This is a genomic window from Bacteroides sp. GM023, assembly GCF_014750685.1.
Classification (GTDB): domain Bacteria; phylum Bacteroidota; class Bacteroidia; order Bacteroidales; family Bacteroidaceae; genus Bacteroides.
This window is the reverse complement of the sequence record NZ_JAAXGE010000002.1, coordinates 288,358-346,028: the sequence shown is the minus strand read 5'-3', so window position 1 is coordinate 346,028 and position 57,671 is coordinate 288,358. Positions and strand designations below refer to the sequence as shown.

At 41.2% G+C, this 57,671-nt stretch carries 32 protein-coding genes (2 of these 32 only partly in view); 13 read left to right on the top strand and 19 right to left on the bottom strand.

The features are described from left to right. From HC965_RS04045 to HC965_RS03990, 12 genes are all read right to left on the bottom strand, one after another. On the bottom strand, nt 1-3,025 hold the 5' portion of the coding sequence (locus tag HC965_RS04045) for a SusC/RagA family TonB-linked outer membrane protein (protein WP_191030247.1). 155 nt of this gene lie to the left of the window's left edge; the window shows 3,025 of its 3,180 coding nt (coding positions 1-3,025); its start codon is at nt 3,023-3,025; its stop codon lies beyond the left edge, outside the window. A gap of 622 nt (nt 3,026-3,647) precedes the next feature. After that, entirely contained in the window at nt 3,648-7,727 is a 4,080-nt protein-coding gene (locus HC965_RS04040; RefSeq protein ID WP_191030246.1) for a hybrid sensor histidine kinase/response regulator transcription factor, read from the bottom strand. After that, complete coding sequence (locus HC965_RS04035; RefSeq protein WP_191030245.1) at nt 7,724-8,203, bottom strand: pyridoxamine 5'-phosphate oxidase family protein; 480 nt, start codon at nt 8,201-8,203, stop codon at nt 7,724-7,726. Before HC965_RS04035 ends, HC965_RS04040 begins: the two co-directional genes overlap by 4 nt. A gap of 175 nt (nt 8,204-8,378) precedes the next feature. Beyond that, a complete protein-coding gene (rnr, locus tag HC965_RS04030) occupies nt 8,379-10,535 on the bottom strand; it encodes a ribonuclease R (protein WP_191030244.1) in 2,157 nt (718 codons plus the stop codon). Nucleotides 10,536-10,744: 209 nt separating this feature from the next. Continuing rightward, entirely contained in the window at nt 10,745-12,328 is a 1,584-nt protein-coding gene (locus HC965_RS04025; RefSeq protein WP_191030243.1) for an FISUMP domain-containing protein, read from the bottom strand. Nucleotides 12,329-12,377: 49 nt separating this feature from the next. Next, entirely contained in the window at nt 12,378-13,436 is a 1,059-nt protein-coding gene (locus HC965_RS04020) for a BACON domain-containing protein (RefSeq protein ID WP_191030242.1), read from the bottom strand. Between the two features lie 32 nt (nt 13,437-13,468). Then, on the bottom strand, nt 13,469-14,830 hold the full coding sequence (locus tag HC965_RS04015; protein ID WP_191030241.1) for a DUF4302 domain-containing protein: 1,362 nt from the start codon (nt 14,828-14,830) through the stop codon (nt 13,469-13,471). Between the two features lie 12 nt (nt 14,831-14,842). Beyond that, entirely contained in the window at nt 14,843-15,742 is a 900-nt protein-coding gene (locus HC965_RS04010) for a putative zinc-binding metallopeptidase (RefSeq protein ID WP_191030240.1), read from the bottom strand. A gap of 18 nt (nt 15,743-15,760) precedes the next feature. Then, nucleotides 15,761-17,311, bottom strand: coding sequence for a RagB/SusD family nutrient uptake outer membrane protein (locus tag HC965_RS04005; protein WP_370539960.1), 1,551 nt, complete (start codon nt 17,309-17,311; stop codon nt 15,761-15,763). A 45-nt stretch (nt 17,312-17,356) separates the two neighbouring features. Further along, entirely contained in the window at nt 17,357-20,947 is a 3,591-nt protein-coding gene (locus tag HC965_RS04000) for a SusC/RagA family TonB-linked outer membrane protein (protein WP_191030238.1), read from the bottom strand. 151 nt (nt 20,948-21,098) lie between these two features. Then, on the bottom strand, nt 21,099-22,262 hold the full coding sequence (locus HC965_RS03995) for a FecR family protein (protein ID WP_191030237.1): 1,164 nt from the start codon (nt 22,260-22,262) through the stop codon (nt 21,099-21,101). A gap of 63 nt (nt 22,263-22,325) precedes the next feature. After that, a complete protein-coding gene (locus HC965_RS03990) occupies nt 22,326-22,928 on the bottom strand; it encodes an RNA polymerase sigma-70 factor (protein ID WP_191030720.1) in 603 nt (200 codons plus the stop codon). A 41-nt stretch (nt 22,929-22,969) separates the two neighbouring features. Between HC965_RS03990 and HC965_RS03985 the strand changes: the two genes are divergently transcribed. Together HC965_RS03985 and HC965_RS03980 are read left to right on the top strand one after the other, a co-directional pair. Next, the gene (locus HC965_RS03985; RefSeq protein WP_191030236.1) at nt 22,970-23,977 is read left to right on the top strand and encodes an NAD(P)-dependent oxidoreductase; all 1,008 of its coding nucleotides are present in this window, start codon (nt 22,970-22,972) and stop codon (nt 23,975-23,977) included. Next, nucleotides 23,968-24,933: a phosphatase PAP2 family protein gene (locus HC965_RS03980; RefSeq protein WP_191030235.1), complete on the top strand. Its 966-nt coding sequence runs from the start codon at nt 23,968-23,970 to the stop codon at nt 24,931-24,933. Before HC965_RS03985 ends, HC965_RS03980 begins: the two co-directional genes overlap by 10 nt. Nucleotides 24,934-24,992: 59 nt before the next feature. On the opposite strand, the gene dusB is transcribed toward HC965_RS03980, so the two are convergent. Further along, complete coding sequence (gene dusB / locus HC965_RS03975) at nt 24,993-25,988, bottom strand: tRNA dihydrouridine synthase DusB (protein ID WP_191030234.1); 996 nt, start codon at nt 25,986-25,988, stop codon at nt 24,993-24,995. A 124-nt stretch (nt 25,989-26,112) separates the two neighbouring features. Here dusB and HC965_RS03970 point away from each other — a divergent pair, with 124 nt between their 5' ends. The 4 genes from HC965_RS03970 (at nt 26,113) to HC965_RS03955 (ending at nt 30,562) form a co-directional block, all read left to right on the top strand. After that, a complete protein-coding gene (locus tag HC965_RS03970) occupies nt 26,113-27,402 on the top strand; it encodes a peptidase U32 family protein (RefSeq protein ID WP_191030233.1) in 1,290 nt (429 codons plus the stop codon). Nucleotides 27,403-27,406: 4 nt separating this feature from the next. After that, the gene (locus tag HC965_RS03965) at nt 27,407-27,811 is read left to right on the top strand and encodes a thioesterase family protein (protein WP_191030232.1); all 405 of its coding nucleotides are present in this window, start codon (nt 27,407-27,409) and stop codon (nt 27,809-27,811) included. Further along, nucleotides 27,808-28,932 (top strand): DNA-processing protein DprA, encoded by a 1,125-nt coding sequence (dprA, locus tag HC965_RS03960; protein ID WP_191030231.1) that lies wholly within the window; start codon nt 27,808-27,810, stop codon nt 28,930-28,932. Before HC965_RS03965 ends, dprA begins: the two co-directional genes overlap by 4 nt. A gap of 124 nt (nt 28,933-29,056) precedes the next feature. After that, on the top strand, nt 29,057-30,562 hold the full coding sequence (locus HC965_RS03955; RefSeq protein WP_191030230.1) for a putative Ig domain-containing protein: 1,506 nt from the start codon (nt 29,057-29,059) through the stop codon (nt 30,560-30,562). A 449-nt stretch (nt 30,563-31,011) separates the two neighbouring features. Here the strand turns inward: HC965_RS03955 and HC965_RS03950 are convergent, their stop codons facing one another. The 5 genes from HC965_RS03950 to HC965_RS03930 all read right to left on the bottom strand — a co-directional run bounded on the left by HC965_RS03950 (nt 31,012) and on the right by HC965_RS03930 (nt 39,146). After that, complete coding sequence (locus tag HC965_RS03950; protein ID WP_191030229.1) at nt 31,012-33,009, bottom strand: glycoside hydrolase family 97 protein; 1,998 nt, start codon at nt 33,007-33,009, stop codon at nt 31,012-31,014. Nucleotides 33,010-33,017: 8 nt separating this feature from the next. Next, complete coding sequence (locus tag HC965_RS03945) at nt 33,018-35,009, bottom strand: hypothetical protein (RefSeq protein WP_191030228.1); 1,992 nt, start codon at nt 35,007-35,009, stop codon at nt 33,018-33,020. Between the two features lie 69 nt (nt 35,010-35,078). Continuing rightward, the gene (locus HC965_RS03940; protein ID WP_223854695.1) at nt 35,079-37,097 is read right to left on the bottom strand and encodes a trehalase family glycosidase; all 2,019 of its coding nucleotides are present in this window, start codon (nt 37,095-37,097) and stop codon (nt 35,079-35,081) included. A gap of 15 nt (nt 37,098-37,112) precedes the next feature. Next, nucleotides 37,113-37,451, bottom strand: coding sequence for a hypothetical protein (locus HC965_RS03935; protein WP_191030227.1), 339 nt, complete (start codon nt 37,449-37,451; stop codon nt 37,113-37,115). Nucleotides 37,452-37,559: 108 nt separating this feature from the next. Next, the gene (locus HC965_RS03930) at nt 37,560-39,146 is read right to left on the bottom strand and encodes a sulfatase (RefSeq protein ID WP_191030226.1); all 1,587 of its coding nucleotides are present in this window, start codon (nt 39,144-39,146) and stop codon (nt 37,560-37,562) included. Nucleotides 39,147-39,398: 252 nt separating this feature from the next. On the opposite strand from HC965_RS03930, the gene HC965_RS03925 reads away from it, so the two are divergent. The 4 genes from HC965_RS03925 to HC965_RS03910 all read left to right on the top strand — a co-directional run bounded on the left by HC965_RS03925 (nt 39,399) and on the right by HC965_RS03910 (nt 47,822). Further along, the gene (locus HC965_RS03925) at nt 39,399-41,399 is read left to right on the top strand and encodes a glycoside hydrolase family 97 protein (RefSeq protein WP_191030225.1); all 2,001 of its coding nucleotides are present in this window, start codon (nt 39,399-39,401) and stop codon (nt 41,397-41,399) included. A 135-nt stretch (nt 41,400-41,534) separates the two neighbouring features. Beyond that, nucleotides 41,535-44,048 carry a hypothetical protein gene (locus HC965_RS03920; RefSeq protein ID WP_191030224.1) on the top strand — a complete coding sequence of 838 codons (2,514 nt, stop codon included), beginning with the start codon at nt 41,535-41,537 and terminating at the stop codon, nt 44,046-44,048. 41 nt (nt 44,049-44,089) lie between these two features. Then, nucleotides 44,090-46,276, top strand: coding sequence for an alpha-galactosidase (locus HC965_RS03915; RefSeq protein ID WP_191030223.1), 2,187 nt, complete (start codon nt 44,090-44,092; stop codon nt 46,274-46,276). A gap of 31 nt (nt 46,277-46,307) precedes the next feature. Further along, nucleotides 46,308-47,822: a hypothetical protein gene (locus HC965_RS03910; RefSeq protein ID WP_191030222.1), complete on the top strand. Its 1,515-nt coding sequence runs from the start codon at nt 46,308-46,310 to the stop codon at nt 47,820-47,822. A 227-nt stretch (nt 47,823-48,049) separates the two neighbouring features. Here HC965_RS03910 and HC965_RS03905 read toward each other — a convergent pair whose 3' ends face one another. Then, complete coding sequence (locus tag HC965_RS03905) at nt 48,050-49,711, bottom strand: DUF6055 domain-containing protein (protein WP_191030221.1); 1,662 nt, start codon at nt 49,709-49,711, stop codon at nt 48,050-48,052. Between the two features lie 204 nt (nt 49,712-49,915). Between HC965_RS03905 and HC965_RS03900 the strand changes: the two genes are divergently transcribed. From HC965_RS03900 to HC965_RS03890, 3 genes are all read left to right on the top strand, one after another. Next, the gene (locus HC965_RS03900) at nt 49,916-54,136 is read left to right on the top strand and encodes a hybrid sensor histidine kinase/response regulator transcription factor (protein ID WP_191030220.1); all 4,221 of its coding nucleotides are present in this window, start codon (nt 49,916-49,918) and stop codon (nt 54,134-54,136) included. A 183-nt stretch (nt 54,137-54,319) separates the two neighbouring features. Beyond that, a complete protein-coding gene (locus HC965_RS03895; RefSeq protein ID WP_191030219.1) occupies nt 54,320-57,427 on the top strand; it encodes a TonB-dependent receptor in 3,108 nt (1,035 codons plus the stop codon). A 12-nt stretch (nt 57,428-57,439) separates the two neighbouring features. Next, on the top strand, nt 57,440-57,671 hold the beginning of the coding sequence (locus HC965_RS03890; RefSeq protein WP_191030218.1) for a RagB/SusD family nutrient uptake outer membrane protein. The gene runs 1,718 nt beyond the window's last position; the window shows 232 of its 1,950 coding nt (coding positions 1-232); its start codon is at nt 57,440-57,442; its stop codon lies off the right edge, out of view.

Genomic DNA, 57,671 nt, shown 5'->3' with positions numbered 1-57,671 from the left:
CGGATACGGCATCAAATACTTTACTTACCCACCTTTTGGGTAAACGGTAAGCTAAAGTAATTTCGCGTACCTTTACGTAAGAGTTATCGTAGATAAACGGTACCGGTGTCTGGTCGGCTATGTGTTTCCAATATACTTCGGGGTCTACGAATTTCTTGTTTTCCACGAAACTTCCGTCTGCCATCTCTATGACTCCGTCTACGAGATAACCGCCTGTCGCTTCCCATTTGGCTTCCGTTACGCCGGCTTGCAGACGTTTTTCTTCCGATTCGTACCAGCCGTCACGTCCTGTGAGGGTTGCTTTATCCTTTCCGGTCATGTAAGAAGAACGGGAAGACATGGAATAAACGTCGGCACCTACCTTGATATCGAAGATAGCGGACAGGGAGATGTCACGGTAAGTCAGGTTGGTGGTGATACCGCCTGTCCATTTCCAGGTGGCGTTGCCCAGCACTCTCAGGTCTTCCGTCACTTTCGGGAGTCCCGTGTTGGCGTCTACGATAATTTGTCCGGCGTCGTTTCTCAAGAAGTCTTTTCCGAGGATAGAACCGTAGTTCTGACCTTCTACGGCAGCCACTTTTACATTAATCCAACGGGCTGATTCCAATTCAAATTCTTTAATACCTGAAGCTAATCTTTTTACCTTATTACTATTCTTTGAGAAGTTGATGTTCAAGTCCCATGAGAAATCCTTCGTCTGTATGGGGCGTGTGTTCAATGCGATTTCTATACCCTTGTTTTCTATCTCGCCCGCGTTTATCAGCATGGAGTTATAGCCGGAAGTTCCGGTAGTGTTCAGCCGCATGATTTGGTTGCTGCTCTTTTGGGTATAGTATGTGAAGTCCAGTCCGATACGGTTCTTCAGGAATTTCAGTTCCAGTCCGACTTCGGCGGAGTTGGTCTTGGTCGGTTTGAGGTCTTTGTTCGGGATGGTTGTATTGGCAATCTGTGACAATGCATAGCCCGAGTAGTTTTTGGGAGACAGTTCGTAGGACAATCCCAGTTGGTAAGGGTCGGTGTCGCTACCTACCTGTGCCCACGAAACTCTGACCTTACCGTAAGGCAATATCGTAGGATTGATTTTGAAGAATTCGGAGAACAGGAAGCTTCCTGATACCGACGGATACAGATATGTATTGTTGCCTGAAGGCAAGGTCGATGAATGGTCGCCACGCAAGGTAGCGTCCAGGTAGACGAAGTTGCCGTAAGCCAGGTTGATAGAACCGTAGAGCGAGTTAATCTGCTTGCGATAGGTTCCTTCGGTGATTTCCTTGTTTGTGAAACTTTGCAGGGCAATGACATCACGCATCACCATCTCTTTGGCAGTCACGATTTGGGTTTTGTTGTCTACCTTGTAGATGTTGCCGCCGATGGTTACGCCGTAGTCGAATTTCTTATAACTGTTGTTATAGATAGCCAGTGCTTCCACGTTATACATCCGGTTCTTGAAGTCGCTGATTTGCAACTGTCCCTGTTCGAATCCCGGTGAGGTAGGGGCTGCATAATCCTCGAAGTTCATAAAGTTGATGTCTGCACCACCGGTCACCTGAATCTTGAAGTGCTCGTTGACATTGTAGCGTACCAGTGCCGAACCCATGAATTTATCCTTTCCCGATTCGTTCGTCATTTCGTTGAGCACCCAGTAAGGGTTAAGGTTCCATACGTCGCGTCCGTTCCAGTCGTAGTAGTTGCCGTCGGCATCCTTGTAGTTGTCGCGCAGCCATTTTTGGTCGTAAGTTGTTGCGAGTGACATCAGGTTCTTCGCAGGATTGGCGCGGTGGTCGGACAGGGCGGGACGGTTCTTTACGTCCTCGCGGGTATAAGTCACTTTGAAATCGAGGTCTACCTTTTTGTTTATTGTGGTGTTGGCACGCAGGTTCAGCGTGTTGCGGCTCATCTTCGTATTGGGAAGAATGTCCTTGTTGCGCATATCCGTGTAAGTGGCGCGGATACCCGTATCGTCTTTCACTGTGCTGACAACGATTGTATTGGTAGTAGTCATACCGGTTCTGAAGAAACCGTCGATATTATTGGGAATGACTACATACGGACGGGTCACTCCGTCGAAATAAGTCAGATTCAGTCCCGGGTCTATTTTAGGCCCCCAGTTCTTGTTGGATGAATACTGGTCGTCCGTACCGTTGATGCGTCCGCCGGTTCCCTGACCATATATATACTGTACATCGTCCCACTTCGTCAATTGCTTCTCGAAAGTGGTAGTACTGTTCAGCTCCACCGCGAATTTCTTCTTCGTATTTGCTTTCTTCGTCGTGATAAGGATTACCCCGTGAGATGCACGGCTACCATACAGTGCCGATGCTGCCGGGCCTTTCAACACGGACATGCTTTCAATATCATCCGGATTGATACTTGAGATACCGTCTCCGAGGTCATAGCCCCCGTACTGTCCGGCACTGCCGTAATTGGAATTATCCAAAGGTACTCCGTCCACTACATAAAGCGGCTGATTGTTTCCCGTCATTTCCGTGCTACCACGAACGATGACACGCGACGAACCGGAAGGTCCTCCGGCAGTCTGACTGACAACCAGTCCCGGAATCTTACCTGCCAGTGAGTTAATGACATTCGTCTCTTTAGCTTTCTCCAACTCTTCGCCTTTCACCTCGCCGATGGAATAACCGAGTGCTTTCCGTTCCCGCTTGATGCCCAATGCGGTAACCACTACTTCGTCTATGATTTTACTATCTTCCTTCAAGACGATTTTAAGATTGGATTGTCCTTTTACCTGCACTTCCTCAGAGCGATAACCTACATAACTTACTATTAATGTAGCGCTTTTGGAAGCGTCGATACTGAATTGACCGTTGAAATCGGTAATGACTCCCTGTGTAGTACCTTTGACGGCAATACTGGCTCCTATCAGAGGTTCGCCTTGCTCATCCGTAACTGTACCTTTCACTTTGGAAGTCTGCATGACTGCCTGGTGGGTTACTTTGTCTCCCGCGTATCCATACATAGGAATGAATAGCAACAGACAGAGAATTAGGGTTAACTGCTTTTTCATTTTAATTATGATATTAGATTGTTGATTTACGTCACAAATATAGGACGTAACACCGTCTAGCCAGGTTTGAAAGCTATCGGAATAGGTTGAAAAACTATCGGAATTGCATTTTTTCCGCCTTTTTATTCTGCAAGTATACAAAAAGAATCTGGTATTTGATGGTGAGGTGGCTCTTATAATAAGACCGCAAAGGGATTTTCCCGGTCGTGATAAATAAGGAAATGGAAGTTAGGAAGTAGGAGAATATGAGCTGGGAAGTAGGGAACCATCTGTTTTCTATTGCTTGTTCTTGTGCTAAGGCACCGATATAGTTAATTCGTCACGGTCGTGACGAACTCTCACCACGGTCATGAAGAGAATCTTCCACGGCTGTGACGAGTCCTTACCACGGCTGTGGAGAATTAACTATATCGGTGCCTTAACACAAGAATAAAGGAGAGATAAGGAAAGTATAGCGGTTGCATATCCTATGTTGTATAGCGGATTAAGCCGCAAGAAGTGTGAGGGTAAAAAGTTGCTCCCATACTGCTGCCATAGTTGCTCCCATAGCTGAAGTGCCGATGAATAAAGAAATGTGGATGTTTAGTGGGAGCATGGGAGCAAAATGGCGTCTAACTTTTGTTTAGAGGAACTTGCTCGGAGAGACTCCGTAATGCTTCTTGAAGGCAGTACTGAAATACTTGGAATCGGTGAAGCCGACCAGCAGGGCGACTTCCTGCACCGGAATCTGTTGTTTCAGCAGGTTGGCGGCTTCCGTCATACGCAGTAGCTTGATAAACTCGGTAGGTGCTTGCCCCGTCAAGGCTTTCAGCTTTTCGTAGAATAGGGTACGGCTTAGTGCCACCTCACGGCAAAGCTGGTTGATGGTGAAATCCGGATTTGCCAGGTTTTCCGTGACGAGTTTGGTGCAGCGTTCCAGAAACTCCTTGTCCATGGGGGACAGAAGACCGGCGCATGCTACGTTTTCTTTGTCTTCGTTGGGTGCGACAGCGGTGGTAGGGGCAGAACTTAGTGAGTGGGAGAGGAAATACTCTCGCATAATCTTGCGGTTCTGCAATACTCCTTTGATTTTGGTTTTCAGGATTTCCGTGTCAAAAGGCTTGGTCAAGTAGTCGTCCGCACCGCTTTCCAGTCCTTCGAGGATGGCGTCTTTTTCTGTCTTGGCCGTCAGCAGGATGACGGGGATATGCGAGGTGGCGAAGTCCGATTTAATACGGCGGCAGAGTTCGTCTCCCTGAATACCCGGCATCATGACGTCGGAGATTATTAGTTCTACGGATTTCTCTTTCAGATATTCCAGGGCAGATTCGCCGTCGGGCTTGTCGATGACGGAATAGATGGGTGCAAAAGTCTTTTTGAGGTAGAAGCGGAGTTCGTCGTTGTCCTCTACTATCATAATCCGTTCTTTGGATTTGTCAGTTTGCGGGTTGTTGTTATTGCCGGGGTCGGACAAATCGGTGTCGGACAAATCGGCGTCGAACAAGTCAGGAAAGTCGGATAATAGGTCGGACGGTTCGATGACTTCCGTAATCGGTTCTGTCGCGGGAATGCTGGAAGTGTCTATCCGGGCAGGGACGATGTATCTTGCCAAATGGCGGTTCCCCTTGCGGAAAGTGAGCAGGAAGGTGGAACCTTCTCCCTCGTTGCTGCTGAAAGAGATGTGCCCTTTGTGCAGTTTCATAAGACGGCGGGTAAGGAGCAGACCGATACCGCTACCCGTTTCTTTGGAGTTGACGGCATTTTCGGCACGGTAGAAGTTGGAGAAGATATAACGCTGCGCTTTGCGCGGGATACCTATACCGTTGTCTTTCACTGCGATAGTTATCTTCTTGTCGTTCTGCTCTGCTTTGATGGTGATTTCTCCACCGACGGAAGTGTATTTCACTGCGTTCGAGAAAAGATTGTCGAAGATTTTATCCGCTTTGTCCTTGTCCATCCAAAGGGAGACGGGGGAGTCCGGCAGAAGCAGTTGCATGCGGATTTGCTTGCTTTCGCAGAGTGTCTGGAAGTTGAGAACCTTTTCCTGTAAGTACGATTTCAAGTCATATTCGGCTACTTGCAGGGTGAGGTGGGTAGTGTCTATCTTTTGGAAGTCGAGTAGTTGCGTAATTAGGTTGTACAACTTTTCTGTGTTCTTGCGGGCGATTTGCAGGTATCTTTTTCCTTCTTTGGAGAGCCCTTCTTCTTTGCTTAGGTCGCCGAGGGGAGCCATGATAAGCGTTACCGGGGTGCGGATGTCATGGGCGGTGTTGATGAAGAACTGTATCTTTTCGGAGAAGTGCTTCTTCTCCATTTTGTTGGCAAAGAAACGCCATACGAAATAGGTGATTCCCGCCAGCAGGATAATGTATATCAGCCAGGCGGATGCGGTGTTCCAGTAGGGCTGCGCTATGTGTATGCGGATGGTTTGCTCGTCCAGTTGCTGACCGCCGTTCTTGCTCATGCTTTTCACGTGGAAAGTATAGTCGCCCGGGGGAATGTTGGTGTACCGGATGCCTAGCTCGCCGGTCGGGGCGCTCCAGTTCTGCTCGAAACCTTTCAGTTGGTAGCTGTACTGAATGTCCTGCTGATACTGGTAGGAGACGGAGATGAAAGAGATAAGGAACGAGTTCTCGTTGTATTTCAGTTGGATTGTTTTTCCTTCGTTCAGCATGCGGTTGAATTGTATCTTCTTCTCTTCGGTCTTTTCGCGTGATTTTTGCGGAACTTCGAAAGAGGTGAAGTGTAAGGGGGCTTCGTAGAGAGGACGGGTGAAGTTCTCCGGGTTGAAGCGTATGGCGCCGTTGGTGCTTCCGTAGATGAAGTCTCCGTTTCTCAGGCGGGTGTAGGACATGAAGTTGAATTCGTTTGCCAGTCCGTCGAGGAAGCCGATGTTGGTGATTTCAGGTGTGGGAGAAGGGGTGATGTAAGCCAGTCCCTTGTCCGTGCTGAGCCATAGATGTCCTTCGTTGTCGGGCAGGATGCTGTAGACGTAGTTGGAAGGCAGTCCGTCTGCGGTGGAGTAGGTGACGGCTTTGCCGGTTTTCAGGTCTAGCAGGTTGATGCCGCCGCCGTCTGTTCCGAACCATACTTTGTCGGGGCACGGGAAGTACATGGAATAGATGAAGCTGTTACTCCGGGTGTCGGCGTTGGAAGGCGAGGTGAAGTATTGTTGGAAGTTTCCTGTTTGCTTATCCAATAGATAAAGGCCGTTGGCTGTCGCCAGTGCCAGGGTGTCTTTGCTGACTTGGGTTATCGAGTTGATAAGCGTGATGCCGTATGAGGTGAATTCTTCTGCTTTTCCTGCCTGGGGTGGGGTGTATCTGACGAGATTGCCGTACATGCCGCCCAGCCACAGGTCTTTGTTGTTTTCATCTTTCAGGATGGAGTAGATATAGTTGGTCGTCAGCGTGCCCGGTTGGTCGGTGGTGAGGTGGCGGCGGATGCCTGTGTGTTTGTTGAGGCAATAGGCGCCTGTGCCGTAACCGCCTGTCCATACGTTGCCGTCTCCGTCGTTGCAGAGTGTCAGGAATACGTTTTCTTTCAGGAAGTGTTTCCAGTTGCCGGACTTTGTCAGGTGTACGCTGATACCTTGATTGGTGGCATACCATAAATCGCCTTCGTTGTCTTCGAGGATTGCGTTGACGTGGTTGTTCGTCAGTGATTGCGGGTTTTTGTATTCGTGCCGGGTGAGCTCGAAGAAATATCTTTTCGGGTTGGCGTAGGCGACACCGCCTGTGTAGCTTCCAATCCATAGATTGGAAGAACTGTCTTTGCAAAGGGCATAGATGCCGTTGCCTTTCAGTTCGCCTTCTTCTTCCTGGTTGGCGTTGAGGAAAGACCAGGAGTCTTTTGCGTCGCGGGTAGCTGCATAGACGCCTGCGCCGTCTATTCCCAATAGTATTGTTTGTCCGTCATAGGGAATGATGGAACGATAGGGGAGATGTGGCAATTGGTTCAGTGATTCGTTGGATACACAGTTTCCGGTGCGGGTATCCTGTACTGTTACTCCGGCATTGAATGTTCCTATCCATAACAGGGAGGTTGCGGAGTCGTAAAATACGGATTGAATGTAGCAGCCGGGCAAGATGGCAGTGAGTTTTCCGTTCTGGCGGTTGCGTGCGTAGAGTCCCTCGGTAGTGGCGATGTACAGAATTTCGTTGGTTGGGGAGAAGGATAGGGAGTTGACGCATTTCCCTTTCAGTATGTTCTCTATATGGGCGTTGGAACTGTCGTAGCAGAACAGTCCGTTTTTCAGTCCGAACCAAAAGCGGTCGGATGAGTCGATAAAGAGGTCATTTAGCAGGATTCCGCTTTCTGTCAGTTCGGCTACGTCTATTTCGAGCGTGAAGGCATCGGATATGGAGTTGTATTTGAATACTTTTCCGGCGTTCGTGTATGCCCAAAGTGTTTCGTGAGAGTCTTTGGTCAGGTAAATCATGCGTCCGGCTCCGTCTACGATGATGTCTTCTCCGAAGAGGTTGTAGTTCTTCACGGTTCTTCCGTTAAAGCAGTCTACGCCTGAACGGGTGGAAATCCATATGAAGCCTTTCTTGTCTTCGAGAATGGAAAAGACGCGCTGGTTGCTTAGTCCTTCCTTGGTGGTGAGGTACTGATAGGTAAAAGAATGGCTGTTTACCTGCTTTTCTGATTGGGAGGGAATGGGAAAAACAGGTAACAGAAGAGTAATGGTGAATAAGCAGAAAATCAGAAACCGTTTCATGGTTTCTCACCGGCACGAAGGCCGAATACTTTTCCTGTCATTTGCTCTACCGCTACTTTCCACACTTTTACGTTGCGTACGGCCGGGTCGGAATAAGTGAATTCGTTGTTTGTGTAGTGGCGCATGATGATGTCCAGTGCACTACGTTTTTCGTCTATGTCTTCTATAAATTCCACTTTCCCGCGACACATGGCGCTTTCGGAACGCATGCTGTAACTGCAAGCTACCTTCTCATGTTGGTAGACGAGTTTATGTCCGAGACTGAAGGTGATGCAGACATGGTTGTTGCGTTCCAGCATCTCTATTTTACCGCCTTCGGGGCCGGAGTGCAGATAAAGTGTGCCGTTTTCATAACCGAAGTTCATCGGAATTACGTATGGATTACCTTCAAGGTCTATGATACCTACGAAACAGGCATCGCAGTGAAGGATAATGGATTCGATTCGTTGTTTGTCTTCGATAATAAGGGTTTTCATAGATTCTGAGTTATCTTAATAATTAGGGTGGAACGTAGTCTCTGTCATTCAAGTGAAGCGAAGAATCTGCTCTTGATGTTTATATGAAGAGCGGATTCTTCCTTCCTGTACTTGTCTTGCTTTGAACTAAAAAATCAAAGCATGTTTTGAGCGAAGCTAATGACAGCGACTTTCTTTATTTTTCAATTAATTCGAAGTCGAGCTGTTTCTTCTCCAGGTTGGCACGTGCTACACGGACGGTGATAGCGTCTCCCAAACTGTATATCTTATTTTTGCGACGTCCGCGGAGACAGTAGTTCTTTTCGTCGAATTCGTAATAGTCGTCATCCAGGTCACGAACGGGAACAAGTCCTTCGCACTTGTTTTCATTCAGTTCAACGTATAGTCCCCATTCGGTTACGCCGGAGATGACGCCGTCATAAATCTGTCCCAGACGTTCGCTCATGAATTCCACTTGTTTGTATTTGATGGAAGCACGCTCGGCATTGGCTGCGATTTGCTCCATGTTCGAACTGTGGTCGCAGAGGTCTTCATACTTGGCTTCGGATACGCTGCGTCCTCCATCCATGTATTTGGTTACCAGGCGATGTACCATCATGTCCGGGAATCGGCGGATGGGCGAGGTGAAGTGGGTATAGTAATCGAATGCCAGTCCGTAGTGACCAATATTATGCGTGGAGTAACGTGCCTTCTGCATGGCGCGAATAGATACGGTTTCTATCAGGTTCTCTTCTTTCTTTCCGTGAATATCGTCCAGCAGGTGGTTGATGGATTTGGAGATATCCGTCTTTGTTCCACTCGTACGTACTTTATAGCCGAAGCGGGCGATGAAGTGCGACAGATTCTCCAACTTTTCCGGGTCGGGCAGGTCGTGGATACGGTAAGGAAGCACTTTGGCTTTCTTGTTCTTGGGTACACGGCCTATCTTTTCCGCTACGGTTCTGTTGGCAAGCAGCATGAATTCTTCAACGAGCTTATTGGCGTCTTTCGACTCTTTGAAATAAACGCTGATAGGTTTTCCTTTCTCGTCGATTTCAAATTTCACCTCGTAACGGTCGAAGTTGATGGCTCCTGCTACGAATCGTTTCTCGCGAAGTGCTTTCGCAATGGTATCCAGCATGAGTACTTCTTCTTTGAAGTCGCCTTCTTTGGTTTCAATAATCTGCTGCGCTTCTTCGTAGGTGAAGCGGCGGTCGGAATTGATAACTGTATGTACGACGCGTGAGTCTTTGACTTCTCCCTTTTCGGTGATGTCGAAGATGACGGAGAATGCGAGCTTTTCTTCGTTCGGACGGAGTGAGCAGATGAAGTTACACAAGCGTTCGGGAAGCATCGGGATGGTACGGTCTACGAGGTAAACGGAGGTTGCCCGCTTCTCGGCTTCCTTGTCGATGATTCCGCCTTCTTTTACGTAATGTGTCACGTCGGCAATGTGTACGCCTACTTCCCACAGGCCGTTCTTAATGGAACGGATGGAAAGTGCATCGTCGAAGTCCTTGGCGTCTTTCGGGTCGATGGTGAACGTTGTTACTTTGCGGAAGTCTTCGCGCTTGGCTATTTCTTCGGGAGTAATCTCTGCCGGAATCTTGTCGGCTGCTGTCTCTACTGCCTTCGGATATACATACGGTAAACCGAATTCTGCGAGAATAGCGTGCATCTCCGTAGTGTTTTCACCGGCTTTGCCCAGTATGTCTATCACTTGTCCGATAGGATTCTTTGCCTTGTCCGGCCATTCGGTCACCTTTACGATTGCCTTGTCTCCCGTCTTTCCACCTTTCAGCTTCTCTTTCGGAATGAAGATGTCATTGGCAAGTGTGCGGTTCTCCGTCACCAGGAATGCATAGGACTTGGCAACTTCCAGCGTTCCGACGAATGTATCGTTGGCACGTTCCAGTATTTCAATAACTTCTCCTTCGGCTTCTCTATTCTTCCGCTTGGCATAGAAGGTTATCTTTACCTTGTCGTTATTCATCGCATGGGCGGAATTACGTTCGGCTACGAATATCGGGTCGCCCCCTTCTTCGGGAATAAACGAGTTCTTACCGTTACTCTTCCGTTGGAAAGTACCTGTCATCTCCGTTCCGTGACTGTTCAAACGGAACTTCCCTTTTTCTATTTCACTGATATAGTCATCATCCAAAAGGTCATGTAGTATATCGACGCATAGCATTTTCTGCGGATGGGTGGTGAGACGCAATTCCGAGAAAATAAATTTCATGCTTAGAGTCTCATTGGGTTTGGCATGGAAAAAGTCTATTAACAACGCTGCCAGCTCTTTCTTACTCATTCTCTTGCCGGCCTTTTTCTCTTTCTTTTCTTTCTTTTTCGCCATAATGTAGTCTTTTAAAAATATCTAGTTACAAAGATATAGGATTATTTTCCTTATGGAAACTTTGGGGAAAGAAAAATCAACTCTTAGAAGAGAATCAAGATAAGAAAGCAAAGAGTTGTTTCCTTCAAGGAAACAACTCTTCTGAGAATAAAACTTAATTTTAAGAGAGAATTTAGTTTTATATTGAGCACGCTAGCTCTATGTCTTTATTATTTTCTGACACAACGAATACAATGACCGAAATTGTAAGAATGGGTGTCAGTTGGCATTCCAGCCGCAGCATTGGATAAGCGATAGTAATGCGGTACTTCTTCTCTTGTTAACCAATCCTTTGTTTTGGTTGTACTCCAAAAATAAACATCAGTACCACTTCCTGTATCTCCGGTTGCAGAACTGTAGTATCCACTGGATAAGGCATTAAATCCTGTGATATTTGTTCCGACTTTATTACTCCAATGAGAAGTAGAAGCTGATTTCAATTTTGTGTCGTAGGGTGTACTTATGTATTTTCTTAACTTATTCCATTCGTCGTCTGACGGAACGATCCATCCTTCCGGTGCAAGACCTGCTTCGTTATACATCGTATATCCATGATAATATGCTCCATGCGTGAGGAATGTTTGTGTATCGGAGAATGGAAGACGAAATGCACCTGTTTTATTGGCATCCCATTCTTTACCATCTGTCACGCGCAAAATCTCAGTACCATCTAAATAGGTTTGTGCTTTTAGATTTTCGGCCATCCAATATTGTGTACCGATCTTTACTATTTTATAATTGAATTTAGTATCGTTAGGACGGGTATCTGTTAGCAGATTTGCATCTACAATGGTTGTGATTGGAGAACTTGCTGTAGTAGTTGCAGAGAATACTCCGTCTGCCAGATAGATTTTGGACAGGGCTGACTCGGTTCCTGCAGTATAGGTACATGTGTTAGTTTCTACATCCCAAACAATTGAACCACCATCGGGAATAGTAAAGCCTTTGGATAGGTCGGTTTTTCCTTCCGTTGTCATTGGATAAATTACAATCATTTGCTTGTCAATAGAAGCTGATGCTATTCTGATATATTCTCTACAGATTTCAGCAACTTTTATATTCTTATACATGACCTTTTGAATATCACCTTCTGAGAAGTCTGTCGGTATTTGAATAGCGTACGTTGGAGCTGCTCCTTGTTGAGTCACTTCAAATGTTTTCGGAGTAAGAGAAGCATCTTCTCCGTAAGTTACTGTAATGGTGGTCTTACGTTCTGCATTGACTGTATAAGCTTCTGCCGAAACAGTAAGTTTATCTCCTTCTTGTGATAGGACACACCAGGTATCTGCGTCGGGACGGCTGGCATTCCAAATACCTGTGTTCGTAGTGACTGTCAATTCAACAGCGGTTCCTGCTGCGTCCAGATGGACAGGTGTTCCTGTAATCTCTAAGGAAGGATCGGCCGCTTTTTGTGTAACTGTGATTTCCTGTGTTTTAGCATTCGTGCCAACACCTGCAGTAACTGTAACCAGTGTTGAACGAGAGGTTATTGTTTCATTAGCAGATGCACTGATCTTTAATGTATTGCCATTTGTTTTCAGGGTACACCAGTTGTCTAGGTCAGGGCGTTTTGCAGTCCATTCAGTCTGGTTGGTGGTAATTTCAATAGACTCTTCTCCGCCGGCAGCCAGAATGGTGACAGAATTGGAAGATACTGTCATTGCGGGTGCATCGTCATCTTTATCATCACAACTTGTGATGACACAAAGTGCTAATAAAGCACTAAAGAAAAAGTGTGCGTACTTGTTTGTCATACTGTAATTTATTAAAAGATTAATATTAGTCGTTTATTATCTCTTCCTCTTATCTGAAAAAGAAGCAGTTTCCCAGGATTCTGATATTACCTTGGAAAGAAGAGTAACTGGGCTCTCCCAAAAAGCCGGCAAATGAGATTTTATCCGCTACTCCACCGGGTATGCCGCCATTGTCTGCAAATGCAAGTACAAAGGAACCGTCGGATAAAAGGACAGGTATCAGACCTATACTATTGTCAGGAGTCCATACGGGGAGACCGGTACCATCAACAATGCAGAAATATACAGTTAATGGTAAACCTGACGAGACATTGCTTCCTACTTCCTGTCCTGCTGTTGCGTTAAACATATTGTTTTGATAGGTAGCTTGTATTTTATAGTCATAGAGACTGGTCTTATAAAGCCCGGAAATAGTATATATTCCATTCTCATCCGGTGTCGAGATTGAAACCTCGGGCAAACTATATTGGTATCCCTGATTTGTGTATGTTCCTTTCCAGTTGCCAACGAAATTTTCTGCATTATATTGCAATACCTGATAAGTTAATGTACGCTTTCCTGCTGTTATGGTGACATCACTGCCGCGTGCTTCTCCTGTATTGTTTTCACTGACAATAAAGCTTCCGCCATTACCATCCGCAGAAGGATTGAATGACAACCAGTTCTTATTTTTCTCCGGTATCAGTACTTGTATAGGAAATGAACTGGACAGTTTGATTGGTAAGACTGCTGCGTCATTATTCGTGCTTTGTATTTGTTCGGACTTGTTATAAATAAATATGGCACCTTCCTGAATAAGAGTTACCTGTTCTGTTTGATTGCCATTAGTAATAATTATCTGTGCGGAACGACCCGGATAATCTGTATTCTCCAAAACAGAGAGTTTGACGATTTCCGTCGTCACCTCTGCAACCTGACACCATTCTACATCTGATGTAGCCTTGATTTCCCCAATAGCTTGTATCTGTATACTTGCTTCTCCACCGATTGCCTTCAGATTGGTATCTGCTTTAATGATAGTCAACCCTGAAACGACGGTATCATCGTCATGGCAACTGATAATAGTGAAGCAGAGGACGAATAGGAATATGTTTATTACTTGTTTCATATTTTAATCTGTCTGTTTACTTATACTTAATTTCAATAAGGCATTAACTTGATAGAATCCATCCAGCTTAGATAACCGAGGTATGTGCTGCTGGAGAATTTTTCTGAATTATAAGCTGTCAGAACAAAAGAGGTAGCCGATGAACCCACTATCGAACTGAAGAATGTACCATATTCAACGAAAGATAATATGCCGTCGGTCGATGATTCGGCAACTAGGCCGTAATCGGCATCTACGTAAGATGCGATATGACCGAAGTCTGCTCCCATATGAGCAGGTAATGCATATGCTTCATTGTTTCCCAGGATGTATGTACCGTAATACTGTCCGTTTCCTATAATATCACCTGCATATTGTGGTCTTAAAACCAGTTTGCCGATTGATTTCTCATAATTGACAATGATGTCTGTTTCCAGATCGGCTCCTAACATAACATAGCTTTCCTGATCGACTTGTTGTTTGAGCTGCACAATAAAAGGCATGGCATCTACAAAGTCAAAATTGCCTTCAGCATCTACTTTGAGAGTTTTGTAGTAGAAGTAATAAAATCCGGTATAGTCTTCATATTTTTTGTATCCTTCCGGGTAAACTCCTTCTATGCTGATATGTTCGGCACCTGTATCTGTACAGGTAAATGCCATTCTTGTCTTATTCCACTTGAAGTTCTGTAGTTCTTTCCCACCGATAGTAATTGGTTGGCGGAAATGGAAACCTTCTGGGGTGTAAGCGAATGGTGCTTCCTGGGATTCAGTTTGAGTAGTAATACTGAAAACTCGTGAATAGCGTTCTATTTTTCCAACTTTCTCTCCACCGGCTTTTAATATATAAGTATTGAGGAAAGCTTCGTTGGTTATTTTGTTAAGACTGGCGATATATGTACTCCAGTCTGTATTTGCCTGCATTGGGGTCATGACCATTTTATTATGGTGTTTTTTTCCTTGTAGTATGATTTCATTTTCAGAAGCACTCATGATTACGAATTCATAATCCCCTTGAAAGTTACTATTCTGACTTAAAATCGGTTCGGAGAAACAATGAAGCAATTCATTGAAAGTGTCGAATGTCAGCATAGTGCTTTGTTCAAAGACTACTTTGTAAAGTGAGGTAATCTCAACTCCGGGTTCTGTCTTTCGTGAGCCGATTTCGGACATCATGCTTACATTCTTCTCATCAAACTTGCAGAGTAATGTAATTCCACCCATCGAATAGTTTTTCCCGGCATAGTATTCCAGTTTCCAACCATTGGGAGCGTTCTTCAATAACTCACTGCATCGTTCTACATCTGTTGTAGCCCGGTTGGCAGAAGAATCATCAAAAAAACTGTCTTCTTGATATAGACACGACTGTAAGCTTATACATAAGAAAGCTAACAGGAAATATAGTATTTTCTTCATAATCATAGACTTTTATTCAATGGTACTTAAATCTAGTGCGGGAATTTCCTGTTGGCGACGTAATACAATGTCGCGTAAATCGTCGAGGTTGATTCCCCAGGTTTCAAGCATATAGGTATAGACAATGGTGAACTTCTCATTGATGATGCTTGCACCGGTTTCGCCGGCTTTGACTAGCATATTGTTCCAGTATGCTTCATTGTGAGTGACATACATGGCAATGTTTTCAACAAAGTCTTCGCGTGCTTCACTCATGGAATAAGCTGTGACAAAGCCTTGTTTCCATGCGTTGGTGTTGCCTCCATCCCGGTCTGCTTCCTGATACCAGTCCGTCCCTATGTATTTTCCTTCACAGATTCTGTCAAATGAAGGATCATAGTTTCGTTTCTGATGCAGGATATGTGCAAACTCGTGATGCATTGTTTCGAAATAATATTTATTAAGTAGTGTTATATCGATTACTTTCAGATCCAAGTCGTTGACATTGTAGAGGGTAATTTTTTTTCCACCTTCTGCTGTACCGAGTACCATTGTACCACTACTATCATAGGCCGGAGAACCTATCAGATGGAATGTCTTGGGTACATATGAGCGTACAAAATTAGGACCTGCCAGTTCGGTATATGCTTCCATCCATACGTGTTTGATGATTTTGGATAGCATAACTGCTTTATCATAATCTGCCGGTACCAACTTGTATTTCTGGTCGCTCTCAATATCTTGCATCCGATACTTGAAGTCGATGTTGTATGGATACGTGTAGTTCTTAAGCAACCATTGGTCGAAAGCGTTTGTTTCTACCGGAATATCAGTAAAGATACTGTGACCGGTATCTATATCATCGTCATTATTGCAAGCTGCAAAACTGAAGCTCAATATGCATATTATAATATATATGGTTTGTTTTTTCATATTTTTCCTCCTCTCTCTTTATTCGTTAATTCTTGGATTGGGTTGCATTCCGGCCAAAATCACACTTTTGGGAATCTGGATGGCACGGCGCAGGTCATTGACCGGCATTTCGTCCGTAACAGTTCCATAGCCGTCACTGACTAACCGGCGGTAAATGACAATACCATAGCGTTTGATATCCGGCCAGCGGAGTCCTTCGTGCATAGTTGTGATACGACGTACGTGGAGAATACATTGGAGTATATTTTCCTGCATACCTTCTTCGATGGCAAAGTCTGGGTTCAATCGTTTCTTTGGTGTTATGGATTGTAATGGGCTGTAATAGGGCATATCCTTATAGTAGTCGTTGATTATATCAGGAGTAAGCGTTCTTTTGTTGTTAGTATATGCTTTCTGCCATGTTGTGATATCAGCTGCGGCCTGGTTGTAATTCTTTTTCAGAGCGTAGGCTTCTGCCCGGTAGAGCAGGATTTCATCTGTACTGAAAAGAATGGGCATATAGTAAAGGTAATCTCCTTCATATAATCCGCTTTTGCGAACAAAGCTACTCTCGTATCCGCTCGTGGTAAAAGGCTTCACATACAGGTTGTTTGCATTACCCCATAGGCCGGAAGATTGTACCGTTTCATAACTTGCAATTAGTTTGTTGTGCATATAACGTTTCCCGACCGTGTAGTTACTCAGAAGAACTCCCCAATTGGAAGTCGTGCTACTGATAAGCAAATTGGCTTTGTTGGTTGAGGCGATATAGGCGTCAGGTTGTACATTATCATTTCCTGTGAGTTTACCCCATGCTGCCCAGTCTCGCAATTGATTACCGGCAGTGTTACCTAACACACGGGTTGCGTAATCTATCACTTTATCACAATTGGAGAAGTCCGTCTGCATATAGTAGAGATAGAAACGTGTTGCAAAAGCGTAAGCAGCTTTCTTTGTAAAATGATATTTGGGGACAGAATAGCTGTCATCCGAAATTAGTGGAATACTTGCCAATAAGTCCCGTTCTATTTTCTCATATACTTCTTGCAAGGTTCCGCGTTTATATTGAGGAAGAACAGTTGTTTCCACTTCTTCCATATAAGGGATTCCTAATTCCTGTGATGCGTGTGAGTTATAGGCATTACAAAAAACATTCGCCAACATGAAGTGACAGTATGCGCGGCATACAAGTGCTTCTCCACGTTGTGGTGCCAGTGATTCCGGATTCCCTCTTTCCTCAATGGCTTTCAGTGCCATATTGGCGGCGGCAATCGCTTCATAGTAGCCTTGCCATAGATAATTGGGGGTGTCCTGATACTCTTCCTGAGTATCTTTCCAATTATAACATTCTTCTTCGGAAAGCTGATAATAGGCGTATTTGGGTCCATTATCGTCTGTATTATCGCTGTAAAGTTCAAATAGTTCGTTTACTGTCGTACTGGGATAGGCGGAAACGAGCAGTTTGGCTATTTTCTGTTCCGTATCCAGTTCCGTGCGGTTATCCGGTAGTTTATCTAGGAAATCGTTACAGGCGCTGAGACTGATTACTGAACCTAGTAGAATTGTATAAAATATGTTGTTATGTCTCATATCCATTGTTTTTTATCTGAATAATAGGAATAGTATAACTAATCTTTAGAGTCCTAGCCTTACAGTCAATGTGAACTGACGTGGGACAGGAGAGGCGACGCCACCTGTATTAAAGAATTCGGGGTCCTGACCGTTTAATTTCTTGTCGGCGTAGATTAAGAATAGGTTAGTGGCTTGTAATTTCAGGGATAGGTTTGAAATCTTAGCCGGATTAATCCATTTTTTCGGGAAATCGTAAGTGACGGATATTTCCTTCATACGAATGAAATCTCCTTTGGCAATGCGTTCGGTAGAATAGTTATAAGCGTTGTAAGCCTTGTAAATAGTCCTGTTTGCTTCATATTGCGGACGGCTGAGTATAACAGGTATATTAGTTTTGGTCTCATCTCCAGAGAGAGTCCAGCGATTTTTGAACTCACGCGGCATAGCGCTTAAATCGGTGTATTTGAAGTTGAAATACGGGTTCAGGCGAACTACATTACCGAAAGAGTAAGTCATGAATACGTTTAGCTTAAATCCTTTGTACGTGAAAATATTTCCGAAACTACCTGTGATGGTTGGATCGGTGGGACCTTCATATTTCAGATAGTCCAGTTTTTCACGTTCCTGAAAATTAATATCGGTTGATGTAACTTTACCATCAATATTAAACTGCGGTATTCCGTTTTCATCCAAGCCCGCAAAGGGTATGGAGAATAGTGCGCGTACCGGATAGTCCTCACGTGCGAATCCATTTCCTGCTACAAGTTCCATCATGCGTGTACGTCCCTTTAGTTCGGTAACTTCATTTTTAGCATGAGAAAAGATGAAATCGGAAGTCCAGGAGAAATCCTTGTTTTTGATGTTTTTAGTTGAAAGAGTAAATTCAGTTCCATAAGATTTCATTGAAGCGACATTGGCAAACTTATACACGCTTCCGCCTACTCCTTGTGTTGGGATTAAGCCTATCAGGTCATAGTTGTTACGGGTGTACCAGTCGGCAGATAAATTGATCCGATTATTAATAAAACCGATATCAATACCTAAATTGAGCTCATGTTTCTTTTCGTAAGTCAATTCACTGTTTTCGAGGTCTTCAATATACAATCCTGTTTCCTGTATATCTGTAAAAGGCCGGTATGGTGAAAAACTGCGGATGATTGCCTGTGAGTTAGTGACATCCGCCGGACCGCGATCGGCAGTTAATGAGTAAGATGCTTTTAGTGTTAGATTGGTTACTGTAGGTTCTATTGACTTAAAGAACTTTTCCTCATGTACATTCCATGCACCGGATATGTTCCAGGTCGGTAGCCAACGGGAAGAACGACTGCGTCCCATACGATTAGTGCCCTCATACCGGAAGGTTCCGTTTATAGTATAGCGACCATCGTAAGAATAGGTAGCATTAGCAAATCCGGCCACACTGCGTGTCTGTGAGTGACTTAATGAATAATATTTATTTCCGGTTTCAATTCCTTGTTTGAAGAACTGATAGACGTATGATGGAATTTCTCCCATTGCATATTGCATTCCCCAACCTTGGAAAGAAGAATACGATCTTTGCAGATCGTTGATCTCCATTCCTGCAAAAAAGTTAGTGATATGTTTTTCTGCAAACAAGTGATTCCATGAAAGAGTGGTACGAAAATCGAGCCCCAGCATTTTGCGATCCTGTCGTTGGTAAATACCACCTTCAGGAAGAACAGAGATCGGCAATGCATAAGGATTGTCTGGATTTGTGTAGAGCCAGTCGTTTTCATCACGGATGGTGGCATCATCCAATCCGCTACGGTAAGCTACGGCTTGATTAGAGTCATCTAATATATTATGCTCTTGTGAGGAGGTTTGGTATCGTACGGCTCCCAGAGCACTGACTTCCAATTCAGGAATGATTTTCCATTTTAATTCTCCCTGAAATTTGACATCAGCTACATTTAATTCAATGTAATTGTTGTCCAGTTCTCGCAGAATATTAAACGGAGCGTAATTGGCTACGTAATCAATGGATGGGTCTAGTGTACGTGATGTATTCAATGCATATGAGTACGGATTGATGTCAAAATCACGGGTCACCTCTCCTGAAGCTACATCCAATGATGAATTCATTGTTCCTGGTGCTTGCTGTTTGCGGTAAGATGCACTGGATATAATATTAATAGACAGGTTCTTATAAATATTATAACTTGTGTTTAAGTTAGCTGTATAGCGTTTTACTTCACTTTGTTTATACCATCCCGGATCCAGCATGGCACTTAATGAAGCATAGAAAGAGGATTTCTCCGAACCGGATGTGATACTGACAGAATGATTCTGTGATATATTATTGGAAAATAGAATATCAAACCAGTCTGTATTGCGCATTTCTGCTTCCTGTAAGTATGCATTCCGGGCGCTGAGGGTGTTCATTAATCCGAATTGTCCGTTACTCTCGTCAAACTGGTCGATGAGTTTATACATACGGCCATATACGCCACTGTTCTTTGTACGAAAGAGGTCGCCACTGCTTAACCAGCCTTTTTGTTCCATTTCTTTATATATACCCATTTGTTCCTGTGAGTTCATGATATTGAACTCATTATATTTGGGGATCATGCGGGTGGTAAATTCTCCCGTATAGCTGATCTTGCTGACTCCGGCTTTACCTTTTTTGGTTGTAACTACGATAACGCCTGCCATGGCACGTGCACCATAGATAGAAGTTGCAGAGCCATCTTTCAGAATTTGAAAGCTCTCAATATCATCCGAGTTTAACCCCGCAATAGCGGAACTAATCAGTGTTTCCGCGTCACCGGAAGATAAATCGTCCGGACCTACGTCAATGGCATCTTCCATGATAACTCCGTCTACCACCCATAACGGCTTTGAGCTACCATAAATGGAGGTGGCTCCACGTACACGGATTTTCGGAGCGGTTCCGAAAGTTCCTGATACATTTTGAACGGATACACCTGCTGCACGTCCTTCGAGTCCGCGGCTAATGTCAGGAAGCCCATCAAGTTTCACGTTTTCTGCCGTCAATTGATTGGTAGCTCCCGTAAATAAACGCTTATCCATTTTCTGCATACCCGTTACTACTACCTCAGATAACGTTTGTACATCGGGCATTAAGGTTACATTCATTGTAGGAGACGGAGTAAGGTCTTGTGGCTTCATACCTATATAAGAGAACTGTAACACGGACTTGTTTGATACATTCTCGATGGTGAATTGTCCATCCATGTTTGTCAGTACACCGGATTTGCTTCCTTTGATGAGAACGGTTGCACCGATCAGAGGTTGATTGTCGTCGCCGGAAATAACAACTCCCTTTACGTTGAATACTTTGGCTTGTTTGGAAGGACCTTTGGGCGTAATAGTGATGAATTGGTCTTCAATGTGATATTCTAATGGTTTGTTAGCTAAGATAATATCGAGAGCCTGTCCTATGCTTTTGTCTTTAGCAGAGCCTGAAACAGTGAACTTCTTGACATCATCGTACGTAAAAAGGATTTTGTATCCTGAGATCTTTTCCAAGCGCTTTAGTACGGACGGTAACCGTTCGTTACTAAATTCAATCGTGATTTTCTTTTGTGGTTGTGCCTGGGCATTTACCTGGTAAGGTAAAAAGCATAGTACGCATAGAAAACACACAATAAGTAGGTTCCAATTTTTTCTCATACGTTTTAGTTTAATAACACTCTTTGGATATGTTTATACTACTAATGCGTATGAGCTAAAAAAATGGATACCCCTTTTGCGAATTATTTTTTAAGAAAAGTGATAAATTGCTATTATCTGTATGAATTTATAATATTTATGCAAAGTAAACTTAATCTATAGTAAGCGTATTGCCTTGCAAGGTTACGGTGACTTTTTTCATTCTGTTAAGTAATGAAATAGTGTGTTCCAAGTCTTTGGTGCGATCGGATACAAAGTGCATCTTATAGTCCATAGCTTCCTTGTTTCTGAATTCTATGTTCACATTATACCAGCGTCCCAAATTCTGCATAATATCTTTCAATGTGACATCATCAAAGTAGAAATAGCCATCTTTCCAGTAAACATAAGAATCCAGGTCTACTTCTGTCAAAAGGAAGTTGCCATCGGATTGCAGATGTGCATCTTCGCCGGGATAGAGCCTCGTAAAGGAGCCGCCTTCCGCGTTGCTGACTTCTACTTTTCCGTTGATGAGCACCACATGGGTGTCTTCAGGAGTATAGCTGCGTATATTGAATTCCGTACCGAGAACACGGGTCTGTACATTGGGAGTTTTTACAATAAAAGGATGTTTGGAGTCTTTGGTTACTTTAAAATAGGCTTCGCCTTCTAAAGTGACTACACGCTCATTGCCTACGAAAACGGTAGGATAGACGAAATTGGTATTGGCGTTCAACCAGACTTCCGTACCGTCACATAATACCACTTTAAAACTTTCACCTCGCGGAACGGTAAGTATGTGTGTTTGGGTAGTCGTTGAAATAACTTGCCGGTAATCCAATTCCTTCTTTTCGGATGTCGATATGACGGTTTTGGGTAAAGTTTGGTTGTTTGCCTTTGGCTCGTCCAATACAATTTTCTCTCCATTGTCTTTCTGAAGAACGATATGCTGGGGAGTAGCATCGGCGGTAAACACCGTGATTGGTTCGATGGGTGGGGTAGTCAGCGTATTGATAAAATAATAAGCCCCGAACAGAATGGCAATCATGGCAGCTATTCCAATGCCTGTTTTCCATAGATTAGAACGCATTCGTAATGAATGTTGTTTCTTTTTGAACCATTCCAGTTCTGCTTCTACATTGGGTAGTTTTGTTCCGCTTTTTTGTTGCAGGAAAAGGCTGCTGTCCATAATGTCGCGACATGCTTGCAGACATTCTTCGTCCTCAAGCATTTCCCGCAACTGCTCGTCGCTCAATTCTGCCCGGCTCTCCATGAGGTCGAGCGCCTTCTTTACAGAATCATCTGCGTTATTTATGTTGTCAATATCTTTATTCATTACTGTTCAGACTATATCACTCTTGTTTATATTACGTTTATTCATAAAATAAGGACACCTGCTTTATGATTTTTTTGCACATTCTTCGCGTATTACCTGCAATGCTTTCACAATATGCTTTCTTACGGCGCTGACACTGATATTTAGTTCCTCTGCTACCTCCTGATATTTCTTGCGTTGGATATAACATTCTTCTAAGATATGCCTTGTGTGCGGGGTCAGCTTTTCCATAGCTTTGCTGATTTGCATCATTCTTTCGTCTTGCTCCTGATATTCCGTTTCGGCGTAAGCTTTGGTTAATTCGGAATAGAGTTGCACATACTGTTCGTGTGTATTCTGATGTCGCAGGAAATCGATACTTTTATTGCGAACATAGACATATAGATAAGATTTAGCCGTGGCTTTATCTATTTTTGCATAATTGGCCCAGATAAATTCGAAGGCATCGCTTACGATATCTTTACTAGCCTCCATATTATTAATCAGATGAAATGCGTAATAATAAAGTTGGGGATAGTACTCTTTAAAAAGAAAATCAAAATCGGCCTTATCTTCCACGTGCTTTAAAAGTGTTGAATAGTAAATAAATTGCGTTGCAAATAAACAAATAATAATTGAGAAAAGCAAAATGGTTTTTATTTTATATTTATTGTATCTTTGTGGCAGGGATTCATAATTCATATTCGCATAGAACTAGGAAAATAATAATGGAGAGTATTTTAATAACGGGCGCAAGCGGTTTTATCGGGAGTTTCATCGTGGAAGAAGCGTTGAAACGAAGGTTTGGTGTGTGGGCAGGAATTCGCTCCACCAGTAGCAAGCAGTATCTGAAAAACCGGAAGATTCATTTTCTGGAACTGGACTTTGCACATCCCAACGAACTTCGTGCTCAACTCTCCGGACACAAAGGTACGTATAACAAGTTTGACTATATCATTCATTGTGCCGGCGTGACGAAATGTTTCGACAAAAAAGCTTTCGACTACGTGAACTATCTTCAGACAAAGTATTTTATTGATACTTTGAGGGAACTGAATATGGTTCCGAAACAGTTTATATATATAAGTACGCTTAGTGTGTTCGGCCCTGTGCGTGAGAAAGATTACACTCCGATAGAAGCGGATGACCTTCCTGCTCCTAATACTGCCTATGGCTTCAGCAAGTTGAAAGCCGAACTATATATTCAGAGTATTCCGGGATTCCCCTATGTCATTTATCGTCCTACGGGAGTATACGGTCCCCGCGAGTCTGATTATTTCCTGATGGCGAAGTCTATTCAGAAGCATGTTGATTTCTCTGTTGGCTTTAGGCGGCAGGACTTGACCTTTGTCTATGTGAAAGACATTGTGCAGGCCATCTTCCTGGGTATGGAGAAAAAAGTAACCCGGAAGGCGTATTTCCTGACAGATGGAAAGGTCTATAAAAGCAGCACTTTTTCGCGCCTGATACAAAAAGAATTAGGGAATCCGTTTGTTCTTCACATGAAATGTCCATTAATTGTGCTAAAAGTTATATCTTTGCTCGCTGAATTCGTTGCTACGCGTTCCAGAAAGTGCAGCACATTGAATTCTGATAAATATAAGATAATGAAACAACGCAACTGGCAATGTGATATAACCCCTACAATCAATGAATTGGGATATACACCCGAATATGATTTGGAGAGAGGTGTGCGTGAAACTATTGCCTGGTATAAAAATGAAGGATGGCTTTAGACTTATTTAAGCGCGTAGAAACCCGGAAAGGGTTGTTTGCTGTGGAGAAGATTACATTGATTTATAATCTGCTGACTTCCATATTGATTCTGTTCCTGTTTCAGCGGATGGATCATCCATGGCATATGTTGCTGGATAGAGCTATGATTGCTGCGATGACTTTCCTGTTGATGTATCTTTATCGCCTTGCTCCCTGTAAATTCTCGGCGTTTGTGCGTATTGTCATTCAGATGAGTCTACTTTCCTACTGGTATCCGGATACTTTCGAATTCAATCGCTTCTTTCCGAACCTGGACCATGTCTTTGCCATTACTGAACAGTTTATTTTTAATGGACAGCCTGCTATCTGGTTCTGTCACACATTCCCGCATCTTCTGGTCAGTGAAGCATTTAACATGGGGTATTTCTTTTATTACCCGATGATGCTGATTGTGGCGTTATTCTACTTCATTTATAGGTTCGAATGGTTCGAAAAGATGTCTTTTGTACTGGTTACTTCTTTCTTTATATATTACCTGATTTATATATTTGTTCCCGTTGCAGGCCCTCAATTCTACTTTCCTGCCATTGGATTTGATAATGTATCTAAAGGTATTTTTCCTGCCATCGGCGACTATTTCAATCATAATCAGGAATTATTGCCCGGACCGGGATATCAGCATGGATTTTTTTATAGCCTGGTGGAAGGTTCCCAACAAGTGGGTGAGCGTCCTACGGCGGCATTTCCGAGTTCGCACGTCGGTATTTCTACCATTCTGATGATTATGGCCTGGCGTGGAAGTAAGAGGTTATTTGCCTGCCTGATACCTTTCTATATGTTACTTTGTGGGGCTACCGTGTATATTCAGGCGCATTATGTCATTGATGCTATCGTGGGGTTCTTCTCTGCGTTCCTGCTGTATGTGGTTGCAACCTGGATGTTCAAGAAGTGGTTTGCGCAGCCTATGTTCAAATAAAATAGCATTGCTCCGCAACATTCTTATTTTCGCGGATACAATGCTATCCATATCATAAATTAATCTTCCGGATTGCCCTCTCTATTAGCGAGTATCTCATCAAATATCCGGAAAAGTTCTTCCTTTGTTTCAGCCCGAAGCATGGCAATACGTGTATTGCGAAAATTGGGAATCCCTTTGAATAAAGGACTGGCAGCCAAATGGCGCCGTACATGCAGGATTCCTCTGCGTTCATCAAGCAGATTGACGCTATCAACTACTTCCTGACGAAGTACATCCATGCACCAGTCGAAGCTAAGTGGCGGCAACTCTTCTCCTGTCTCCAGATAGTGCTTGACTTCCTTGAATATCCACGGACGCCCAAAGCTGGCGCGACCAATCATTACGGCATCTACTCCGTAACGGTCGAAACACTCCTTGCAGCGTTGGGGGGTAGTCACATCCCCATTGCCGATGATAGGAATATGCATTCGCGGATTGTTTTTCACTTCGCCTATCAGTGTCCAGTCTGCTTCTCCGGTGTACATCTGTGCCCGTGTGCGACCGTGTATAGTCAAGGCTGCAATGCCACAGTCCTGCAACTGTTCTGCCAAATCCACGATAATCTTGTTATTTGCATCCCATCCCAAACGGGTTTTCACGGTCACAGGTATCTTCACGGCATCTGCCACGGCACGGGTAATCTCCAGCATTTTAGGAATATTCTGCAACATTCCTGCTCCTGCCCCCTTCCCGGCAACTTTTTTCACCGGGCATCCGAAGTTGATGTCTAGAATATCAGGCTGCGCTTCTTCCACGATTTTGGCAGCTTCTACCATTGTCTCCGTATCTTTCCCGTATATCTGAATAGCGACAGGACGTTCTTCGTCGCTGATACTGAGCTTTTGTGCAGTCTTGCTGATTGCACGTATCAACGCATCACTCGATACAAATTCAGTATATACCATGTCCGCTCCAAACTTCTTGCACATCAGGCGGAAAGCCGGATCTGTCACGTCTTCCATGGGAGCGAGCAGGATGGGCTTTTCACCCAAATCTATAGGGCCAATCTTCATATATGATTTTGTTATTTACTGTTTATGATTGAAGTAACTTCTTGTTTTCGCTGCAAAAATACGGAAAAAAGCCTACCTTTGTACGCATTCATTTGCTTAACTGATACAAATAAGTATATATTCTATGAGCCTTAGTTTGAAAGATTTTGAAATAATGGCTCCTGTCGGTTCGCGCGAATCCCTTGCTGCGGCCATTCAGGCAGGTGCTGATTCTATCTATTTCGGTATAGAAAACCTAAACATGCGTGCCCGTTCGGCCAATACATTTACGATTGATGATTTGCGGGAAATCGCCCGTACATGCGATGAACATGGGATGAAAAGCTACCTCACGGTCAACACTATCATCTATGATAAAGATATCCCATTGATGCATACGATTGTCGATGCAGCCAAAGAAGCAGGTATCTCTGCTGTGATTGCTGCCGATGTAGCGGTAATGAATCATGCTCGTAAGATAGGACAGGAAGTACATCTTTCCACACAATTAAATATCTCCAATGCAGAAGCCCTGAAGTTCTATGCGCAATTTGCAGACGTAGTCGTTTTGGCCCGTGAATTGAATTTGGAGCAGGTAGCAGAGATTTATCGTCAGATTAAAGAAGAAAATATCTGCGGACCGAGCGGTGAACTGATTCGCATCGAGATGTTCTGCCACGGTGCACTCTGTATGGCCGTTTCCGGCAAGTGCTATCTCTCTTTGCATGAAATGAACAACTCTGCCAATCGGGGTGCCTGTATGCAGGTGTGCCGTCGTTCATATACCGTCCGTGATAAGGAAACGGATGTGGAACTCGATATTGATAACGAATACATCATGTCACCGAAAGACCTGAAAACCATTCACTTTATGAATAAGATGATGGATGCAGGTGTGCGTGTATTCAAGATTGAAGGTCGTGCCCGTGGACCTGAATATGTGCGTACGGTCGTAGAATGTTATAAAGAAGCTATCAAAGCCTATCTGGAAGATACATTTACCGACGAAAAGGTGGCAGCTTGGGACGAACGTCTGAAGGCTGTTTTCAACCGTGGCTTTTGGAATGGATATTACCTCGGACAGCGTTTGGGAGAATGGACTCGCAACTATGGTTCTGCCGCTACGGAACGCAAAATCTATGTGGGTAAAGGCATTAAATACTACTCCAACATCGGTGTTTCCGAATTTCTGGTAGAAGCTGCCGAAGTAAGCGTAGGCGATAAACTGCTGATTACAGGCCCGACTACCGGTGCCGTCTTTATGACATTGGATGAGGCGCGTGTCGACTTGAAGCCGGTGCAAACGGTGAAGAAAGGCGAACGCTTCTCGATGAAATCAGATAAGATACGTCCGAGTGACAAATTGTACAAACTGGTATCTACCGAAGAATTAAAGAAATTCAAAGGACTCGATATCGAACAGAAAAGAGGATAAAACGATGGCGCAATATATCTATGAATTGGAAATGAAGGTACGCGATTATGAATGCGACCTTCAAGGTATTGTGAACAATGCCAATTATCAGCATTATTTGGAACATACACGCCACGAATTTCTGACCTCGGTAGGCGTAAGCTTCGCGGCACTCCACGAACAGGGAGTAGACCCGGTAGTGGCACGTATCAACATGGCTTTCAAAACTCCGTTGAGAAGCGGGGATGAATTTGTATCCAAGTTATACATGCAGAAAGAAGGCATCAAATATGTATTCTATCAGGATATTTTCCGCAAAAGCGATAATAAAATAGTAGTGAAATCCACTGTTGAAACGGTATGTGTAGTAAATGGACGTTTAAGTGACAGCGAATTGTTTGATAATGTCTTTGCTCCTTACCTGAAATGACATCCGACGAAGAAGAACAACTTTATAGTATCGCCCTGACAATGATACCCGGTATCGGGCATATTGGGGCGAAACGTTTAGTCGCTGAAACAGGAAGTGCTGAATCTGTATTTCATAATCGAAAAGCACTTCCCGGCATTTTCCCGGATATAAGCCAGCGTGTAGTGGACGCACTGGATTGTCCGCAGGCTATAGCCCGTGCCGAACAGGAACTTGATTTCATCCAAAAGAAAAATATCCGTTGCCTGACTTTCACGGACGACGATTATCCTTCACGGTTGCGGGAATGTGAAGACGCTCCCGTTGTTCTTTTCTTCAAAGGAAATGCAGACTTAAACTCCCTTCATATCATTAATATGGTAGGTACCCGCCATGCCACCGATTACGGAACTCAGATTTGCGCCTCCTTTCTACGTGATTTAAAAACACTATGTCCGGATGTCCTGGTAGTCAGCGGCCTTGCTTATGGAATTGATATTCATGTCCATCGTGAAGCATTAGCCAATGAACTTCCTACTGTGGGCGTCCTTGCGCATGGTTTGGATCGTATCTACCCTCATGTCCATCGTAAAACGGCCATTGATATGCTTGAAAACGGCGGGCTATTGACGGAATTTCTCACCGGAACCAATCCCGATCGTCACAACTTTGTCAGTCGTAACCGTATTGTCGCCGGTATGTGCGACGCTACCATCGTCATAGAATCTGCCGAAAAGGGCGGTTCATTAATTACTGCCGAACTGGCCGAAGGTTATCAACGCGACTGTTTCGCTTTTCCCGGCCGTTTGGGTGATGAGTATTCCATAGGCTGTAATCAACTAATTCGTGATAATAAAGCTTCCCTGATTCTTTCAGCGGAAGATTTAGTTTCGGCAATGGGATGGAGCATATCTTCTCATCCGACAAAAACCGAAAATGTACAACGTAGTCTTTTCCTTGATTTATCTGCAGAAGAGCAGAAAGTAGTGGATATTTTGGAGAGACAAGGAAGTCTTCAGATTAATGCGTTAGTGGTAGAAGCAAATATGCCCGTGCAGAAGATGAGTGCTCTTTTGTTTGAGTTGGAAATGAAAGGGGTGATTCGTGTATTGGCGGGAGGAATGTATCAACTGCTAAATTAATACTTTGTGGATGGAAGTAATACTTGTTCTTGACGAACTGGGTGTAAGATAATGCGTTCCTTACTGTTTTTCCTACTCGATTTTTTCATATCTTAGCAGCATTAATATTACAAACATCCTAATTATGAATAAACAATGCTTCCTTACAGTCGTACTTTTCTTTAGTTTTTTAGTCAATATCCTGTCTGTATCTGCTGGAAATCCTGCCTCGGAAAAAATATTTGAGGGAAAGCCCGTCATCAATGCGCCACAGATAACAGGCAATTATCCTTCTACTCCTTTTATATTCTATATTCCTACGTCCGGTCAACGTCCGATGGAATGGAGTGTCGATAAACTTCCGAAAGGATTGAAACTGAACCCGGAGACAGGTATTATCTCGGGAACAATAGCTTCTAAGGGGGATTATACCGTAACCCTTAAAGCAAAGAATGCACTGGGCACTTGCGAACAGAAAATGATTATCCGTATCGGCGACGAGTTGTTACTGACTCCCCCGATGGGATGGAATAGCTGGAATACTTTCGGTCGCCATCTCACCGAAGAACTGGTGTTGCAGACCGCAGATGCCATGATAGCAAACGGAATGCGTGATTTAGGCTATTCATTTATTAATATAGATGATTTCTGGCAACTGCCGGAGCGTGGATCAGACGGGCATTTGCAGATAGATAAGACCAAGTTTCCGCGTGGAATAAAATATGTAGCCGATTATTTGCACGAGCGTGGCTTTAAGTTAGGTATTTATTCTGATGCTGCCGATAAAACCTGTGGTGGCGTTTGTGGCAGTTATGGTTATGAAGAAGTAGATGCAAAAGACTTTGCTTCCTGGGGAGTCGACCTGCTGAAGTATGATTATTGTAATGCCCCTGCCGGAAGAGTGGAGGCTATGAACCGCTATGCTAAAATGGGAAAAGCCTTGCGGGCTACCGATCGTTCCATTGTCTTTTCTATTTGCGAATGGGGACAGCGTGAACCGTGGAAATGGGCGAAAGAAGTAGGCGGACATTTGTGGAGAGTTTCAGGAGATATCGGTGATGTATGGAATCGTGAAGCCAATCAGATGGGAGGATTACGTGGCATTCTGAATATCCTTGAGATTAATGCTCCTTTGAATGAATATGCCGGGCCGGCAGGTTGGAATGATCCGGATATGCTGGTAGTAGGTATCGGCGGAAAAAGTATGAGTATCGGTTCTGAATCGGAAGGATGCACGCAAGAACAATACAAATCCCATTTCGGACTATGGTGCATGATGGCTTCTCCTCTGTTGTGCGGCAATGATGTGCGGAATATGAATGACAGCACTTTGCAAATCCTGTTGGATAAGGATTTGATTGCTATTAATCAGGATATGCTTGGCAAGCAGGCTGAACGTAGTATCCGTGCAGATTATTATGATGTGTGGGTGAAACCGTTGGCGGATGGTCGCAAAGCGGTTGCCTGCTTTAACCGGACGAATTCTCCGCAAGTTGTGGAACTGAACACCCAAACGGTGGAAGATTTATCGCTCAATCAGGTATATAGCCTGGATACCCGCACAACAGTAGATACAACAAAGGGTATCATTGTCAAACTGGCTCCTTATCAATGTAAGATTTATATTTGCGGAGAAGCGAAAAAGAAATGATGGCCGAATAAAATAGCAGAGGTTGGGGCATAAAAAAAGGAGCAACGCCTTGCTCCAACCTTTGTTAACCTTAAATCTAATACTATGAAAAAAATCACATGACAAATGTATGCCTTCATGAGTTAACTTCCAAATAATTCTGTTGTATTTGTTTCTCTTTTAAATTCTTTCACTGATTTTCACTGTTATCGTACACGGTGGCTTTTCCAATCTATAGATTCGATGCTATCTGAAATAAATAATAGGGAAATAAGTAAGTCTTCCTGAATGTTTTTTTCCATTTGAAAAATATACGAAATAGGACTTCAATATAAGTACCTCGTTGGTTTAAAAGGAACACCCTGTTGGTTTAAAACCAAGGCACCGTTCCTTTAAAACTAACGAGGTGTTCCTTTTAAAGGAAAAAATACAGGTACTTTGACTATTGAATTATAAATAAGCTTATATATTTACCTCCATATTTTCATAACAAATCCTCCACCTGAAGCCATGTGAACTTTAAATTTCTTACCTGTTGAAATGTATCCTACTTTGCGTCTATAATCTTTTCCTACTTTATTAGCATTTATTCCATCCTCAAAAAATTCTATGTTGTATTCTCCCTTGTCTAAAAAGGATAAATCTAATTCCATATTACGTTCCTTCCAGTCTGTTAAAGCCCCTATATACCATGTATTACCTTTTTGACGTGCCATTGCTAGATATTCTCCTACTTTTCCGTCTAAAGCTATTGTATTGTCCCATACAGTGGGTATTGAGGCTATGAATCTTGTACACTCTTCTTCTTTTAGATAGTTAGTAGGCGCATCACATAGCATATTTAATGGAGATTCAAAAATAATGTATTCAGCTAGTTGTCGGCAGCGTGTTCCTTGACTCATCGGCTCTGAATAAACGGCTTTAAAATTCTTTTTATTGGCATTATTCATTGCTCCTTGTGTATAATCCAGTGGTCCGGCTACCATACGAATAAATGGCATGGTCACATCATAAGTAACTTGATCTGTCCCTGGTTCAGCCCATTTCATTTCTTCTAATCCGTGGACACCCTCAAAATTGATGGCATTGGGATAAGTACGTTGTAATCCTGTTGGTTTGGAGGTTCCGTGTAAGTCGATAAGTAGCTTATATTTGGCTCCCGTTTCTGCGCAGCGGCGGTTAAAGTCAATCATATACTGGTCATCCCGATCCATGAAATCAATTTTGAAGCCTTTTATACCCATTGCTGCATAATGTTTACAAACACGTTCCATATCTAAATCAAATGCACGATACCCTGCCCATAAAATAAGTCCTACGTTCTTGTTGTCAGCATAACGTATTAGCTCTTTCATGTCTATCTCAGGGACAATCTGGAATAAGTCTGCCGGGCCGGCAACTGCCCAGCCTTCATCCAATATAACATACTCTATACCGAATTTGGACGCAAAATCAATATAGTATTTATATGTTTTTGTATTGATGCCTGCGCTAAAATCTACATTGTACAGACTCCAGTCATTCCACCAGTCCCAAGCCACTTTGCCTGGTTTTATCCATGAATAATCATCTTTTGCTGCAGGAGTCGCGAGCTTGTATACCATATCACTGCATAATAAATCCGTATCTTTTTTAGATATCACCATCACACGCCATGGAAAGGCAGTTTTACCTTCTGTTTTCGCTATATATGGTTCACGTGTTTTTACCATTTCTTTCAATCCTCTTACTTCAACAGAAACATCTTTAGGATAAGCGGCAAACTTTCCATAGAAGCCTTTATCATCAGGAGACACTTTCAAGAACATTCCCGGATAATTTAGCAAATCGGCTTCTGTAATACAAACTTTCTTTCCATTCTTACCTTCCGACAGAATAGGTAAGAAGGCCATACGAGACTTATCCCATTTGGAAAGTTCGACGTGCTGATACGTATTCTGAAATGAACTATGATATTGATTTTCCACTCCATCTATCTTTCTGCCTTTGGGAGTAGCTGCAAAAATTTTCGGATTATCCGGTAAATTGAATACAGCTTGTTCACTTTCTACCTGAAACGGTTTATTCAGATTAGAAATAAAACGGTAGGCAACTCCATCCTCATAAGCTCTGAATATCAAACTGTATCCACCTCTAAAATCCAAAGTCAATTCGTTAAAATGGTCTTTTATAAATTTCTTTTTATAGACAGGCGGATAAATAGTCTGGTTCTCCGTCTTATAACTCTTTTTCTTTAATCGCGGAGCTTTACCGAAAACTGTTCCATCGGTCAAAGTCATTGCAACAGGAGAAGTTCCGATTATAACATCATCCTCATGTGATATGGAATAAGTAATATTACTTCCTATGGATATATTGACCTCTATTTTACCCGAAGGATCTTTCAATTCCACAGCTTTCTGTGCATAGGTCCATAAAGGAACGGCTATCAATAAGATAGCTATCCATTTTTTAGATATTAAACTCATATATAAATTTACAATTTACAATCCAACATAGTACCGCTCTTTACTGTTTTATCCAGCACATTCTTTCCTGTTTTTTTTACAATTATACGAAGTGTCTGGTCTTTCACACGTTTTACTTCAACATCAAAGTCAGTGCCGAATGCTTTAATTTTTCGAAGTGACATTTCATTCCATTCTTGTGGTAATCTGGGTACCATTGAGAATGAGTGGAGTCCGGTAGGACGAATACCAAATATTCCTTCCGTGATAATACGCCCATACAAAGCACTTTCCGCAGAAAGATGACGTTGCCCGCCTTCCGGCCAGGCCTCAATAGCATAAGGCACATGATTTCCTAACAGACGGGTGGTGGAGTAATGCTTCATAAATTTCATGGCTTTTTCTACTTCACCTGCCATGAAAGCACCTCGCAGGGCATACAAGGTAGAACGATCCCAGAATGTCTGACTACCTGCCTGTGTCAAAAGACCATTATCTGTCCATAAACGGGGAGAGAAGAGCGCATCGATAGTACCTTCAGCGCGTTTATCAATTCCTACTGTGAGCGGAATACAAATCCATGCCCGTAATATATCGTTTCCTTTGTAATACGCATATGTATCAAATCCTTCCACTGTAGCTGCAAAATAACTATCTATATTTTTCTCCAATTGAGATGCTTGTTTTCTATATGTTTTTGCTATGGTACTTCCTTTCTTCAAATCTTCAGCCAGGTAAGCAGCAGAAAGAAGTGCATCATAATATAGAGAAGAAGTACATAAATTAGCTTTTCCGGCAGGAAAACGTCCTTCCAATTCGTCAGTATCGGAAGCTATAACCCCACTTTCATTCATTTTTCTACGACTGAATTCTAAGCACCACTCTATCAATGGCCATAGCTTCTCAGCCTCTTCCTTATTGCCATTAGCTAAAGCATATCGTGCTGCACCGTAAGCGATCATGGCAGCATCACCACGGTCACCCGCTCCATTCCAATAACTGTCACCTTCTGCGACAATAGAACTTGGAATAGGTTTCCATTCGTCATTCATATAGCGTGCAAAATGTTCAAATGAATTAAACGCAGATGCGTTTCCATATTGGTAGCCGATGAATGGAAAATAGGGATTAATGTATTCAGCCTGATCGTTAGCCCAAATGGCTGCGTAATAAGATTCCCCTCCAGGACCGTGCATCGGACCGCCTTTAGTTTCATACACACTTTCGCAGGCACGAATTTTAGAGAAAGCGAACATCTTGTCAAGTATTGGGTCGGGTGTTTCTAATACTAAATTATTCATCCATTCATTTACAAATACTTTCCGTTCTGACAATTCTTTGTTTGCGTCAATACCATCTTCTTTTTCCATAGGTTTATATGCGGAAACAGAGGCTGTAAATATGTAACTTTGGCTTGGAAGCAAGGTTGTAGGTTCTGCTTTTTGTGTCGCTAGGCTGATTACATAACTTCCCTCTATTCCTTTTTTAGGATTTGTCGGGAGCACTGTATGAATAGCAGGTATTTCCAGATTGACTTCTGTATCTCCGGTATTGGTGAATTCATAAATTTCAATTAATGAAGGTAAATCCGTAGAGGGGAGATACGTCCGTTTTAAGGACAGTGAACTTTTCTTGACCAGTGGAATTTCGCTGATAACTTCCAAGGTTCCATTCAGTGTTATTGTTTTCACTTGTTCTTTGAGACTACGTCCATTTATGGTAACAGCATCTAATGGATTCCAGTCCAAACGACGCATCAAACTACCATGAGTATTATTAGGAATAGTACGTAACATTGGCCATATCATACTTTTGTTTAATTCAAAACCTCCCTCTTTATTAACACCATATCTAAGTACAACCGCCATTCGTTTGCCAGCCATCTCAATGTGATCATAGTGTACTTCGTCTTTTTCTACTTGCCATGAAATACCATTGCTGTTATTGATTTTCCAACGCTGTTGCGCATTAATAAAGGTTATGTATAACAGAGATAGGAAAAGTAAAATTATTTTTTGCATACTATATTTTTATAATAATTTAAACTCCGGATTTTAGTAAATTCAATTAATGCGGAACTAAGTCTACATTCAGGGAACATACATGAATTTGTCGGCATCTTCTCCTAGTAATAAGATTGAGAAAGCACTGGACCAACCGAAATGCCTGGCTGTCATTCCTTCTCCTGTAGCCGAATTCCAATTCTCCCGGATGGGCATACCTGGTTCTGTTAAGCCTTTTAATCGGTCGGGTAATAACCAGGTATATTTGGTCGCTTCTTCAGTAAAACCATAATTTTTGAATCCACGGATGCCAAAGTAAGTATAGTTCATCCAAGTCTGTCCACGGAAATAACCTTTGTCAGGCTGATATAAAGGATGTTTGTGATTCAGTGAAGAGAAAGGGAAATAAGTTCCGAATAGTTCGGGACTGAGCATGTTGTTTTTAACGGCTTCTGCTTGTTTGGGAGTGGCAACTTTGGTTAATAGAGGAATCCATCCTGAAATATCAATCACTTTCACTAGTTCGCCTGTGCCTAACTTTCGATCATAAAAATAACCAGTTTCTTTATCAAAGAATTTCTCCTGAATATTTTTTTTAAGTTCGTTTCCTTCTTTTCTATATTTGGCGGCTGTTTCTTTATCACCGACTTCGTCAAGCATAAACGCTAAATAGAACTTTTCCGCGCATAGATAGCTATTTAGTTCAATAGACTCTTGGTCGAAAGAATAAGCTTCTGGAGCATTCTTCAACATTTTTACACCATGAAATTTTACAGCAACATCCATACCGCTTTCCCATTGCCCCATATAGACTTTTGAACCGGTTCCTCCATATTCACATAATCCATTTTGATCATGGTCTCTGTATTTATATCTCCATTCGTGATACTTCAATAGTTTCGGAAGCATTTCTTTGATAAATGCTTTATCTTTAGAGCGTTGATATACCATGTAAGTTGCCCAACCTGCAATAGGAGGTTTTGAACAAACAATGTTATTCTCTTTTCTGTCTAACGAGATTAAATCCACAATCATTCCTTCCGGTGTTTGATAGTCAAACATCGTTCGCATTTGGTCTTTGGCTAGTTCCGGATTAAAAATGGCCACTGCTGTAGCATGCTCCCAACTATCCCATGCCCAAAAAGCATCAAAATGTCCGGTTGCCGGGAAAAGTCCAGCATGTTTTAAATCTCCTGCTGCACTCCTCCAGTTGGTATTTAATGTCATTAAAGCTTTTACTGCCCAATTACGGTAGCGTTCAGATTGTAAATAAGGTGTAGGACGGTTTAAAACTTTACTTAGATACCCTTCCCATCTTTCCTTGTTTTGTTTGAAATATTTATCTGTTTTATCATGTTCTATTTGGTGATGGTTGTTTAACGCTTCTTTCTGGTTGACAGCTGGGGAATAGGTAGAAAAGCTGTGAAGAACAACGACCTTTCCGGGACGAATATTCATTTTTTCAGATTCAGCATGATAATTTTTCTCCGTAACTTTTGATATTTGACATTCTCTAGGCAACGAAAAAATAAATTGATGTTTATCATTAACCACGCTAACACACAATAAGTTGTTTCTTTGTGTAAGTTTAGCATCTTTATAAGTGAGATTGCCTGTAAAATTAGCCTTGATTGTTTGTGGTTCATTACCGGTATTTATGATCTGATACTCAATCATTGTTCCTCGATTTGTAATGGCAATCTCTCTGATTTTTACTTCCAGATTTTTTGCTTTTAGATGTAGGCGTAACATACCCGGTAAATATTCAGAAGACACTATTTGGGTGTAGGGGATTGTTTTTCCGTCTACGCCTACCAATGTTAATTTTTCGAAACAATCTGACAGCCATTGTAAGCTGATTTTTTTTTCGCCTATGAATGCCGGGCCTCTGAATCCTCCGGCATTTGAAAGGTCGGAGGGATTATTAAATCCATAGCCATGCCAGTTACCCAGGTCTGCAAATAAAAAACCATTTGGGGTAATTTCATATCCGACTTCAATATTTAATAAATTAACGAATTGCTCCTGTTTGAACTTTCTAGCCCATCCATTGAATACGCAGAATACAGTCAAAGCTGTAATAATACAAAGTTTTTTGTACATCATAAAATAAACTTATTATTATCGGTTATACATATTATTTTTGTCAGATCCTTTTGCTTTTACTTTGTCGAGTTGTTCCGGATCTTCTTTCCATTGGAATTTTACTTCTTTCTTGGTTCCGTCTACTCCTATTGCATAGAGTGTAGTCGTTGCATCTACTATATTTTCTTCTACAGTGAAGTGGCTAAGTGGGGATACAAATATTAACTTGTCATTTTGATGAACTTCATAAGCCACCACTTGATTCCAGTTTAACATTGTAAAGGTGTTTCCCTTGCAGGTAGCCGTACCTTCAGATATAGGACGAGGGTTTTGGAAATGCCCTACTGTGTTATCGGTGATATACCAGAATAGCATATGAAGTTTCTTATATTGTTTTGCGGTAATTTTCTGCTCGGTCTGGGCAATTTGTTCTTTTGTAACTTCAAATATTTCTTTCCCATAATCATTATTTTTACTTTAGATTTATTTCTGCCAATTCACTTTTAATCCTGATGCTTCCGGTTCAAAATCAGTCTTTTCTATCCACAAACAGGGAACTTTTTCGCCAGCTTTCATTCGGTTCCATACTTGTTTGGCTTTACTTACATCCGGATATGAGTCAAAAATATATCCTTTTCCAAATGACCGGAGATCTTTTTGTTCTACCAATTTTTGAGTCATTTCTTGTTCGAGTTTTTGCATTATTTCCTTATACTCGTTTTTCTTGGCCAAGTTTATCATGCAGTTGGGATCCTTTTTGATATTGTATAGCTCTTCTGTCTCCCGTTTGCCAAAGGATAATTGCCAATAATGGGCTGTATCTGGATTTCTTCTGGCCTTTAAAATTTTAGTTTTTGTAGGTCCTCCGCCCACATTCATATACCCAGTTTCCGGATTTCCTGCAGGCCAGCGGTCAATTTTAAAATTTTTCAAATATAGGAAATCACCACGAATTAATCCACGAATGGGATATCCTTGGTCGTCTGGCCTTCCTACATCATGACATTCTTTACCAATCATAACATAATCACGGTCTATGTTCGCCTTTATGTTTTTCAGGATATCCATAAAACTACGTCCGGTGATAGTTTTCATTCCAGCTTTTTCCAGATTAATGCCTGTTACTTCTGATATGGTAGGCGCTATATCAATCGTACCGATATATTCTTTTATTTTTCTTCCGGGATTTTTGATACCGTTTTTCCACATAACAGCAAATGGAATATGATTAGAATTATTGTATTCTTGTCCTTTGCAGCGTGGAAAAGGCATTCCGTGATCAGAAGTTACAATAATGATGGTATTATCCAATTCATTTGTTTCTTCCAATATTTCCAGGATTTCTTCCAAATGATGGTCAAAGTGTTCTATTTCTATCGTATAATCAAGCATGTCTATACGTACAATTTCATTATCCGGCCAATAATTGGGGACAGAGTCAATTTGTGACACGGATTTTCCGAAACGTAGTGAGGAAGCGTATTCGTAGCCGCGATGAGGCTCCAAAGCTCCATACCAGAAACAGAATGGTTTACCTTCGGGCCTGTTTTTCATAAATTCATTGAAATTAGCTGCATAGTCCACATTACTAATTCCTTGAGTTGGTGGAACTAATTTTTTTTGATTCCACATTTTTCCTGTCAGTTCTCTGGGATTTCCATTTGTATCGTTCGTAATTCCTGGTCCCCACCCTTTTCCTGTGCATCCTACGTAGTAACCATTCTCCGAGAGGGTTTCAGGATACGATTTGAATTCAGCAGGAAATTTGGGCCAGTGATTACAAGCTTCTTTTAATTGCCATGAATTACGTCCGGTAATGATTGTTGCGCGTGAGGGAGCTGATTTAGCATTACATGTGTAAGCATGTTCAAATAATAAACCTTCTTTAGCGACACGGTCGAAAGAAGGTGTTGAAATCCAGGGAGTACCATAGGCACTCATATGTCCTGCATCATCTGCAATGCAAAATAATATATTGGGATGTTTGCGTTGTTCTTCGCTTTCAGTAGCAGATTGAATAGTGCTGCTGAAAGATACCAGAGAAATAAAAGATAATAATTTAGCATTCATGGTATTCGTCTAAAGGTGTTTTCTCATTTTATGGTATTATCTATCTTATTCACGATATGCAAAATTACGCCGGATTTTTCACTAACACTGTTTTATTTGTCCATAATATTGTGTTATGCGTTCTGATATGAAAAAAAGATGTTCTTTCTGAACCGGCTGGACAAATAGCATATCTTTTAGTACGGAAAGAATAATTGTTAAGAGTCCCGACACTTAATTTTGTAACAGATTAATTAACTAAGAATAGAATATATGAGAAATCTAAACTTATTTTGCTTGTTCTTGATTACCGGTTTATTTACACTGTCTTTGTCTGCAAAAGAACATAATTTCGTATTAAAGTCTCCGGATGGAAAATTAGAAGTGGAGATTTGTGCGGAAAAGCAATTGTCTTATGTGGTGAGATATGCTAATCAGTTGTTATTAGAAAAAAGTCCTATAGGATTAGTGTTGGAGAATAAAGTTTTGGGAGAACATATGAAGCTGCTCAATACTACTAATCGTTCTTTTGTAAAAGAGCATGTCGTTTCTCCACATTATCGTTTTGCGTCATTTGATGTAGTGTATAATGAATGTAACTTGAAGTTCAAGAGTGGCTATGGTGTTATTTTTAGAGCTTATAATGAAGGGATAGCTTATCGTTTTTATACAACGATGAAAACACCATTGGTAATTGAGGATGAAAGAGTCGAAATCAATTTTCCTGTCAACTATAAAACCTATATGGCTTATTCAACAGTAAAACGGGGGAATGATAAATATGCTATGGCATTTCAGAATATCTATACGGAATCTACAGTAAAAGATGTTGGTACGGATAATATTGCTTTTTTACCTATAACAATAGATTGTGGTGAAGGCATTAAAATGACTTTATTGGAATCGGACCTGGAAGATTATCCCGGTATGTTCATAAAAGGTAACGGACAATCTGTTTCTTTACAAGGAACCTTCGCAAAATATCCGAAAACAATGTCCCAGCGTCCTCCGCGTAGTATGACATATGTGTTGGAGCGGGAAGATTTTATAGCTAAGACAGAAGGCACACGATCTTATCCCTGGAGAATTTGGGCAATAACGGAGAAAGATACCGATATGCCTGTGAATAATTTGGTATATGCACTTGCTTCTCCCAATCGTATAGGGGATTGTTCCTGGATTAAAACTGGAAAAGTTGCTTGGGACTGGTGGAATGATTGGGGAATTTACAATGTAGATTTTAAGGCTGGCATCAATATGGAAACCTATAAATATTATATTGATTTCGCAGCAGAAAATAAACTTGAATTTGTCATATTGGATGAAGGTTGGTATGATCCCCGGAAAGGAGATATGCTGACTGTAATCCCTGAATTGGACTTGGAGGAACTGGTACGTTATGGTAAGAGTAAAGGAGTAGATTTGATTCTGTGGGCTGTATTTAATGTTTTGGATAATCAGTTGGAGGAAGCCTGCAAAAAATATTCAGAGATGGGTATTAGTGGATTTAAAATTGATTTTTTGGATAGGGATGACCAGACGGCGGTAGAGATGACCTATCGTATAGCGGAGATGACTGCTAAATATAAGTTAAGTCTGGATTTGCACGGATTCTATAAACCGACAGGTTTTAACCGTACCTTTCCTCATATCATCAATGTGGAATCCATCTTTGGAATGGAGGAAATGAAATGGAGTACCATTGAAAAGAATATGATGAAATATGATGTGACTTTTCCTTATATTCGTATGATGGCAGGGCCCGTAGATTATACACCTGGTGCCATGCGGAATGCGACTAAAAAGGATTTTAAAGATGTATATTACAATCCGATGAGTCAGGGTACACGTTGCCATCAGTTGGCTGCGTATATTGTGCATGACTCACCCTTGACTATGTTGGCCGATAATCCGACAATTTATAAAGAAGAGCAGGAATGTACCAGCTTCATAGCAAGTATTCCAAATCAGAATATAGAGGAAACACGTATTTTGCAAGGAGCATTAGGTGAATATATTGTAAGTGCACGAAAAGTGAATGACAATTGGTATGTTGGTGGCATGACGGATTGGAATCCGCGTGATATAACATTAGATTTTAAATTCTTGGAAGGTGGAGATTACCAAGTTATATTATTTAAGGATGGAATCAATGCTGCCAAACAAGCAGCAGATTATAAGAAAGAGACTTTTGTAGTAACTTCTAGTACATTAAAGAAAATAAGGATGGCTCCTGGGGGAGGTTTTGCCATGACGGTGACGAAGATTAGATGAATGAATTGCTGATTACGTCTTTATTTTGCTTCAAAAAAACAAATAGCAAAGTATTGAGTACAAATAACACATAATTATATAATATAGAGCAGTAGATTTGCGTAGAAACAAAATTAATTTAATATTTAACACATTATGAATAGAATGAATGTATATACTTGCCTTGTCGGACTTATGTTAGTCGGTTCGAACGTTTGTAGTGCACAGGCCACTTATTCGGAAAAGGATGGAAAGATGTCTGTCATTTCGGGCAAACAAATGATTAGTGGAGTTTATCCTCACTTAACGACTTATGCTCATGCCCGCAGTAACGGACAGTATAAATTCGGGGATGAATGTGGCATCGGAGCTTTGGCCGTATGGGGCGGGAAACTATATATGGTAAATTATGCGGCACATATGCCTAAAGGCAGTGAACATCAACTATATATTTTGGACAAGGATAAAAAAATGACTATTTATCCAGGTAGCGTAGGAGGGACTCCGGCTGCCCGTATGATTCATGAAGAGTCTGAACAATTATTGATTGGACACTATTTAATAGATAAGAAAGGGAATATCCGTACGATACCTATTCTTACGATGCCCGGACGTATTACGGCTATAGCCCGGCATTTAGAAGATCCTGTAAATAAGGTCTACTATTATGATATGGAAGGTATGCTTTATGAAGCTGACGTTCATACATTAGAAGTGAAGAAACTTTATAATAATCCTCTTCCCGGATGGCATGGTAAAGGAGCATATACAGCACAGGGAAAATTAGTTTTGGCCAATAATGGAGAAGCCGGAGAGTCCTCTAAAGAATGGCAAGTACCGGTACAAGGACTGACTGGTCCTGAAAAATATGGTGTATTGGCTGAATATGATGGAAAGATATTTAAAGTAGTAGAACGCAAACAGTTTACGGATGTAACAACTCGCTATGGAATTCAGGCTGTTCCGAATGATAATTCTCCTTTATGGTCAATGGGATGGGATAAAAGAGCTGTTCGTCTGAAAGTGATGGAAGATGGAAAGTGGACTACATTTTTGCTCCCCAAAGCTGCTTATAATAATGACCCTTCTCATGGATGGTTTACGGAATGGCCTCGTATCCGAGAGGTTGGAACTGATAAGATGATGATGGATATGCATGGTATGTTCTTTGATTTTCCTGCTACTTTCTCTTCCGGCAATTCCGCGGGAATACGTCCGATTGCTTCTCATCTGCGTTATATACCTGATTTTTGTAGTTGGAACGGACAGGTTGTATTAGCTACAGACGAAACAAGTATTCAGGGAAATCCTTTGGCAGGTCAGCCACAATCGAACCTTTGGTTTGGTTCTGCCGAAGAATTTTACAATTGGGGACCATCAACTGGTTATGGAGCTATTTGGCTGGATGATAAAGTAGAGGAAGGTAGTATAAGTGAACCTTATTTGTTTGCTGGTTTTGCCCGTCGTATGGCTCATCTTGTGAATCATAAGACTACACCCGTTTCGTTCATTATACAAATAGATAAGAAAGGTAATAGTCAGTGGAGTGATTATAAAACGATTCGCTTGAAAGGCGGAGAATATCAGACTTACGTTTTCCCGAAAGATATAAAAGGAGAATGGATACGTCTGAAAGCATTAAATGATGGGCAATTATCTTTTATACTTCACTATACTACAAATCGGTATCAAGATGCGGAAACATTTAAAACTATGTTCGAAGGGCTGGCTGAAATTAGAACTTCTAAAGAGATTTTGACTGCTAAATTATTCAGTAACCGTTCAAATTTGAATCTTTCTTGTTTTACAGCTATACAGAAAAATGGTGAGGTCAGTGAAAATGGGAAATTCGAACTCAATAAATTTAAATTTGACTTTGTACCCGGCATTACAGAATCGCTGGCTGAAAGAGCATTGGAAACAAAAGTACATTATGCTGAAACTATGCAGTTTAATGCAAAAACAGTGGATAAGAAACTTATGAAACAATTATGGAGTGTAGATGATGCTTCTGTAATTTTATATACTTCTGTTGGTAACCTTCGTCTTCCGAAGGGGGATAGTGCATACGATAAACATGTAAATAGCCGCTGTATACGCGAAGTGGAATCAGAACGTGAATTGGCCAATATACACGGTACTTTCTATGAGTTACCATTGATTCATGTGGGGCGCGAACCTTTATTTATGATGATGCGTCCTGTATCTTCCCATCATAAATTTATAGATGACTATAATTCATGGAATGGATTGTTAGTAATGTCCGGCATTGAACGGGATGCAAAGAAGTCAGAACATATTTATAAAAATAAAAATAAAACAGCCGGCTTGTGGTTTGGTTCTATTGACGATTTGTGGAAATTGGGCAAACCTGTTGGTACAGGCGGACCGTGGAAGCACACGTCTGTCAGTAAAGATGTATTGAGTGACCCATATTTGATGACAGGTTATGACAAGAAAACATTGATATTGCGTGCTGATAAAGATGTGACTGTTACCCTTTGGGTGAATATCTCCCACTATTTGGAGCAGAAGCTAGCTTATAAGGAATTTAATTTAAAAGCCGACGAAGAAGTTAAATATGTATTCCCGGAAGGTTTTAGTGCCCATTGGGCTTATCTGTCAGCTGATAATGACTGTGTGGCAACAGGACAATTTATATATGAGTAAAAGCTATTTTTAGTTGTAAAATGACTTATTATCAAAATAATATGAGAAAAAGAATCTGTTTATTTTTGGTATTGGGAGCTTTATGCATAAGCTCGTTTGCTAAAGATTATCTTATATCTACTCCAAATACTTCTTTATTGGTGACGGCCACTCCCGGAGAGAAGTCAAAGTTTCAATATTATGGAAGCCATATATCAGAGAAAGAGATACAAAGTATCTATGACAGCGGCTTGGCATTTGGTGTAGAAAGTTACCCGGTCTTCGGGTTGAATACTCCGGGTGAAAGGGCAATGGCTGTAACTCAGGCAGATGGAAATATGTCTTTAGACTTAGTGGTAGAACAGGTTAAACAATATAGTGTGGATGAGGCTGAAATCACTGAAATCCGGTTGGAAGATAAGATTTATCCTTTTGTAGTGAAGCAGATATTTAAGGCATATAGAGGGACAGATATTATATCCACTTGGGTAGAAGTGGAAAATAACACTAAAAAGGCTGTTACATTATATCGTTTCGCATCGGCATTTTTTCCAATTCACCGCGGAGATAATTATATGACGCACTTCCATGGACATTGGGGAGCGGAGCAGACAATGGAAGAAGAAAGGTTGACCAATGGACAAAAGGTGATTTCTAATAAAGATGGTCTGGCTAATACAGAGACTGATAATCCGTCATTCATGCTAACAATGGACGGTAAACCACAAGAGGAACGTGGACACGTATTAGGTGGGACTTTGGCATGGACTGGTAATTATTTAATTAAGATGGATGTTCATAATACAAAGTTCAATATTGTAGCTGGCATAAATGAGGAGAATTCACATTATATTCTGGAAGCAAAAGAGGTATTTACCACTCCCGAGTTTGCTATGACTTATAGTACCACCGGAAAGGGTGGAGTGAGTCGTGCTTTTCATCATTGGGCGCGGCAATATAAAGTATGGCAAGGAACTATCCCCAATGATATTCTGTTGAACAGTTGGGAAGGGGTTTATTTCAAAGTGAACCAACAAGGAATGGATGAGATGATGAAAGACTTTTCCGCTATGGGTGGAGAGTTATTTGTGATGGACGATGGTTGGTTTGGTGATAAGTATCCGCGTAATGGCGCCAATAGTAGCTTGGGCGATTGGGAAGTTTGCAGGGAGAAATTACCAGAAGGTATTGAAGGGCTATTGAGATCTGCTAAAAAATATAATATAAAGTTCGGACTTTGGATTGAACCGGAAATGGCGAATACGAAGAGTGAGCTGTTCGAGAAACACCCTGATTGGATTATGCGTATTAAGAACCGCCCGCTTTCTACAGGACGTGGTAATACACAAGTCATATTAGATCTGACCAATCCTGAAGTACAGGATTTTGTATTTGGAGTAGTAGATAAGTTAATGACCGACTATCCAGAAATTGCTTATATGAAATGGGATGACAATAGTAGTCTGATGGACTATGGTTCATCTTATCTTCCGAAAGAAAAGCAGTCTCATCTTTATATTGAATATCATAGAGGGCTAAATAAAGTCTTAAAACGCATTCGTACCAAGTATCCTGATTTGGTTTTACAGGCATGTGCTGGTGGCGGTGGGCGTGTAAATTACGGAATGCTTCCTTATTTTAATGAATTTTGGACAAGTGACGATACAGATGCCTTGCAACGTATATATCTTCAGTGGGGTGCATCTTGTTTTTATCCTGCTATTGCGATGGCTTCCCATGTAAGCGCAGATAAAAATCATCAGACTGGTCGAAAACTTCCGTTGAAATTTCGTTTTGATGTATCCATGTCCGGTCGCTTGGGAATGGAAATTCAACCTAAAGATATGAATGATGCGGATAAAGCTTTTGCAAAGCGGGCAATTAGTGCTTATAAAAAAATCCGTCCTGTGATACAGTTGGGTGATTTGTATCGATTAGTATCTCCTTATGAGCATAAAGGAGTTTCGTCTCTGATGTATGTATCATCCCAAAAAGACAGGGCTGTTTTCTTTGCCTATAAACTGTCTCACTTTATAAATATGGTGATTCCTAATGTACGGATGAATGGACTGGAGCCTGAGAAACAGTATCGTTTGATTGACTTGACCGCTGTCAATGAGAATAAACCCTGTTTATTACAAGGGAAAATAATAAGCGGGAAAATGTTGATGGAGGAAGGCATTGCGTTAAAAGAATTACTGAAAAGTGAATATTCCAGTCTGGCCCTTGAATTACAAGAAGTGCAATAGTATGTGTAAAACTTGAATAATAAATGAGGATATGAAAAACAAAAAAATGCTTTGTGTAAAAATATTAAATGACATTAAATGTATATGTTTGTGGATGCTGCTGTCTGCAATGTGTTGCGGTTGTTGGGGATGTTCTGATAGTGGAGGTGAATCAGGCGAAAAACCGGATAATGGAGATGAAGGACCGGCTTCTTCCAGAAACCTGCTTTTTAACTCTTCCGACAAGAAACTGGAAAGTACGTTCTATTGGGGAAAGAGAACGGCACTTTCGTATGCACACGATGGCAATGACCCTGTGGGATACTGGTATGAAGCCGCTCTTCCCGGGCGTAATGCTTTTTGTATGCGTGATGCATCTCATCAAAGTATTGCTGCTGAAATTCTGGGGCTTTCTAAGCATAATTTCAATATTATGGAGAAATTTGCTGAGAACATCAGTGAAGCAAAAGACTGGTGTACACATTGGGAAATAGATAAGGACAACAGGCCATGTAAGGCTGATTATGTGAGTGATGATAATTTTTGGTATAATCTGAATGCTAATTTTGATATTATTTTCGCTTGTTGGAGGCTTTATGAATGGACTGGTGACGAACGTTATTTAAAGAACAGGAAGTTAGCTGAATTTTTCGATTTGTCAATCAATACTTATGTAGAACATTGGCAGTTAAGACCTGATAATATAATGTCCCGTAAGGGAGTGATGCATAGTAATCTTTCCAAACGTGGTATTCCATCTTATGTGGAGACCTTTGGTGGTATGGCATCCAGCTCGGACCTGATAGCCACGATTTATGGTGGTTTTGATGCTTATGCCAAAATGCGTACAGTGCTAGGAAAAGGTGATGGTGGGGAATACCAGGCACAAGCAGAGGCTTATCGTCGATTATTGGAAGAGGAATGGTGGAATAGCGATATTAACGCATACCATACATTTAGAAGAGATAATGGAACATTTGCAGATGGTGAAGGACTGACATATATGCTTTGGTTCAATGCGGCACAGCAAACCGAACGGATTCGCGGTACTATTACCAAGATGATGGAACGCACTAGTTGGAATATAGAGAATATATCTCATTTTCCATTGTTATGGTATCGTTATAATTATATTGAAGATGCCTATGAAATCTTGAAGAATATCTCAACAATGAATCGTTCGAGCTATCCGGAAGTATCTTATGGCATGATTGAGGGAATTATCAGTGGTACAATGGGGATTGTTCCCAGTGCATCGCAAAAAAAGGTAATAACTTTGCCCAAAATGTTGAATCCTGATGCAAATGCCTATTTGCAGGCTGAAAATATACCGATGTTACAAGGTTACATTACAGTACGTCATGACGGAAATAAAGCTACCAAATTTGTAAATAATACTCCCGGTGAGTTGATCTGGCAAGCTGCTTATATGGGAGAGATTGCAAAAATTACTATTGATGGCGAACAGAGAAATACACAAGTACGTACTGATCTTATGGGAAATAAAATATCTTATGTTGAAGTGAAGGTTCCTGTTGGAGCGGAAATACAAGCAAAGATTGAATAAACCTTTTGCTACAATAGAATAAAAAGGGTTAATTAGTTATTGAAATGACTGCAAGAAAGATAGAGTGAGTCTATATTTCTTGCAGCTTTCTTTATATCTTGTATAAGGGTTCATAGTAAAGTCGTTTTAAGTATCCGGTTGTGCTGAATAGAAAGAGCTCTCCGATAATCGGAGAGCTCTGGTTTTCCTTTTTAGAACAATCTTTTTACGTGATTCAGGAACACTTGTTATAGAGATTTGGGAGTATCTAATGTTGTTCCATTAAGAGAGAATTCATAAGGCCAATTATTTTCATTATCTACTGTTTCGCTTGATTGTTTATGTTTCCAATGTTCAGTCGGGGCACCCATTACTACAAACCAAAGATATTTAATGCCACCTTCGGGTACTGTGAATGTGATTCGTTTACTTTCATCTTTATTTATTTCCCCGTAAATTCGTTCACCATTCTCTTTTAAAGCTACGAAACCGTAACGCCATCCTCTGAATGGACCGTTTTTAATCTTATATCCAGGAAGATTAAGATTTCCTTTGAAATCAATAGTTACAGTTGAACCGGCAGTGGGGGCTTTTAATTTAATGCAATTATAACCGTAGTTTTGCGGGCAGGTGGTTGGATCTGCTTTGAATTTTGTAGATGAAACTTCCACTAGTTTGTATTGATGCTTGTCGATATGGTGTACATTTGCCTCTTTGAGTGCAGGAATATCCCAGGTAACAAAACGACATACACCCTCAAACATCTCATCGTTAAATTGCTCTTGTGTGAGGTTATTCATACGTTTATAAGTCTGTACAGGATCTTGATTATCCTCAGGCTTATTGCCTTGCCAAAGTTTACTTACCATCATCGGATACTTATATTCCCAGAAAGCAAGTACATATGGAGAATGGTATTGATTTTCTTCATGCATAAATGCCCGATGGGTATTTTTCATAAAAGCGGTAAAGTGATTGTATTCCAGGTCTGGCCAATCCGGGAATCTGCAGAGCAATGACCATTGTGAGGTCATTTCATAGATAGGACCTGACCATCCATACACAGTTTCACGATTATCATAATGTGTGATGTATTGGAAACAGTGTGTCATTTCATGTTGCAAAGTGCCTGCTACACCATATTTATTGACTTTCATAATACCAGACCATTTCAGCTCTGTTATGCCGACATTGGGCTTGCCATAGCCTACTGCTCCACCCGCACCGGAGCGCTCAATAAAAATCAGCATTTTATATTTGGCTGCATTAGAGGTGGTCCAATTGCAAAAGCCGCCTTTATCAATAATCCAGGCGTATATATCTTCGGCCCGTTCTACGGCTTTCACCCGATCAAATGGATATGTGGGATCAGCTTCAGGATTACTTCCCCATGCTTTATCATAGAATATGGCGACATTGGGTCCTTCTACCAAATGCTGAAGGTCATACAAGGTTTCATTAGGGAATCCTTCAGGTAAAAATAGTTCTTTTTCTTTCTGATCAAAGATTAATTTTATTATTGAGTTGTCACTGTTATTAGTGATGGTAACTGTACCTATATGTCCTTCTTCTTTGATCTCATTAGGAGCCGCTATTACCTGAATGATTGCATCCCCTTGTCCTCCACCTATGGGCTCTACTTTTAAATAATTGGTTGGTGTAACTTCGTTTACGGTCACTGTCCATGTAACATCTGCCGGCGCTTTAATATTCAATTCATATGTAGCTCCTTTAAAAGGAACTAATAACCGGTCTGTCCCTGTAACGCTTTTATCGTTGAGACTTACGGTAAATGGAGTATTACTGTTATTTCCGTTCTTATCTTCTTCGTCTTTCGAAGAACATCCGGTAAAAAATAAGCAGGTTATTGTCAGAAGTACTCCCCACCAATTAAACTTTAATGTTTTCATGATTGTTAGTTTTTCAATTATTAATATTTTCTTGTTAATCCACTTTAGATTCTGTTGCAAAGCTATGGTTTTTGACTTTATCAGATTGTGTTCTCTGTTCGTAATGCTATTCTATTTGTTCTTCTTGTTCTTTTTTGTTATATTTTGAAGGATATTTCTATAAGTTTTCTATTTTTGTGGCAGCTTACTTATAATAGATTGTTTATGACCATAATTCCTATGCTAAGAACTACGCAGCTTTTCTTCCTTTTTTTATTAAGTAGTATACTGTTGTGTATTACACCGGCTTATGCTAATGACATATTCAGAAATTTGACAATTAATGACGGGTTAGCGCATACGGATGCTAACTGCGTTGCTCAAGATAGTACCGGATTGATTTGGATAGGTACCAATTCCGGTTTGCAGAGTTATGATGGCTATGAACTTCATACTATTGATTATTATCCTTTAGGACAGAAAATATACGAGTCTCATAACCGTGTGAATGCAATAGAATGTGGCACAAACCGTTTGTGGATTGGTTCGGATAGCGGGCTGACTTGTTTGGACTTGAATACTCATCAATATATTTCTTATACAATAATAGGCAATGATCACAGCGTTTTTCATGAACGTATTTTGCGGTTGACGGTAGATAATGCTAATCAGCGTCTGTGGATATTGGCACAAAATGCCTTCTGTGTTGTTCGGATAGAAGAATCAACCAATACTTTGTATATACAAGATTGGGAAAATAGTTCCGATGCTCCGAAAGTCTATTCCAAACCTGTACTACATCGTGGACAAGGATGGGTCGTTTCAGGCAATAAATTGTTTGAAATAGGTAGTAGTGATGATAAGATAAATGTAAAAAAAATATATAGCTTATCTGATATCATAGGCCACCAGGTAGCTTCCAGATCTCTTTTTGCGACAGACGAATGTCTATATCTCCGTTCTGCTCAAGGGTGTTATAAAATACCATTTACTATTTCTGGTTTAGATATTCATCATATTTCCTTTATAGATTTTCATAAAGTTGATGCTGTGATTCCTGATTATACATCCGGTAGTTTTGTAGTCGATCGGGAAGGCACTCTTTGGTGTACCTATTTCGGAGGTTTGTTTAAAGTGACTTCTCCTTTTACAGAAGATGCCTCCATTCATATTTATCTGGCAAATAATAAGAATATAAACTTTTCCCAAAGCAGAATAACGTCATTGTTTATTGATACTTATAATAACTTATGGGTACCTACAATGAACAAGGGGTTGTATTATCGTTCTTTAACTCTTTCTCCCTTTCATTCCATATCGAAGCAGAAGTTATTAGACGTGGGTTTCTCACGAAATGACGTAAATGCAGTCGTTGCTCAGGATAGTGTGGCATTATGGATGATTATGGAGGGAGGAAGCCTGCTGCGTTATGACATTCAGAAAGAGCTCGTGGAACGTATACCATTGTCAGTAACAAAAGGAGCTGCTGATGGGTTGCAAACATTGACTTTGAGTTCTGATCGACAAAGATTATATATTGGTTTGGCGCAGGGACTAATTGTATATGAGATAAATACAGGAAAGAATTATTGGCTGATTGGAAGCGCTTCGACAATAATATCTGATATTATAAGCGTTCCCAAAGTAGTAGAAGACCGTTTGGGAAGACTTTGGATTGCCTCTTGGGGACGGGGAGTTTATTGTGTTAAAGAACCGCATACTTATCATGCTACTGTTGCTTACCAGTTGGATATTCATACGAAGCCCTCCCTTACTTCATCCCTTGTACTAGATTTGCACGTGGAAGAGAATGCCGTTTTGCTTTGTACGACTAATGGACTAAATAAGATATGGCTGAATGCCCAAGGAGAGGTTAGAAACATATCCACTTATCGTGCAAATATTAACTCTGCGAATTCCATGTCTTCTGATTACCTTGCTAGTATGGACCAACAGAATGATTCTGTTTATTGGATAGGGACAATCGGAGGAGGATTAAACAAAGTTACAATCCATTCGGAGAAGGATAATGATTATTCTGCTGTTGTTTATACCAAGAATGATGGATTGACAAGTAATGACTGTGAGATCGTTTATTTAGATCATGAGCAAAATGTGTGGGTAGGAGGGAATGGCATTGCATGTTTCATGCCGGAAACGAAAAAGGTTTCAGTTTATGAATCGGTAGATGGTTTACAAAGCAACTCGGTTAAAATCGGTGCAGGGTATAAATCAGCGAATGGGACTATATATATGGGAGGAATTGATGGGTTGAATTTCTTCTGTCCCAGGGATTTTGTTAGTAACTCTTATCCTGTGAAGCTTAATTTCTGTGATTTATATGTTAATAACAAGGCCGTTATTCCACAGGAAGAATATGATGGAGATGTCATACTGCCGGTTGTGCTAAATAAAACGGAACATATAAAATTAACCTATAAACAGAATAATTTCATCATATCTTTTTCAGCATTAGGCTATAATTTCTCAGATCGGATTATGTATCGCTACCGAATGATAGGCTATGATAAAGATTGGCAGATAGTTCCTCACTCCACGAATAAGGCTTTTTATTCCAATTTGCCTTATGGTGATTATCGATTTGAACTTCAGGTTTCTACCGATCATGGATATAGTTGGCTGTTGCAGGAACGTACATTTCGGCTTTCTGTATTTCCACCCTGGTGGTGGACCGTATGGGCCAAACTGTTATATTTCATCATTGCTGTGTTGATTACTACAGTTATCATTTATCAATATAATAAGGAACAACGACTGAAACGTGAGAATCATATTCAGGAACTTAAGCGTATAAATGATGAAGAGAAGTATCAGTCAAAAATGCGTTTCTTTATGAATATCTCCCATGAATTGAAAACCCCTCTTACACTGATAATGTTGGCGGCAGAGCGCATGGCAGAATTGGATTTGTCTAAGGAATGTAAAACTATACTCGTCAATTGCAGGAGGATGTTGTCGCTGATAACAGAATTGGTAGATATAAGAAAAGCAGATCTGGGAATCAACCAGTTATCCCTATCTTTTCAAAATATGTCCGAGTTGGTGAATCAGTTATATACAGAGTTGAGTCTTTGGGGTGAAAAGAAGAATATTGTTATTGAATATGAATCGCCAGAAGAAGATATAGAAATGGACTTTGACCGGGATAAAATAGGTAAATTAATAATCAATCTGATTTCTAATGCTGTCAAATATACTCCGAAAGGGGGAACAATCAAACTTTCATTGAGAACCGGTATGATGCAAGACATTATTCCTTTGTATCCTGTCGCACATCAAGAGGGAGAAGTTAGCTTAGAACAGCCTGTATGTATTTTTACTATTCGAGACAATGGCGTGGGTATTTCTCCTGAATCTATACGGTATATCTATGAACGCTTTTTTCAGGTGAAAGACGTTAATCTTACTCATTTAGGTTCTGGCATTGGTCTGGCCATTGCTAAGAATATGGTGCTGTTACATAAAGGTTCTATCATAGTAAGTAGTGAACGCTCTGTCGGAACAGAGTTTATTGTAGCTCTACCTATTGTGAAAGAGGCTGGTGCTCCGGTTGCCAATCTTTCGCTCTTTGATACTAGAGAGTTCATCAACAGCCAATACCTTGAATATATTCCTTCGGAAGATGTAGCTACAGAAGGACAGACGATGATAGAACATACTTCAGTGGAGGACTATCCCACCGTACTCATTGTCGAAGATAATAAGGAATTACAAAATGTCTTGAGTGAACGGCTGTCATCTCACTATCATATCGAGATAGCTGATAATGGAAAGATGGGACTGGAAATGTGCGAAACGCTTTATCCTGATATTATAATTAGTGATGTTATGATGCCTGAGATGGATGGTATAGAGATGTGCAGAAAGATACGTGAGAACCTTTCCATAGCCTATATACCTATTATATTATTAACTGCAAAAGGGGGAGATGATAGTCAGATTAAGGGCTATGAGTCGGGTGCTGATTTATATATACCCAAACCATTTTCTATCAGACTTCTGGAAGTCAATATTAAAAGATTGTTAGCCCAAAGGGAAAAATGGTTGAAGCAAGAACAAGAGCCTTCAATAGAAAAGAAGGAAATTACAGGAGATGGTAACTCTTTTGAAACCCGATTGAAACAACTAATTGAGGAGAATATGGGTAATCCGGATTTCTCGATAGATTTTATTTGTAGTAAACTGGGTTTGGGAAGAACTAAATTATATGCAAAACTAAAGGAACTGGGCGAGCAGCCTTTAGCTGACCACATACGTAATGCCCGTTTAGAAAAGGCCATATATCTGCTGAAACATTCTGATATGAATATCAATGAAGTGATGTTTACGGTTGGATTTATTAACAACTCTCATTTCTCTAAAACTTTCAGGCAGAAATACGGTATTTCCCCATCCGATTACAAAAAACAATGCATGAATAGCTGATGTTTACTAGAAGACAGGGAAAACTGTGCTGATATTACTTTTTTGTATTCTTTTTGTTCTTTTGTACGAATAACAAACATTTCTGTACGCAAAACAAAGTCGTTTCCTTTCATTATATGGACCTTTGGACAGTTAAAAACTAAAGTTAACTCAATAATAAGTCTAATTAAAAAAATCAATGAAATGAAACATTCCAGTAAAATTGCCTGCGCAATGTTCTTGGCTTTGACTATCCCGGCTTTCAGCTATCAAGTGGCTATGGCGGAAAGCGGTACAAGTGAGGCCGGTAAAGTGACATCGGTTCAACAGCAAAAGAAAAGAGTTGTTACGGGGGTAATCACGGATGCGGTAGACGGTACTCCTATTGTGGGCGCCACCGTCCGATTGAAAAATACTACTACAGGTGTCATCTCAAATCTCGATGGAGTTTATTCTGTTTCTGTGGTAAATAGTAGAAGCGTACTTGTGGTCTCTTATGTAGGATATAAGACACGTGAAGTTCCGGTTGAAGATTTAGGCGTTCTTAACATCAAACTTCATTCTGATAATGAACTTTTGGACGAAGTAGTAGTAGTAGGTTCTGGTACACAAAAGAAGATCAGTGTCACGGGGGCTATTTCTACAATTAAAGGTGTGGAACTGAAATCTCCGAGTTCATCACTAACTAATTCCCTGGCAGGACGTCTGGCGGGTGTATTTGTCAATACTAATAGTGGTGAACCGGGATCAGCTTCTACATTTTATGTTCGTGGTATTTCTACATTTGGTGGACGCGCCACTCCGCTTATTCTGTTGGATGATGTCGAAATATCATCAGGTGACCTGAATAATATTCCTGCTGAAACGATTGAATCGTTTACAATTCTGAAAGACGCTTCAGCCACTGCAATCTATGGCGCACGTGGTGCTAACGGTGTTATGATTGTGACAACAAAGTCGGGAATGGAGAATTCTAAAACAAAGATTAATGTAACATTAGAGAATGCGTTTCATACTCCGACAAATTTTCCGAAGTTTGTGAATGGTGCTACCTGGATGGAGATGTATAATGAAGCGCAGTTGACACGCGACCGTTCGGCTGTGGCACGTTATGATGACACTACCATACAGAATACACGGAATCATGTTAATCCTTACTATTACCCGGATGTAGATTGGGGTGATTTGATTTTCAAAGATATGGCCATGAGCCAACGTGCTAATATCAACGTACAGGGTGGTGGTTCAAAGGTTACCTATTATTTAAGCTTGAACGTAAATCATGATACGGGTTTGCTTGATTCCCCCAAAATCTATTCATGGGACAATAACATCAACAATCTGGCTTATAACTTTCAGAACAATATTCAGGTGAAATTAACTCCGACTACGAAAGTGCGTTTAAATATGAATGCACAAATTCGTAAGTATAAAGGACCTAATTATTCAACTTCCGACCTGTTTAAAAAGACTCTGACGGTCAACCCAATCAATTTTCCCGCTTACTATCCGGCAGAAGAAGGAGACAAACACGTTAAGTTCGGTAATGCTACTTTAAGTGGTAACACTCTTTACACTAACCCGTATGCCGATATGGTGACTTCGTTTAAGGAGCAGAATATGAATACATTGAATACATCAGTACGTATTGACCAGGATTTATCCTTTGTTACTAAAGGATTGTCGGTAAACGGTCTCGTCAACTTTAAGAGTTATTCAACGAGTTCTTACAACCGTTCTATCCAACCTTATTATTACGAATTGGTCAATGGTACATACGATCCTTCAAATCCGTCTATGGAAGTGAAGCCATTGGGTACTTCAGGTACTGAATATATTTCCCAGTCTGGAATTAGCAAGAATGGTGATAATACTCTTTTGCTACAGTTCCAACTAGACTACAAACGTCGTTTTGGCAATCACAATGTGACTGGAATGTTACAGTATATGCAACGTGAATATCGTTCGGATGTACTTCCTCATCGCAATCAAGGCTTTTCCGGACGTTTTACCTATGATTATGACCATCGCTATCTGGCTGAATTTAATTTTGGTTATAATGGTAGTGAAGTATTGCCGGATGGAGGTCGTTTTGAATTCTTTCCTGCTGTATCTTTAGGTTGGGTAATCAGCAATGAAAAATTCTTCAAGCCACTTACTAGCGTAATTGATAACATGAAGTTAAGAACTACCTTCGGTTTGGTAGGTAGTGATAATACTCACGGCTATCCGGCTGATTTTCTTTATCTGGATGCAGTGAAATTAGGTGAGATTGGATTCAACTTTGGTGATGACTGGATTGGTTCCCCAAAAGGTCCTCAAGTTACGCAATATGCAGTAATTAATCCTTGTTGGGAACGTGCCAAAAAGTTTGACGTGGGACTTGACCTGACTTTGTTCCGGAATTGGAATCTTACTTTCGACTATTATTATGAAAAGCGCGACCGTATTTTGATGCAACGTTCCGCATGGCCGAAAGCATTGGGGTATGGTGATGCAGTGCCATGGTTCAATCAAGGAAAAATGGATAGTTGGGGATATGAACTCAGCACAAGTTATGCATATCAGATCAATAAAGACTGGCGAGTAGATTTACGTGGAACCTTCTCTTATGCCGCTCACGAATATGTATTCAAAGATGAACCGAGCTATCCCTATGAGTGGAAACTGATGACCGGAAGAATTAGTACGGTCACAGAAGGTTATTTGGCCGAAGGTTTATTCCAGAGTGAAGAAGAAATAGCCGGACATGCTAAACAGGATTTAGGTAGTACACCTAAGGTTGGTGATATTAAGTATCGTGATTTGAATGGAGACGGTGTAATTGACAAAAATGACTATGGTGTGATTTCAGACTATAGTAGTATTCCTCGCATTCAGTATGGTTTTGGTTTGAACCTCACCTGGAAGAAATTCGATTTTGGCGTGTTTTTCAATGGAGCAGGTATGCGCAAGATTATGTTAAGCGGTATTCATCCATTTGGGCAGACCGAATATAATATATTTGAATTCATTGCGGACGACTATTGGAGTGAAGCCAATCCTAATCCGAATGCCAAGTATCCTCGCCTGGCAATATTGGATGGAGACCGCGCTAATAACACGGTAAACAGTACTTATTGGTTGCGCAATGGTAATTACCTTCGTCTCAAACAATTGGAATTAGGTTATTCATTTAAATACGGACGTGTATATCTTACTGGTGACAATCTTGCAGTATTCAGTCCTTTCAAAGAATGGGATCCTGAATTGAGTTGGAATTCTTATCCATTACAGCGTACATTTAATATCGGGCTACAATTAACCTTCTAACAACTGACAGTTATGAAATTATTTGATAATATAAAAATATTTAGTAGTGCACTGTTCCTCTCATGTGGGGCAGTTATGACTTCCTGTAACTTTTTGGACATTGTCCCCCCAGAACAAGCGACTTTGTATGATGCGACTAAAGATGCGGATGCAACTTTGGGTTTTCTTTCTTCCTGTTATGCAGGCATTGTTAATCCAATACGATATAATGCCAGTGAGGGTGCTGCGGATGAATATGTAAATC

What these genes read in the sequence shown, in the direction of transcription:
- HC965_RS03930 (WP_191030226.1), bottom strand. Translation starts at nt 39,146, where the DNA reads ATGAATGCTAAATTATTATCTTTTATTTCTCTGGTATCTTTCAGCAGC.
- HC965_RS03940 (WP_223854695.1), bottom strand. Translation starts at nt 37,097, where the DNA reads ATGATGTACAAAAAACTTTGTATTATTACAGCTTTGACTGTATTCTGC.
- HC965_RS03920 (WP_191030224.1), top strand. Translation starts at nt 41,535, where the DNA reads ATGAATAGAATGAATGTATATACTTGCCTTGTCGGACTTATGTTAGTC.
- HC965_RS03970 (WP_191030233.1), top strand. Translation starts at nt 26,113, where the DNA reads ATGAGCCTTAGTTTGAAAGATTTTGAAATAATGGCTCCTGTCGGTTCG.
- HC965_RS03965 (WP_191030232.1), top strand. Translation starts at nt 27,407, where the DNA reads ATGGCGCAATATATCTATGAATTGGAAATGAAGGTACGCGATTATGAA.
- HC965_RS03915 (WP_191030223.1), top strand. Translation starts at nt 44,090, where the DNA reads ATGAGAAAAAGAATCTGTTTATTTTTGGTATTGGGAGCTTTATGCATA.
- HC965_RS04000 (WP_191030238.1), bottom strand. Translation starts at nt 20,947, where the DNA reads ATGAGAAAAAATTGGAACCTACTTATTGTGTGTTTTCTATGCGTACTA.
- HC965_RS03950 (WP_191030229.1), bottom strand. Translation starts at nt 33,009, where the DNA reads ATGAGTTTAATATCTAAAAAATGGATAGCTATCTTATTGATAGCCGTT.
- HC965_RS04005 (WP_370539960.1), bottom strand. Translation starts at nt 17,311, where the DNA reads ATGAGACATAACAACATATTTTATACAATTCTACTAGGTTCAGTAATC.
- HC965_RS03935 (WP_191030227.1), bottom strand. Translation starts at nt 37,451, where the DNA reads ATGCTATTCTGGTATATCACCGATAACACAGTAGGGCATTTCCAAAAC.
- HC965_RS03985 (WP_191030236.1), top strand. Translation starts at nt 22,970, where the DNA reads ATGGAGAGTATTTTAATAACGGGCGCAAGCGGTTTTATCGGGAGTTTC.
- HC965_RS04025 (WP_191030243.1), bottom strand. Translation starts at nt 12,328, where the DNA reads ATGACAAACAAGTACGCACACTTTTTCTTTAGTGCTTTATTAGCACTT.
- HC965_RS03955 (WP_191030230.1), top strand. Translation starts at nt 29,057, where the DNA reads ATGAATAAACAATGCTTCCTTACAGTCGTACTTTTCTTTAGTTTTTTA.
- HC965_RS04035 (WP_191030245.1), bottom strand. Translation starts at nt 8,203, where the DNA reads ATGAAAACCCTTATTATCGAAGACAAACAACGAATCGAATCCATTATC.
- HC965_RS03945 (WP_191030228.1), bottom strand. Translation starts at nt 35,009, where the DNA reads ATGCAAAAAATAATTTTACTTTTCCTATCTCTGTTATACATAACCTTT.
- HC965_RS03905 (WP_191030221.1), bottom strand. Translation starts at nt 49,711, where the DNA reads ATGAAAACATTAAAGTTTAATTGGTGGGGAGTACTTCTGACAATAACC.
- HC965_RS03995 (WP_191030237.1), bottom strand. Translation starts at nt 22,262, where the DNA reads ATGAATAAAGATATTGACAACATAAATAACGCAGATGATTCTGTAAAG.
- HC965_RS03910 (WP_191030222.1), top strand. Translation starts at nt 46,308, where the DNA reads ATGAAAAACAAAAAAATGCTTTGTGTAAAAATATTAAATGACATTAAA.
- HC965_RS03925 (WP_191030225.1), top strand. Translation starts at nt 39,399, where the DNA reads ATGAGAAATCTAAACTTATTTTGCTTGTTCTTGATTACCGGTTTATTT.
- HC965_RS03895 (WP_191030219.1), top strand. Translation starts at nt 54,320, where the DNA reads ATGAAACATTCCAGTAAAATTGCCTGCGCAATGTTCTTGGCTTTGACT.
- HC965_RS03900 (WP_191030220.1), top strand. Translation starts at nt 49,916, where the DNA reads ATGACCATAATTCCTATGCTAAGAACTACGCAGCTTTTCTTCCTTTTT.
- HC965_RS04020 (WP_191030242.1), bottom strand. Translation starts at nt 13,436, where the DNA reads ATGAAACAAGTAATAAACATATTCCTATTCGTCCTCTGCTTCACTATT.
- HC965_RS04015 (WP_191030241.1), bottom strand. Translation starts at nt 14,830, where the DNA reads ATGAAGAAAATACTATATTTCCTGTTAGCTTTCTTATGTATAAGCTTA.
- HC965_RS03980 (WP_191030235.1), top strand. Translation starts at nt 23,968, where the DNA reads ATGGCTTTAGACTTATTTAAGCGCGTAGAAACCCGGAAAGGGTTGTTT.
- HC965_RS04040 (WP_191030246.1), bottom strand. Translation starts at nt 7,727, where the DNA reads ATGAAACGGTTTCTGATTTTCTGCTTATTCACCATTACTCTTCTGTTA.
- dprA (WP_191030231.1), top strand. Translation starts at nt 27,808, where the DNA reads ATGACATCCGACGAAGAAGAACAACTTTATAGTATCGCCCTGACAATG.
- rnr (WP_191030244.1), bottom strand. Translation starts at nt 10,535, where the DNA reads ATGGCGAAAAAGAAAGAAAAGAAAGAGAAAAAGGCCGGCAAGAGAATG.
- HC965_RS04010 (WP_191030240.1), bottom strand. Translation starts at nt 15,742, where the DNA reads ATGAAAAAACAAACCATATATATTATAATATGCATATTGAGCTTCAGT.
- dusB (WP_191030234.1), bottom strand. Translation starts at nt 25,988, where the DNA reads ATGAAGATTGGCCCTATAGATTTGGGTGAAAAGCCCATCCTGCTCGCT.